The following is a 57,671-nucleotide window of genomic DNA, read 5'->3' on the forward strand; positions in this document are numbered from 1 at the left end:
GAGGCCAGTGGACTCTCGGCCAATAGTAGCTGTTCAATCCAAGATGCCGACAGGTCTCAGCGTAGTTGTCTTCGTTGACCCATAAATCACCGAGCGGCACGCGATTATGTTTAGAAACAAGAACAATCTTTCGCTGCCAAATCGCTGCCTCGCGTAAGATATCGTCGATGGTTTGGTTGTGAAGCAAGTCCCGGCGGGCGTCAAGGAGCGCTCGGTACTCCTGTTCTGCTGCAAGCAGCGCGGGAGCAAGATCTTCGCGTGAAACGGGTTGAGTGTTGTGGTCAAAAGGCGTTAAGCCATGGTCGAGAAGCAACGTCAAAGTATCGAACGGCGCGTCTGTCTCCAAGGTTATCTTCAACATGCAGAAAAACCAGATAAACTGAATCGAACGCAGTTGTTCACGTATCCGAGCCGTTTCGAGTGTTGTGGTCACGGCATCAGCCCTCGACAAAGATAGCCGCATTCATCTGTTCCACCACATCGCGAGATAGGATGCGGTGGAGTGGCGCAGATCAATCGGGGCGCCTTTCATGCAGGACAATCTGCTTGGCTTGCAGACCGACATCCTTCCAGGTCACCCCCATCCAGTCGCCTCAGCAATCAAGGCCGGGGTGCAATCTGCTAGGGCATGGCACCCAAGCTCAGCTTTCCACCAGGCAAGCTGCTGGCACTAGGAACCTTGCGTCTTGACCTTCTTGGTGGGCAGAACATCACGCATGTAGCGATCCACCAGATCAGCCAGGGTATGGCGTTTGGTCTTGGCGGCCTTGAAGTGGTGGCGACCGCGCTTAATATCGGTTTTGGTCTCTTTTGCCCACTGGCGAGCATCGGTCAGTCAAGCTTATTGTGGCTGAGTGCGCCACAGGCACAGAAAAGGGCTTAGCTTTGCGGCTAAGCCCTTGTTTTATTTGGTGCGCCCTGTGCGACTCGAACGCACGACCACCTGATTAAAAGTCAGATGCTCTACCAACTGAGCTAAGGGCGCATTGGATACTGAGCGGCTTAGTATAGCGGATTCAGAGATGGTGCGCAAAATCTGGTTTTGCACGGCTGATACGGCTGGCACAACTGATACGACGGTTCGAGGCGATGGCCGTCAGTTGTTGTGGCGCGGTGGCTTTTTTCTGCGGGAGGGACTTGATTGATGCGATTGTGAGTACAATCGCTGGAGTTTGGGAATCTTGTCTAATCCATGCGGGGTGAGAATATGATGAAGACCGCTGAAGTGCTGGAAGCTTTCGAGTTGCTGGAGAACTGGGAGGCGCGTTATGAGTTTATCGATGACTTGGGTCGGGGGGAGCTGCTACCGCTGGCTGAGCGTGAGCGGACTGAAGCGAATCTAGTGCAGGGTTGTAACACGCGCACTTGGCTGACCGGGAGCCTGGTCGGGGATGATCCGGCGGTGATTGAGTTCCGTGCTGAGGCTGAGACGCCCCTGGTGCGAGGTCTGGTGGCCTTACTGCTGGTGCCCTTTCAGCGCCAGCCGCCGCATGCGGTGTTGGCGACTGATCCCTCGGAATATATCAACGGACTCGGGCTCAAGGAGCATCTGAGCGGCAATCGTCAGGCGGGTATGGAGCATTTTATTGAGCGCGTGTATACGATTGCGCGCGGTCTAGGAGGTGCATGAGCGATGTCAATGCCAAGAGATGCTAGCCATGCGCATTGTTGAAGTCATTGCACCGGCACGCCATGCGAAAGAGCTGATGGCAATGGCGCGCTTTTATGGTGCGGAAGATTGCTGGTGGGGGGCACTCAGTCCTGATGACCGTCAGGCGTTGCGCATGCTGGTGCCAGATCGCGCCCGCCAGCAATTGCTCGATGGGCTGCAAAGCCTGCTTGACAAGGAAGAGGGCGGGCGCATTGTGATTCAAACCGTGAATGCGACCCTGCCACGTGCCGAGGCCGGAGATGAAGAGTCAGCCGAAAATAAGCGCAATTCAGTGGCCCAGACTCGCGAGGAATTGTATACGGAAATAGCCAAGGGCGCGCAACTTGATCGGAACTTTTTGCTGTTGGTCGTGCTCTCGACCGTGGTCGCGTCCATTGGTCTGGCGGAGGATAATGTCGCCGTGGTGGTGGGGGCCATGGTGATTGCGCCCTTGCTGGGGCCGAATATCGCGTTTGCCTTTGCCACCTCCCTGGGGGACCGGCGTCTGTCGGTGCAGGCGCTCGCCGCCGGTGGGGCCGGGCTGGGTCTGGCGTTGTTGCTGGCCTTACTGATTGGCCTGATCTGGCCCATTAACCTGGACAGTCATGAAATCATGACCCGCACTGAGGTCGGACTGGACAGTGTGGCCCTAGCGCTGGCCTCCGGGACTGCGGCCGTGCTGTCGCTGACCACCGGACTCTCCTCGGCCCTGGTGGGGGTGATGGTGGCGGTGGCCTTGCTGCCGCCGGTTGCGGTCATGGGCTTGCAGTTGGGCCACGGTCGTTGGGAGCTGGCGCTGGGGGCCGGGCTGCTGTTGGCAGTCAATATTGTATGCGTGCTGCTGTCCGCCAAGGTGGTGTTTCTGATCAAGGGCGTGCACCCGCGCGGCTGGATTGAAACACGCAAAGCCAAGTATTCGATGTCGTTTTATATTGCGCTCTGGGCGATTCTGTTGGCGATCCTGATTAGCGCCATGTTGCTGCGCAGCTCGCTGAGCACCTTGGTGGAGAATGCGGTCCTGTAACGCGGAACCTGTAAACAGAAAAATAGAATGAGTGTCTCGGGCACAAATCAGGCGCGCTCAATCGGGAAAGCGAGCACCTGATCAATACGCTCGGCACCGCAGGCCAGCATCAGCAGGCGGTCAAGGCCCAGCGCCACGCCAGCGCTCTCGGGCAGACCGGCCTCAAGTGCAGCGAGGAACTGCTCGTCCTGCGCCACCGGCGCAAGCCCTGAGGCGGCACGCACCGCTTGATCCTCGGCGAACCGCTGCCGCTGTTGCGCCGCATCGGTCAATTCCTGAAAACCATTGGCCAGCTCGATGCCTTGCCAATAGAGTTCAAAGCGCTGAGCATGGGGCGGATCATCCTCGCTCAGTCGCGCCAGGGCGGCTTGGCTGGGTGGATAGTCCTGCACAAAGCTCAGGCCGTGTTGGCCCAGCTGTGGTTCCAGGCAATGGGTCAGCAGGAAATCGAGCCAGGCATCGGTATCCAGCTTGAGTCCAGCGCCCAGGCCGCGCGCCTGCGCCACGGCCTGCAACTCGCGTGGCGAACAATGCCAGGGATCGATGTCCAGTCCGCATTGGAACAGCTCCCGATAGCGGATGAATTCCACTGGCAGTTCCAGCGGGGGCTTCGGCGGTAACTCCAGTCGATGCAGCAGATCGTGCACCAGATCGGCGACCTCCTGCATCAGCGCGCTCAGAGTCCAGCCCGGCCGGTACCATTCCAGCAGCGTAAACTCCGGATGATGCAGGCGCCCACGCTCGCCATCCCGAAACACCCGGCAGATTTGATAGATCGGCCCAAGACCAGACGCCAGCAGGCGTTTCATGGGCAGTTCCGGCGAGGTGTGCAGCCAGTAGCCCAGCCCCGCCACACGCATGGAGGCCAGCGCTGGGTCGGTGGTAGCTGCTTGTGACAGCATGGGGGTTTCCACCTCCAGCACCTCACGCGCGGCAAAGAAGGCGCGAATCCCGGCCAACATCTGCGCCCGCGCCCGCAACACTGGCTGCGCGGCGCTCGGACGCCAGGCATTCAGGTCCACCTGAGCCGGCTGGGGTACCCGCTTATTCGTCTCGGGCGCGGGACACATAGGCGCCGGTGCGGGTATCGACCTTAATCATCTCCCCTATTTGCACAAACAGCGGCACATTCACCACGGCGCCGGTTTCCAGCGTGGCCGGCTTGCCACCGCCACCCGAGGTATCCCCCTTCAGTCCCGGGTCGGTTTCGGTGATCTCCAGCACAACGAAGTTGGGTGGCTCGACGCTCAGGGGCACACCGTTCCAGAGCGTGACCGAGCACATATCCTGCTCCTTGATCCATTTCACCGCCTCGCCCACGGCAGCTTCATCGGCGGCGAGTTGCTCGAAGGTCTCCGGGTGCATGAAATGCCAGACTTCGCCATCATTGTAGAGATACTGCAACTCGGTATCATGCACGTCAGCCGCTTCGACGGAATCACCGGACTTGAAGGTCCGCTCCACGACGCGCCCGGTTTTGAGGTTTTTAATCTTTACCCGGTTGAAGGCCTGCCCCTTGCCGGGTTTGACGAATTCGTTCTCGACGATATTGTATGGATCGCCGTCGAGCATGATCTTCAACCCGCCTTTGAATTCATTGGTTTTGTAGCTTGCCATGGAAACTCCTAAGCACTGGCGCCGACTCCCGGCCCCGAGGACTTACTCCACCAGCGGCTGTTCGCTGCTGGTGGCCTCGGGAGGAATCTGGGCGCGTTTGATTCGCGATGTTTAAGGTCTGCGCCCAATGGTAGCGCGAAGCCGGCGCCAATGGCAGACGCAACCGCCATCAGGCACCTGGCAAACCGAGTTGCGTGCGAGCCACCGCGACCTGCCGAGCCTGTGCCAGGCACTTGATCTGGACCCGGCGCTGGCTGCACGCGGGCGCCAAGCGGCGGACGCTTATGCGCTGTGCGCACCGCACGCCTGGCTGGAGCTGATCGAGCCGGGCAACCCGGAAGATCCCCTGTTGCGTCAGATTCTGCCTACCGCTGAGGAAACCCGGACGCACCCTGATTTTGGCCTCGATCCAGTCGGGGATCAGAGCGCCCGGCAGAGCCCCAACCTGCTGTGCAAATATGCAGGACGCGCGCTCTTGCTGGTGACCAGCGCCTGTGCCATCCACTGCCGCTATTGCTTTCGGCGCCATTTTCCCTTTGCCGCCAGTCTGAACCACCGCGCCCTGGCCAAACGCGCCCTGGCCGCCATCGCCGCCCGCCCAGACATTCATGAAGTTATCCTGAGTGGCGGCGATCCTTTGCTGTTGAATGACCACAGCCTGCACGACCTGCTGCAGGGACTTGAGGCCATTGATCACGTCCAGCGCATCCGCCTGCACAGTCGCCTGCCGATTGCCCTACCCAGTCGCATTGATGAAAATCTGTGTCATCTGCTTGGGCACGGTCGGCGGTCCCGGGTACTACCCCTGGTGCTAGTGGTGCAATGCAATCATCCGCGTGAGCTGGGCGAGGCCACCAGCGCGGCCCTAACCCGCTTAGGTCGCGCTGGCGTTCGATTACTAAACCAAAGCGTGTTACTACGCGGTGTCAATGACAGTCCCGAGATTCTGCATGCCCTGAGCGAACAACTGTTTGCCCTCGGTGTGATGCCCTACTATTTGCACCAGCTGGATCGCGTCGCTGGCAGCGCGCACTTTGAAGTCCCGCTTGGCGACTGTGCTACCTTAAGTGAGCAGCTGCGCGCACAACTGCCGGGTTATCTGCTGCCACGGATGGTCAGTGAAACCATTGGTGCGAACAGCAAAACCCCTCTTGAGCACACGTTGATGACCGGCGCGAAAGACACTCGCGAAGAATGGGGTGCGGGTATAACATGACCGCTGACATTCAAACCCCTGCGGTGCCCGCGTCCGCTTTGCTGGTCGCGCCACACTCAGCGCCCTATTTACAGATGGCACAGGTTGGGAGATGGCCAGTCCGCCAAAACACCTTCAACTCCTGATTCTCGCGGCTGCCGCTGCGGAAGCCGAGGCCATGCTGGCGGTACTCAAGCGCGCCCAGCTGCCGGTGCGTGGCGCATTTTCCCACAACCCCAAGAGCCTGATTCGGGCCAACCAAAGTGATCTGATCCTCGCCTGCATGGGGCCGACAATCTCCGCAACAGAGGTTGTCGCCGCCTATGCGGAAATCGACCAGCGCATTCCGCTGATCGTCATTGCACCACCTGGCGAGCAAGACGCTGCCGCTCTGCAACTGCTGCACGCTGGCGCCCATGGCCTGCTCACCCCCGCCGATGAGGGGGGGCTGATCCGGGCCGTGAAGCGCGAATGGAAAATCTGGAACACCGCCTATCAGGCCAAGCTGCTTAAAGAGCGTCTGAGGCGCAGCGAACGGCATCTGCAAGCGCTGCTGAAAGCCGGGGCCGAGGCGCGGCCACCAGGCCAAGGGGGCGCAACTGAGCGTCAGGCCTTTGACCCGCAAGAAGCCTATCGTTCACTGCTCGGAGCGCCAGACAACACCGGTTCCTCCCACGGCGGCCTGATGGATTTGCTGCCTGCCGAGTATCGCGAGTCGCTCGAACCGCTGCTTGCAGGGCAGCCCAAGGATCAGCCCGATGCGCAATCAGGTACACAATCGGGTGCGCAATCAGATGCTCAAGAGGCTCAATCCGATGAACCATCTAACGATCGCAGCGATGCGCCGGTGGGCCAGGCGTCCAAGTCAGCTCCGCAATCTGACCTGCCTGCGGAACCCGACCTGCGGTTAAAACCCAGTGGCGCGACATCGCCCCCGATGCCGGCGGCTCCTCCACCAAGCGACGACCTGACGCACGAGCCCTTGGAGCTACAGCCGGCGTCGCAGCCAGCCGCGCCGCCCAGCCCGGATGGCGAACTCCCGCCGCTCACGCTCGCAACCAGCGAAGAGCCTTTGCCGGATCTGGACGAGCAACCCCAGGTATTGTCCGGACGCGAACTCAGCGACGACGAGCTGATCGCGCAGATCGAGCGCGCGCTCAAGACCGATGGCTTCAAGCTCGCTTATCAGCCATTGGTCAGTCTGCGTGGCGACAGCCAGGAACGCTACAGCGTGCTGCTGCGGCTGCTGGATGACAATCGCAGCTTTCGCGCAGCAGACGACCTGCTGGAACCCGCTGCACGCTCAGGCAAGCTGCCCGAGGTTGATCGCTGGGTGATTCAACAGGCGATGCGCGAGCTCAGCGAACGGCGCCGGCTCGGGCATCGCGCGCATTTTCTACTCAGCCTGTCTGCGGCGCTGTTGCAAGACCAGGAGCTGCTGATCTGGATCTGCGACCAGCTGCGCCAGCACAGCATCCGCGGCAACTGGCTCAGCTTTCAAATTCAGGAAAATGATGCCCGCAACCTGGGCGATACCGCCTTTCAGCTGGCCTCGGGACTGCGACAAGTCAAAAGCCAACTGGTCATCGGTAACTTCGGTTCCAACACCGACTCGGAGCTCATGCTCAACGACTTCCCGCTCGATTTTGTGCGCCTCGCGCCATCTCTGACCCAAAACCTTGACAGCGATGACCTTAAGCAGGGCCACCTCAAGCATCTCATTGATGTCGCACAACAGCACCACATTAAAACCCTGGTCGGCCATATTGAAGATGAACACACGCTTGCCAAGGTCTGGAGTGCTGGCGCGGATTATGTGCAGGGCAAGTTACTGGGCCGTCCCTCATCAATCTTTGAATTGAACGACTGAAAACACTGTCCTGCACTGCACTGTCTGGTCCGACCGGCCGGCTACGGCCAGTTCTCCGCAACTCCGCAAGCACAGAGGGCTGCGCAGCTAGGGCAAAAGGGTGTTGTTGGCCGCACCCAGCGGCACATGCCCGGTTGCCACCAGGGAGCTGGCATCCTGGCAGTGGACTTCCTGATCGTCGAAGAAAATATCCGCGTCGAAAGCCTTCAGGAAACGCCCTTTGCTCAGACCGCTGAGGAACAGGGCCTCATCGATGCGGATCTCCCAAGCCCGCAGCGTGCGAATCACCCGCTCATGCGAGGGGGCGCCGCGTGCGGTAATCAAGGCCGTGCGCAAGGGCGACTCCGCCGCCGGAAAAATGGTTTGAATGCGCTGCAACGCCAGTAAAAACCCCTTAAAGGGCCCATCGGATAAGGGCTCGCGTGCGGCCGCCACCTCATTGGCGTTGAAGGCATCAAGCCCATCGCGGCGAAAAATCCGCTCCGACTCGTCCGAGAAGAGCACGGCATCGCCATCGAACGCAATGCGCAACTGATCGTCGCTGCGGGCCGCCGCAAAGGGTGGATTGGCCCAGATGGTCGCTGCCGCGCAACCAGCCAGCAACGCCTGGCGCACATCGCTGGGGTCGGCTGACAAAAACAGATGGGCCCCAAAGGCCGCCACATAGCGATAAGGGCTGGCACCGCTGGTAAAGGCCGCGCGGGCAATCTCAAGCCCATAGTGGTGGATAGAGTTGAAGACCCGCAGCCCGGTGTCAGTGCTGTTGCGTGACAGCAGGATGACATCCACCTGGCCGCGCTCGCCAAGGCGATCATTCAGTGCCAGCAGTTTTTTTACCAGGGAAAAAGCCACGCCCGGTTCAAGCACATCGCTTTCGTGCGCGACCTGATACTCGCGATAGGCGGCGACTCCCTGGTCTTCAAACACCCGATGGGATTCAGCCAGATCAAAGAGCGCCCGCGACGAAATAGCAACGACCAGGCGTATCGGGCGTGGTGTCTCCGGCGCGCTGTCAGCCGAGTCGCCGGCCATGACTGCGGGACTGCCGCTCATGGAAGCGGCCGGTTACCAGGGCATCATGCCATTCATAAAGTTCATTGGCCGGCTGATGCTACGGTTCATCACCCCGAGGTCATCGCGCATGACGGCGGTAGTAAAGGTCATGGAGCGCACCGACGCTTGCATGCTGTCAAGATTCTTCAGCATGGGTTCGAGGGTTTGTGTGTGGCCTTCCATCAATTCCACTGAGTTGGCCATATTGCGCACGTTATTGCTAATTAGCACCATATTATCCGACACTGACTGCATATTGCTGGCCAGTACCGTCATGTTGGAATCAACGCTAATGGCAAGATAGTGCACGTCCTTGGCCAAACTAAACACCAGATAAAAGCCATAGGCCGCCAGAATAATAAAGGCAAACAGCGAGGGGTAAACAATCAGCTCCCAACGTCTTGCGCTGGTCTCAAAGGCCTGCGACAAGCGGTCAACTGCAAAGGCATTGTCACGAGCTGCCGAGGAACTGTCGTTGGTGGCAACGTCTTTGTCCTCTTGCGCCGATGAATCCTCAGCGGATGCCGGCGACTGCGATGCGTTCTGTTCGTGCGGATATGCCATGTTATTACTACCTTTCCTGTGTCACCGTTTGGCTGTGCATTCCGTCCGGTGCCCGACTCCTGACTGATCGGGTGGGACAACATTGAGCCTTAGCACCGCGTTAGCGAAGCAAATGAGGATAAAGCGTAGCCGCCAGGGCGTTAAATTCCTGCGCTGCCTTGCCCCGTGGTTCCAGCTCAAACACCGCCAGCCCCTCGCTGAAGGAGCGCCGAAACACCGTGCGCTGAGACAGGCGGCCGCGCATAAAAGTCAGCCCTTTCAAGGAGATCAGGGCCGCAGCGGCCTCGTCCGTCTCACGTACCCCATGATGAGTGTCGCCGCGATTGATGAAGCCGAGCACTTCCGGTCCCGGTCCCACACGTTCCACGGACTCCACCAGCTGCAAAAAGCGCTGCGTTGACCAAATATCCGCTTGTGAGGGCGGCACCGGCACCAACACCCGCTCGCATAATGACAGCGCCTGGCGCACGGCCGCCATGTCCGAAGTGCCGATGTCGATCAGGGTTTCCGCAGCCTCGTCCTCAGCCAGCGCCGCTTCATTGAGCCTGGCGCCATCCTGAATGCTCAGCGTGGGCTTGAAGCCTTCCTCAATGCGAACCTGGTTGACATCAGTCAGGGTGGCCTGGGGGTCGGCATCAATCAGCTGAACTTTAACCTTGGCCAAAGCGAGCCAGACGCCGAGGTTAAAGGTCAGGGTGCTTTTGCCCGATCCGCCTTTTAAGGACCCTACAACAGTGATCACGACATTCTCCTTGCAAACCTCCTAGGCCTAGGGATCGAGCGGACGAAAACGATACTGGGTACCGTCCGCCGTCCCGGGTTGCCGTGCCTTGAGTCGGTCATCCTCGCGAAACCGATAGTTGCCCAAGTCATCACCCTGTAGCTCCGGATCCGTCCAGGTGGGCGTCGGAGCGGCCCTGGCGTCCTGGCCCCGGAAGCGGTAAACCGCTGCCGGGTCGAGCGGATACCCGTCCGATCCCTGGTATTCATCCGGTCTCCAAGTATCGGGTATCCTACGCTGTTCGCTGGATGTCGGCCATGGGGCCTGGTAGTAGCGGTCAGCCTGAGCTGACTCAGAGGAGTACCAGTCAGTGGTGTCCTGGCGAGGATAGGCCGGTGCCTGGGCTTCATAAGGGGCGATCTCGCCGGCACGATAGGATCCCGGATCGACGTACTTCGGGTTGTTTGAATAGGGATCCCAGGCTTGGGCTATCGGCACGGCTGCTCCCAGGACGCCGGCACAGACCAACAGCCCCCGCAGCGTTGCTCCCCGCCAGCCCGGCGGATGACAATCGCGCGCCCTCATGAGTCGCTGCCACTTCCCTGGTCATCGTCCGTCTTCAGGCGAATGCCGCGCCGGGTGGTTTTTTTGCGCGTACTGCTGGCGGCTGACTTCTTGGCCGGAGCCTTGGTCGCATGCTCATCTGCAGTGGATGCAGACTCCCCGGCACTGGAGGCCGACGCCTTGGGCTTAGGCTTGGTTTTGCGTGTCGTGCTGCTAGCGCGGGTGGTTTTTTTGGTCGTCGCCTTGCCGGTGGCAGCGCGACTGCTTGAGCTTTTGCGCGCTGGCGCTGCTGCTTCTGAAGTGTCACTGGCAGCGGCGGTGGGCTCAATACCCTCATTGGGCTCAGCGGCATCAACATCGGCATCAGCGGTGGCACCGCTCGCCGCGCTTCGCGCCTCCGACTCCGCTTCCGCCCGAACTCTGAGGGCATTGCGACTAGGCTTGGTTTCTGCCGGTGGTGGTGTCGGTTTCTCAGGCGCAGCACTTGCACCAGGCTTGTTTTTCTGCACGGCGCTGTAGAGCAGCAGCGCCAACCCGCGCAAGGCATAGCCGATCATCAGCAGACCTTCACCGAGATACTTCAGGCGCGAGCGCTTCGCGGGCGCAGCGCCGGTGCCGGCAGTGACTTGTGAAGACGGTGCCGCATCCAGCATGTCCCGAGCACAGGGGATCTCAACTCCAGGCGGTGCGGAGGCCATTGCCACTTCGCAGATGTCCTTGCTCGCCGCCACGCAGCCCAGCGGAATCACAATCAGCGTCAGAATGGTCGAGACCAGCACGCCTGAGGCCAGGGAGATCGCCATCCCCTGAAAGATCGGGTCGGAGAAAATCACACTGGAGCCCGCCACCAGCGCCAGGGCAGTGATCACAATGGGTCGGGTTCGCGTGGTGCAGGCGCGCAACACCGCCTCAACCACAGGCACACCGTTTTGCACCTGACTGACGGAGAAGTCCACCAGCAGTATGGAGTTGCGCACAATGATGCCAGCCAGGGCAATCCAGCCGATCATGGACGTGGCGGTGAATTCGCCGCCAAAGCCGAGCTGAAAAGCGAGAAAATGCGCCGGAATAATGCCCAGCAGGGTGAGTGGAATCGGCGCCATGATGATCAGCGGAATGCGGAAGTTGCCAAACTCCCACACCACCAGAATGTAGATCAGCACCAGCGCGACCCCGAAGGCCGCCCCCATATCGCGGAAGGTCTCGTAGGTGACGGTCCATTCACCGGCCCATTCCCAATTCGATGTCTGATCGCTGGGCGGCGGCCCCAGCCAGTAGCCCTTGGGCTTCACACCGTCAGGGGCACGATAGTTTTTCGCCTCCAGTTCATCGCCGATTTGCAGCATGGCATAAACGGGTGCAGCCAGGGTGCCACCGACATCGGCGACCACATATTCCACCCCGCGCAAATCCTTGCGGTAGATGATGGCTTCTTCCGGCACCCGCTCAAACCGGCCCAGTTCGCGCAGCGGCACGGTGAAACCGGCATCGGACTGAATCGGCAGATCGCCCAGGGTCTCAATCTGGGACCGCTCGGCCAGCGGCACCTGGATGACAATGCGCACCGGCTCATGGCCGGAGATTTGTTTCACATCGCCGAGTTCAGCGCCACCCAGAGCCATTGACAGGTTCTGATTGATGCGATCAACCGAGATTCCACGGCGCACCGCTTTTTCGGTATCAACATGGAAGCGCCAGTAATCGAAGTGGTCGCGCATGTAGCTATCGACATCGCGGGTGCTTTCCGCCTGCTCGAACAGCTCCTCCATCTCGGCAGCGAATTGCCGCCGCACCTGATCCGAGGGGCCATGAATTTCGGCCACGACGGCCTGCAGTACCGGCGGACCGGGTGGCATCTCGACCACCGCAATACGTGCCCCACGCTGCTCAGCCAGGGGTTTGAGCATCTGGCGCGCCGCTACCGCCAATTCATGACTGGAACGGTCGCGCTCGTGCTTGTTGGTCAACTGCACTTGCAGCTCGCCCTGCCAAGGGTCAGAGCGCAAATAGTAGTGGCGCACCATGCCGTTGAAATCGAACGGCCGCGCCGTGCCGGCATAGAGCTGAATCGCCGTAACCTCCGGAAGCGTGCGCAGCCGGTCGGCCATCTGGTTGGCCAGATTGGCGGTCACCGGCAGGGCCGTGCCCTCGGGCATGTCGATTACCACCGAGAACTCCGGCTTATTGTCCAGCGGCAACATCTTCACCGGCACCCAGCTGAAGTAAAAGAAGCTACAGGTGAACAGGAAGGTGCCCCAGAGGGCCAGCTTGAAGGTGGCGCGCTTGCGCTTGTTCTCAATCAACGGGATGAGAATGCGCTGATAGAGCCCTTGCAGACGCTCAGCCTCGCGATGCTCGCGCTTCTCAGCCACCCGTAAATAGCGCATCGACGGACGCAGCCAGTTGGAAATGGCCAGATAGGGCGTGAAGACAAAGGCGGCGAACAGCGAGATCAGCATGGCCACCGAACCGAGCGCCGGAATCGGCTCCATATAGGGTCCCATCATGCCGCTGACAAAGCCCATCGGCAGCAGCGCAGCGATGACGGTAAAGGTGGCCAGAATGGTTGGATTGCCGACCTCGCGCACCGCATCAATGGCGGTGGCCTCGTCGGTCTGGCCCTCTTCGAGCCAGCGGCGGTAGATATTTTCCACCACCACGATGGCATCATCGACCAGAATGCCGATAGAAAAGATGAGCGCGAACAGACTCACCCGGTCGATGGTGTAGTCGGTGATCCAGGCGACGAAAATCGTCATCAGGAGCACCACCGGGATGACCAGCATCACCACAATGGCCGGCTTGAGTGCGCGGAACGCCAGCAACACCAGGACGAAGACAAAGAAGGTCGCCACGAACAGCTTGAAAATCAGCTCGGAGACTTTCTCATCCGCCGTCTCGCCATAGTTGCGGGTGACGCTGACCTCGACATTGTAGGGAATGCGGGTGCCGCGCAGCTCTTCAACCTTCTCAATGATGGCATCGGCCACGGTGACGCCATTGGTCAGCGGCTTCTTGGCGATGGCGATAGTCACCGCCGGCTCGCCGTTGGCGACCATTCCTCCGGGTGCCGCCGGACCGCTGTAGAAGGCCACCATCTGGTCGGCATCTTCCGGTCCCTGGCGCACCCGGCCGAGGTCATGCACATAGACCGGCACTTCGTTGAAGGTGCCGACCACCAGGCGATTGATGTCCTCGGCGCTTTTCAGGAAGGAGCCGGTGGTGACGGAAAAATGCGCCCCGCTGGCCTCCACGCCGCCGGCGGTGGTCTCGGCATTGGCGGTGGTGATGGTGTTGGCCACCTGGCCGAGGCTGATCTGATAGCTTGACAGGCGCTCGGGCCAGACATCCACGGTAATCTGTTCGCGCCGCCCCCCAACAATGAAGCTGTTGCCGGTGTTCTTGACTTCCTTGAGCACTTGCAGCACATCCTGCGCCAGCAGCCGCAACTGGCCGTCATCGACATCCGGGCGCCCGTCGTTGTCGATATCCTTGGACCAAAGCGTCAGGGTCACAATGGGCACGTCGTCGATGCTCTTGGTCTTGACCATGGGCGGCATGACCCCGGGCGGGATCTTGTCCATGTTGGAGGCGATCTTGTCGTTCACCTTGACCAGCGACGGCCCCATCTGTTCGCCGACCTGGAACTCCACGGTGACAATGCCTTGACCGCGCTGAGCGGCGGAGTAGACATGCTTGACGCCGGGGATCTCGCTCATGATGCGCTCCAGCGGCTGCATGGCGAGGTTCGACACCTGCCGCGCCGAGGCGCCGGGATACTGCACCATGATATCGATCATGGGCACCGAGATCTGCGGGTCTTCCTGGCGCGGCGTGGCGATCAGTCCCAGCAGGCCCATGGCCAGCATGGCGACATAGAGCAGCGGCGACAGGGGCGAATGAATAAAGGCCCGGGCGGTCTTGCCGGCCAGGCCAAGATTCTCTGCACTCTGGGAGCCAGCCTCCTCGGGTGCGGCCGTCTGCTTTGGATCTGCGGATCCATCCCCTTGCGGGTGCATCTCATCCTGGCTCATGGGCGTCATCAAACCCTCATTAGTCGTCCATCACGGGAATCAGTGTCCGGCATCCGAGGCTTTGGACCAGCCACTGGCCACACCGGGGTCGGGATTGGCCAGAATGCGCTCACCGGCGCGCAGGCCACTGAGGATGGTCACGCCACCCTCGCTGGAGGTATCGCCGACGCGCACCAGACGTAATTGCGGGCGGCCCTGCTCATTGAGCACATAGACGCCGGGCAGGCTGCCGTTGTAACGAATGGCGGTCGCCGGCACGATGGGATTGGCGCGAGCCGGTGCGTTGAAATCCGGCACCAGCACGGTGGCATACATTCCCGGCTCCGAGGTGCCCTGCGGCAGGTCGAATTTGACCTTGATGGTGTGGCGCTGTGGATCAGCCATCGGGAAAATCTGCGCAATGCGCACCGGCAGATTGCGCGAAACCATGGCGCGCTGCCCGGCCGGGCTGCTGTTGGCACGGGTATCGAGCTCCGCACGCAGCATCATGCCCTCGCGCAGACCCGAGCGCAGCCGCGCCGGCACATCGACTTCCACCTGCAAGTATTCCATGTCAGCAAACTTCACCAGCGGCTGTCCGGGCTGCACCGTGTCGCCCACCTCAACCAGCTTGCTGACAATCACACCGTCGAAGGGCGCGACGGAACGCGCGTCACGCAATTTGGAATCGAGTGCCCGCAGCTCGGCCTGCAAGCGCATCATCTGGTGGTGGGCCTCGCGTACCTGAGTGCGGGAGGCAAACAAATCGGCCGACTGTTCGGTGTCTTTGTCACGCTCGCCCATGAAGTCTTCCATCGGGCGGGTGAACATTTGATCGAACAGGTTCGGCATGCCCATGCCGCCGGGTGAGGCGTTCGAGCGCGGCGAATACAGCTCGCGGTTGTACTGCACACCGGCATTGCGGATCTGGGCATCGGCCGAGGCCATTTGCGCAAACAAGGCCTGACGCTTGGCCTCAAGTTCGCTGGTATCGATCGAGACCAGGGTTGTGTCTTTGTCGAAGGCATCGCCTTCGATACCGGCGATGAACTTGACGCGCCCCGGCATTTGCGCGGCAAAGGTCACCTCCTTGTAGGGCACCACGGTTCCACCAACCGAGACGGTCGGAAAGCCCTCGGCCTGACGTACAATGACAGACTCGTTGGAAGCAGTGGCTTGCTGCACCAACCCTGGCAGCACTAGGGCGGCCATCACACAGAAGTGAGTGACTGCTGATCGCACAGGTTTCGCTTTGAATCCCATCCGTTTGGCACCTGAAGATTAAGCTTGAAGAATGAAACAGAACGCCGGCCAAACCGCCATGCGGCACGGCAGTATCCTGAAAACTCCTTGAGAATTCAAGCCGAGTCAACAATTTGACGATGAAAATGAAAACATCCGGCCCCCGTCGCCGCAGGTGTCGCCAGACTACCTTCACTGCGGTAAAGCGTATAGTATCGGCATTCAAGCAACCAGGCTCGCAACCCATCGTTTAACGGAACCGAAGGAGAAGCCCCCATGCCTCTGGCGGTCGGATCAGAAAGCGTACAACAGCGCATCAGCGATCTCGAAGCTCACTTGGAGCAGGAAAATCCCATTCTGCTCAACGCGGTACAAGGCTTTCGGCGGCTCGACAGCGTCGCCTACGAGATGAACCTGCTGGAGACCAACAAGTCCTTCGCCAGTCAAATTCCCTGGTGGCCGCTGATTTCGATTCTCGGCACTTTTTCGGCGGGCAAGTCCACCTTCATCAACAACTATCTGGGTCAGGATATTCAGCGCACCGGCAACCAAGCGGTTGATGATCGCTTTACCGTGATGGTCTACAGCCCAGAAGAACAAAGCCATGCACTGCCGGGCGTCTCGCTCGACTCCGACCCACGTTTCCCCTTCTACCAGATGTCGCGCGAGATTGAGCGCGTCGCCGGTGGCGAGGGCAAGCGCATTGACGCCTATCTGCAACTGAAAACCTGCCGCAGCGAACGTCTGCGCGGCAAGATTCTGATTGACTCTCCCGGCTTTGATGCCGATGCCCAGCGCACCGCCATTCTCAGCCTCACCAACCACATGATGGATTTGTCCGATCTGGTGCTGGTGTTTTTTGATGCCCGTCATCCCGAGCCGGGCGCCATGCGCGATACCCTCAAGCATCTGGTGGCCAACACCATGGCGCGCACCGATTCGAGCAAGTTTCTCTACATCCTCAACCAAATGGACAGCGCCGCGCGCGAAGACAACCCCGAGGATGTGGTGGCCGCCTGGCTGCGCGCCCTGGGCGAAGTCGGCCTGACCACCGGGCGTTTCTATACCATCTACAGCCGCGAGGCGAGTTCGCCCATTACGGATCCGGTGCGACGCAAGCGCTTTGAGGAGAAACGCGACCGCGATCTCGATGACATCTACACGCGTATGGATCAGGTCGAAATCGAACGTGCCTATCGCATCGTCTCCACCCTGCGCAAAACCGCTACAGCCTTGAATGATGAAACCATTCCGCTGCTGAGTCAGGCCGTGGCCCGTTGGCGCACCCGCACCCTGCTGGCTGATGGCCTGATTGTGGTTGGCCTGGCGTTTGTTTTTCTGTTCTGGAGCATCGGCGCCGGTCACTGGCACGGGCTGCACTACCAGCCGGGCTGGCTCAAGTTGCTGGAAGATGTCGGCATCAGCTGGGGGCTTGAAGGACTCGAAATCGGCATGATTATCCTCCTGATCCTGGCCCATTTCGGCGTGCGCAAGCTGACGGTGTTAACCCTGCTGCCCGGCATCAAGAAAAAAGCCCTTGCCGCGCGCATGCCCGGTGATCCAGTCGGCGCCTTTCTGCGCAACACCCGCGACTGGCGCCCACTGATCACCGGCAAGCCGGTGGGCTGGAACAACTGGAGTGAGGGCCGCATCGCCAAGGTGCTGCACGACTGCGAGGCCTATGTGCAAAGTCTCAACGAACGCTTTACCAATCCCAAGGGCATCAAGGACCCTGCGACAGTCCTCAAGCCGCCGGTGGATGAGTAAGGAGCCGGCGATGAGCGATGGGCGATGACGCGGAGCAAAGCAAGATGACAGATTCCCGCATGGCGGCAAGCAGCCCCCCCGCACCTCAACAGGGGCCGGTGCGGGTGCCAGAACACCCGACATGGCCGACGTTGACGCCGCCGGAGAAGTCGGAGTTGATCGCGCACATTCGCGCGCAGCTGGCGCGGCACAAGGCCGTGCTGGTTGCCCATTACTACACCGATGGCGATCTTCAGGCGTTGGCTGAGGACACGGGCGGCCTGGTGGCCGATTCGCTTGAAATGGCGCGTTTTGGCACCACAACCGAGGCGGAAACCCTGATCGTCTGCGGCGTGCGCTTCATGGGCGAGACGGCCAAGATCCTGAATCCGGAAAAGCGCGTGCTGATGCCGGATCTGGCCGCCACCTGCTCACTCGACGAGGGCTGCCCAGCGCAGGACTTCAGCGCTTTCTGTGATGCTCATCCAGAGCGTCAGGTGGTGGTTTATGCCAATACCAGCGCAGCCGTCAAGGCGCGTGCTGATTGGGTGGTGACCTCCAGCATTGCCCTGCCGGTGGTCGAGCACCTGCATGCGCAAGGCGAGAAGATCCTCTGGGCACCCGATCGGCATCTTGGGCGCTATGTGCAGCGTGTCACTGGCGCTGATGTGCTGTTGTGGGATGGCGCCTGCGTGGTGCATGAGGAGTTTAAGGGCTTTGCGCTGGAGCGCGTGCGGCGTTTGCACCCGCAGGCGGCAGTGCTAGTTCATCCGGAATCCCCGGATGAAGTGGTTGAGCAGGCCGATGTGGTCGGTTCCACCACCCAGCTCATCCGTGCCGTTGTGGACAGGCCGCAGCAGGAGTTCATTGTTGCCACCGATGCCGGCATTTTCTGGAAAATGCAGCAACTGGCACCAAACAAAAAGCTGATTCCGGCCCCAACGGCTGGCGAGGGCGCCACCTGTGAGAGCTGCGCGCATTGCCCCTGGATGGCAATGAATGCCTTGCACAATCTTGCACAGGTGTTCGAGTCGCCGGAGCGGGAAATTCATATTCCCGAGGATATCCGCGTGCGCGCGGTTATCCCCATTCAGCGCATGCTGGATTTTGCCCGCGCGCGGGGCATTGGTGGGGCAGCGCCAGCAGCAGCCACGTCGGCTTGAAATCCGCTTGAGAGCGGCCCAAAACGCAAAAAACCGGGGATTGCTCCCCGGTTTGTTATGCGGTCAGTGAGCCGCTTTAGGCCGCTTTGGCGTGCTCGGCCTCAATGAAGCCACGCGGAGCCTCTGACTCGCCCTGATCGCGACGGATCGCGATCTTGCGCGGTTTCATGGCCTCGGGCACCTCGCGTTCGAGGTCGATATGCAGCAGGCCATTTTCCAAGCGGGCATCAACCACCTTCACATAATCGGCCAGCTGGAACTTGCGCTCGAAGCTGCGATTGGCAATGCCGCGATACAGGAATTGCCGATCCTTGGTTTCCTCGCGGCGCTGGCCGGTGACGCTCAGCACATTTTCCTTGACCTCAAGGCCCAGCTCGTCCTCGCTGAAGCCGGCAACGGCTAGGCTGATGCGGTAGTTGTTCTCACTTTCCAGCTCCACATTGTAGGGCGGATAACCACCCGGCTCGCTGCGATACGCGTTTTCGAGCGACGAGGCCAGACGGTCGAAGCCAATCATGGAACGGAACAGTGGTGAGAAGTCGAGTGTGGTCATGACATATCCTCCAAATGAGCAATACGTAACAGTTGTTGCCGCAGCCCCTGTATGGCGACTGCATGTTGTAAGTTAGTCGCGTGTTGGCACTCTGTCAAGGGGAGTGCTAAAAAATTTTTTGCCGGCCCGCAGGCCCGCGACAGAACAGCCCCGCTTCTGGTACTTTTTTCAGGCTTACCCCGGGGCGTCGGGGGAGCTTTGAGCCTTGGCGCTCAAGCGGTGCAATTCAATCCTGGGGATCGATATGGCGGAAACCATCGCCTGGCTGGCAAGTGCTTTTGTTTGTGGCCTGATTGCACGGCAACTGGGTTTGCCGCCCCTAGTCGGCTATCTGGTGGCCGGTTTTGGGCTGCAAGCCACCGGAGCCGAGGCAACCGAGCTGATTGATGTCTTGTCCGCGCTGGGGGTCACCCTGTTGCTGTTCAGCATCGGACTGAAACTGCGCCTGAGCAGCTTGGTGGCTCCTCATGTGTGGGGAGTGGCAAGCGCGCACATGCTGGTGTTTATTGCCGTGACCCTGCCCATTCTGCTGGGACTGGGTGCGCTGGGACTGCCCTATGTGAGCGAGATCACCCCCGCTGGCGCCCTGCTGGTCGCCTTTGCGCTGAGCTTTTCCAGCACGGTTTTCGCAGTCAAGGTGCTGGAGGACAAGGGTGAGATGGGGGCGCTCTATGGCACCATCGCCATTGGTATTCTGGTGATTCAGGATCTGGCCGCCGTGCTCTTTTTGGCCGCATCACTGGGCAAGACGCCCTCGCTGTGGGCGCTGGCACTGCTGGCGCTGTTGCCGTTGCGGCGCGTCATGCTGTGGTTGCTGGAAGGTGCTGGACACGGGGAGTTATTGCTGTTGTTTGGTGTCACTGTGGCGCTGGGCGGTGCCCAGGTGTTTGAGCTGGTGCACGTCAAGGGCGATCTCGGCGCCCTGCTGCTCGGTGTGTTGATTGCCTCGCACCCGAAAGCCGCTGAACTGTCCAAGACGCTGCTGGGACTCAAGGATCTGTTTTTGGTGGGCTTCTTTTTAAGTATCGGGCTGAGCGCGACACCCAGCGCCGATATGCTGCCGCTGGTGCTGGTGCTGATCGCACTGCTGCTAGCCAAGGGTTTTTTATTCGAGCAATGGCTGCTGGCCTTTCGGTTGCGCGCCCGCACGGCCCTGCTCTGCGGGCTGTCACTGGCCAGCTATAGCGAGTTCGGGCTGATCGTTGCCGCCGTGGCGGCCAAATCCGGCTGGCTGTCGGCCGACTGGCTGGCCATCATCGCCATTACACTGAGCCTGTCATTGATTCTAGCCTCGACGCTGAATGCCCGTTCGCACGATCTCTATGAACTGTTCAGCGCGCGCTTGCGCCGCCAGGAGCGCCAGCAGCGCATTCCGGTCGAACGCGAGATTGATCCAGGGCGCGCCAATGCCATGATCATCGGTATGGGCCAGGTGGGCGCGGGCGCCTATGATCGCCTGGTGCAGACGGCTGATATGCGCCCGGTGGGCATTGATGCCGATCCGGATACCGTTGCCCGTCACGCCGCCGGTGGGCGCCATGTGGTGCAGGGCAGTGCGACTGATGCGGATTTCTGGCAGCGCCTGCATCTGGACGATGGCCATGTCAAGCTGGTGCTGCTAGCCATGCCGCGCGTGTCTGAGAACCAGTTTGCGGCCGAGCACCTGCGCCAGGTCGGCTATACCGGCGTCATCGGGGCCATCGCCAAGTTTCGCGATGATGAACCCGCGCTGCGCGCCGCCGGCGTTGAGCAGGTGTTTAATCTGTATGCCGAGGCCGGTGCCGGACTTGCGCAGCATGTGTGCGCCACGCGAACAGCAGTCCGCCCGGCTTCGGGAGCGACCTGAGGCAACTGATGCCGGTGGGCAGGACGGCCGGGGCAGCAGCGGGGCGCGTCAGCTGCGACGCATTTGTTCGCGCAGCAGTTCGCCGAAAGTGCCAAGGCCGCTGTCCTTGCCGGTGGCGGCGCTCGGCTCCTTGCGGGGCTGCTGAGCCGAGACTTCGCTCGCAGTCAGTGCTTCGCCCTCGTTCACCAGCGCCAGGGCGATGCGGCGCCGCTCCGGATCAACCGACAGGATGCGCACCTCCACGGCCTGGCCGTTCTCCACCACTTCCTGCGGATGCGCAATGCGGCGGCCGGCACCCAGTTCGCTGATGTGAATCAGGCCATCAAGGCCGGCGCTCAGCTCAACAAAGGCACCGAAGGATTGCAGCCGGGAGATGGTGCCCGTGATGCGGGTGCCCACCGGGAACCGGCTGACCGCATCAGCCCAGGGATCCTTGGCCAGCGCGCGAATCGACAATGCGATCTTCTCCGGGCGCTTGGGGTTGTTGGTTTGTTCAATGCGCAGCACTTGGACTTCGACTTCCTGGCCCTGGGTGAGGATCTCCTCAGGATGCTTCACATGGCCAAAGGCCAATTCGCTGATATGCACCATGCCTTCGACGCCGCCGAGATCGACAAAGGCGCCGAACTCCTTGAGCTGGGTGACGGTGCCGGTCAGCACCGCGCCCACCTCCAGCCGGGCGCGGGTTTCCTCAGCCGCTGCGGCCTGAGCTTCTTCGAGCAGGGCGCGCCGTGAGACGACCAAGTCGAGCCGCCGGCCGCCGGAGTATTTGGTGATACGAAATTCATGGCGCTGACCGACCAGGGTTGAGAGGTCGTCGATAAAGCGCAGATCAATTTGCGAAGCCGGGCAGAAGGCGCGATGGCCAGCGATCTGCACTTCCACGCCGCCCTTAATCACGCCGGTAATCTGGCCTTCAATCGGCTGGCCACTGTTGTAGGCAGCTTCGAGTTCCTCGGCCCCATGCAGGGCACGGCCATGCCGCTGGCCAAGCAGCAGAGCACCGGTGTCAGGGTCAATACTGGTCACACGCGCCTGATAGGTGTCGCCAAGCTGCACGCTGAGACTGCCGTCCCCGGCGGTGACATTGGCGATGTCCATCAGGGCTTCCATCTTGCCACCGATGGAAATAAAGACCTGATCGGCATTGATGGCGACGATCTCGCCTTGCACCTGATCGCCCACCTTGGGTTGGGAGGGGGCACGCTGGCCTGCGGGTTCGCTCTCTTCAAGCAGAGCGGCAAAACTGGTCTCTTCGGTCATGTCCGGGTTGCCTGTCGCTGGGTGGCTGTGACCGAAAACGACCGTCACAGCCGGGGAAAGGGCGAATTGTACCGGGCTGACACCAGGCTTTCCTGTCTTTCTTGTCAGCGCAGGGCTTAGCCCAGTGCCGCAGCTGGGTTGAATTCGCGTTTCCTGCTACCAATTCCGTGGCACAACCCTATTAAATGATTTGCCAGTTTATCTGTGTGACAACGGAGTGAACCCATGTCCGACCTGACCAAAGAAGCCATCGAAGCCGCCATCAAGGCCTATACCGACCCCCATTTGGAGCGGGATCTTGTCTCGACCAAATTGGTCAAGGCCATTGAAATCGAAGGGGATCAGGTGAAGGTGCGGGTAACACTCGGTTTTCCGGCTCAGGGCGCCAAGGAGGCCATGGCTGCCGAGCTGCGCGAGCGCATTGAGGCCGTTGCCGGCGTCAGCGCCGCCCAAGTGGACATCGACTGGGAGATCAAGGCCCATTCGGTGCAAAAGTCGCTCAAGCCGATTGGCACAGTGAAAAATATCATCGCAGTTGCTTCCGGCAAGGGCGGTGTCGGCAAATCAACCACGGCGGTGAACCTGGCACTGGCGCTGGCGGCCGAAGGCGCCAAGGTTGGTATCCTGGATGCGGACATCTATGGTCCCTCGCAGCCGCGCATGCTCGGTATCACTGGCAAACCGGAGTCGCAGGACGGCAACAGCCTGGAGCCCATGACCAGCCACGGCCTGCAAGCGATGTCGATTGGTTTCCTGATTGATGAGGAAACACCGATGATTTGGCGCGGTCCCATGGTGACCCAGGCACTGGAGCAACTGTTAAACGATACCAACTGGGGCGATCTGGATTATCTGGTAATTGACCTGCCGCCCGGCACTGGCGATACCCAGCTGACCCTGGCGCAGAAGGTGCCAGTCTCCGGTGCCATCATTGTCACCACGCCGCAGGACATCGCCCTGCTGGATGCACGCAAAGGACTGAAAATGTTCCAGAAAGTTGAGGTGCCGGTTCTGGGTGTGGTGGAGAATATGAGCATCCACATTTGCAGCCAGTGCGGCCATGAAGAGCATATTTTTGGCGAAGGTGGCGGCGCTTCCATGTCCGAGCAGTATGGCGTGCGCTTGCTCGGCTCCCTGCCATTGGATATTCACATTCGCGAGGAGGCTGACAGCGGCAAACCGACGGTGGTCGCGCAACCTGAGTCGCGTATCGCGGAGATCTACCGCGAGATTGCGCGCAAAACCGCTGCCAAGTTGTCCTTGCAGGCGAAGGACTACGGCGCAAAGTTCCCGCGCATTGTGATTGAAAACAACTGATCTGGAGATCTAACGAATCTAACGAATCTGGCGGGGCTGATTGAATGGCGCCATGCATTCAATATTCAATCAGCCCCAACCCTGTGGATAGCCGACACATTCAGCACCAACCCCTGTGCCAGTCCTGGCGCTGGATCACCAGCCGATCTCGCGGTGGCGGCCATCGCAAAACGGCTTATTTTCGGAAGCTCCGCAGCGACACAAGGCGACTTTTTCTCCGGACCAAGCAACACGCCCACTGCCGGCAAGAATGTCGAAGTTGCCTTTCACCAGCAGCGGCCCGTGCTCAACCGGCTTGATCTCCAGCGGTCCGCCCCGATTTTTCAGGCCCGGTCCCCGGTCACCCACCGCGCCATAGTCACGAAAGCCAGCCTCGCGATGTGAATTGTCGCAATAGGGCTTGTTTTGCGACTGACCACAGCGACATAGAGCCGCGCGATACTTCAGCCCCGACTTATCCTCCGGCGCGCCCTCAATGTGCAAGTCACCAATGGCATAGAGAGGACCGTCCGCAACGACACCGATTTGATTCACGTCCGAGGCCTGTTCCGGCGTGCCCTGCTTGTCGGTATAACTGAGCGCACCGCTGGGACAGCGTTCCACAATGTCACGCACCTCATCTACAGTGCATTCATCCGGCACACACCAGGGCGAACGCCCTTTCTTAAACAAATCGCCGCTGGCGCGGCCGCATTCGGCGACACCAATGCAGAGGCTTTTATCAAAGCGTACATCGATCTTCTCACCAGGGAAATCGACAATGGATTCATCGGTCATGAGTTGCATCTCCAACGGAAGAACGCCTGATATTCAATCAGGAATAAAGCGCCCCAGCTCAGGCACCGCCAGGGCGGCGAACCCGCGCAGTCGCCGGTCACCATCGGACCAATCCTCCCAAGGCTGAATCGCCGTGGTCAGGCGCACCAGCGCCCCATCGGTGCGATTGCGGATCAGGGCATCCCAGAACAGGAACCACTTGACCGCATATTCATTGGTCAGCACCCGGCCGCGTTGCTGGAACCAATAATAAACCAGTTGCTTATCATCGCCGCGCTGAATCTTCAGCCGATTCACCCGTAACGGCTGCCCTGCCACAAAAAGCCCATCCAGAGTAATGCGCTGCAGATCCTCGATTTTCCAGCCGCCACCGGGAATGCAGGAGCGCGGCGAATGGGCCGATTCCCCCGCGCCCTGGGAATCGTAAAAGGCCGCGTAAAAATTCACCCGCCGATCCCCGCCGCCGATGAAATCGCCGATGAAATAATCGGTCAGATCCAGGCTCTTGAGAATATTGTCCTGCAAAATCTCCGGAGTGCCTTCCCACGGGCCGACTTCTTCAGGAAACACCGTCAGCGACTCACGCTCCAGCGGTTCCACTGGACGTGCTTGCAAAAAAGGCATGGTTATTGCTGTCAGCGCCAGCAGCGCCACAGCGGCCCAGAAAGGCTTGGGCACCGAACGCTCAGGCCGCACGAAATCCGCCGGCAAGGGGTCTGGCCAATCCAACGCCAAAGCGGCGCTAAAGGATCGATCCCCTTGAAAAAGACGGCTAAAGCGCACAAACAGCCAGACTTCCGCTAACAACAGCGCCGTACAGGCCATGAAAATGATCCAGCCCTCGAAATCGTGCAAAAAGCCCTCGGCGGCACCGATACCAAAATACTCCACCAGCAGTCCGGTCACCCCGATACGGAAGCTGTTCATCGCCACCGTGATGGGCACCGTGGAGACAAAGACGATGAGGCGCTGCCACCAGGGCGCCTTGAAGAAATAGGCGATCAGAAACCCGAAACTCATCAGCGGAAACAAATAGCGCAAGCCACTGCAAGCATCCACCACCTGCAACTGATAGCTACCCAGATCGATGACATTGCCTTCGAGAAACACCGAGATCCCGAACAAGCGGATGAACCAGACGCCGATTTCCGAGGACAGGAGTTGCAGACTTAGCGAAAGCTGGTTATGCAGGAACGGTGGGAAGGGGATCATGAACACCAGGTAGATCAACGGCACCCAGATGATCCGCATCGCCCCGAATCCGGCAAAGGCCCAGACCAGCCCCGTGAGCAAAAGAATCAGCGAGACATGCACCACCAGAAAAATGGTGCTGAGCTGGCCGATCAAGAGCAGCAAAAGTGCGGCGATAACGAGCCCGAGGCCAAACCAGGCGCCAGAAAAGCGCATCTGAGCCAGCGTCGGCCATTTTTGCCAGACCAGTAGCAAGCCGACTAAAGGGATAAAGTAGCCGTGGCTGTATTCTTCGCGGGAGTTCCAGTCTCTAAGCAGATCGGCGATGCCTGGCCAGTAAAGAATTCCGATGAGTAGAAATGGAATGCCGAGCGCGACTGCCAGAGTGACGAAAAAACGCTTTTCGTTCATTCCATTAGGGAAATGCGGCATAGCAAGCGCACCTTGGTTAATTGTATCGCTCAAACAATGCATCATAGGCCGCAAGCAGCTTCGGGGCCTCAAACTCCCAAGAGAGCTTTGTCTCCACCCTCCGACGTCCGAAATCCCCCATGCGCCGCCTCAGAGACGCATCCGCCAAGAGGTCGAGAATCTTGTCACCCAGATCGCGAATATCGTTCTTTCTCGCATATAGCGAGGCATCCTGCGCGGAGCAGCGTCCTTCCGTTAGATCGTATTGAACGATTGGCTTCGCGAGCGCCATGTATTCCATGATTTTATTCATGGTTGACTTGTCGTTCATCTCGTTCGCCACATCGGGGTTGACGCAGACATCCGCCGTGTTCAGCATTTCTAGCATGCCCTGATCGGGGACGCGACCGGTGAAGGTTACATAGTCTCCAAGAGCCAGTTGTTCTGCGAGAGCCTGCATCTCGTCTAGCTCTGTGCCGCCACCGACGAGTCCGAACTGAATATCTTCACGCCCCTTTTCGTGCACGATATAATGAACGGCCTTCAGGAGATGGTCAATGCCCTCCTGCTTCCCCATCACCCCGACATAGCCAACCAAATAAGTGCGGCCCCTCTTTAGCGCTGGCACCGGAGGGAGTACCCGCATGCGATCAAGCTTCGGACCGCTGCGCACGACAAACACCTTGTTCGGGTCCATCCGACCGCGCTCAATGGCAATGCGACGGTAGGACTCGTTCGTCGCAATCGACACATCTGCCGTTCTAAAGGTCCAGCGCTCCCAGGCCAGCATCACGCGGTACAGAAAATCTCTACGGCCAAACTTCGCTAGGTACAGCTCCGGATTGATGTCGTGATGGTCGAACAAAAATCCTTTGCCGAACAGCTTGAAGAATCCACCAATAAGGAAGATATTATCCGGCGGATTACAGGCGTGAATGACATCGAAGTTTCGCGTCAGAAGAACCCGGCAGGCAAGTACGAATTCCCAGAACAAGGCAACAGCATACTCGAAGGCATAACCCACCGGTCCCGCCGCCTCCAGCGGTAAATTATGGCGGTAGATGTGAATGCCTTCGATCACTTCGTATTTTGTTTCATAGCCCTTGCCGGTCGGGCAGATGATCGAAACACTGTAGCCCGCTTGATGCAATGTGGTGGCCTCCTGCCAGACGCGGCGATCGAAAGGTGAAGGCAGGTTCTCGACGATGACCAATACACGTCGCTGGCGGGGGCTCGATCCCTTGCGCATACCCAGCCTCTGGAGCATGGCTGTCACCAGCAGATGCCGTCATAGGTGGTCGCATCGCTGCGGGCGTCGCTGCTGACCCGCACCAGATCGACGACCACCTGACCGGGCTTGAGTTGATCAAGCACGCCTTTGAACTCATCCGAGCCATTGCCAATAATCAAGACCTCACCGTGATCGACAATGTCCGAGAGTTCCCGGACCATCAGCCTCGCGATATGGGGAATCCGGTTCAAAATATAGTCGCGATTCGCGCCGACCAGACGAGCAAGATTGACATTCTTGTCGTAGACCCTGATGTCGTACCCTTTTCCTAATAAGCGCTCGATCAATTCAACGACCGGGCTCTCGCGCAAGTCGTCGGTTCCCGCCTTAAACGAAAACCCCATGATGCCAATCTTCTTCTTGCCCTTGGCGACGACCATATCGATGGCCTTTTTGATCTGGAGCTCATTGCTCGGCATGATCGCATCCAGGATTGGAACCTGGATATCCATGGCTTTCGCTTTGTAAGTCAATGCGCGCACATCTTTCGGTAGGCAGGATCCCCCGAAGGCAAACCCAGGCTTCATGTAATAGGCTGACAGATTGAGCTTGGTATCTTGACAGAAGATGTCCATGAGCTGGTGGCCATCGATTTCTAGTGCTTTACAGATGTTCCCGATCTCGTTTGCGAAACCAACCTTGAGCGCGTGCCAGACATTGTCGGTATATTTCACCATCTCTGCCGTTTCAATATCCGTCCGAATTAGCGGCGCAGGCAGACCCGCATAGAGTTTGGCCAAGATATCCCCGCTTTGGGCATCCAATTCACCGATCACCGTCTTCGGCGGATGTTGGAAATCCCACACAGCGGAGCCTTCGCGCAGAAATTCAGGATTGTGGCAGACCCCAAAGCTTTCACCAGCGCGCTTGCCGGAATATTCCTCGAGGGTTGGGATGACGATCCGCCGCATGGTACCCGGCAGAATGGTGCTGCGAATGACCACCACATGAAAGCCACCCTTCTTGCCCAGTGACTCGCCAATTTGCTCGCAGACCGTCCGGACATGCGAGAGATCCAGACTACCGTTCAGTTGGCTCGGCGTCCCGACACAGATGATCGAGAGGTCGGTCTGTTCGACGGCTGCGGCGAAATCTGTCGTCGCGCTGAGCATACCCTTGTCGACCGAGTCGCTGATCAATGTCCCGATTTCCGCCTCGATCACTGGCGTCTGACCCGCATTGATCAACTTAACTTTGGTCACCGATGGATCGACCCCGATCACACGATGCCCATCGTAGGCCAGACAGCCGGCCGAAACGGCACCAACATAACCGAGTCCAAAGATGCCGATATGCATGCATTGCTCCCTATGAGCGATTTCAGAAAGACAACCCGATTTTACGCGGGGTCCGGGATCAAAACTCCCACCTAAGACAGGTCACCAAACGACGCTCACCCTGAATCTGCGTCCGCCACACCACGCTCATGGTCGGAACCTTCACATCGAAGCGTCTGGAGATCCAGCCAAGCGGCTTGGATTCGTCACCCCGATAGAGACAGAGCGAACCATCCGAGACACTGATCGTCAGCGCATGCCCATCCATCTGCGCAATCACTCCGCCATCGCATTCCTCGACGACACAATCCTCCGCGAAATGGAAAAAGCGCTCGATCTCATGCGCGCCCCGGCACTCCAGCCGATCCGTCACGATCAACTGATCGGTCACCTTATCAAACTGGAATTCCCGAGAATGGGTTACCGGGTCCTTCAGCCGCCGATAGCCGTCATGCATCCCAACGAAACGGTCCAGCGTCTCGCCGGGAACCCACTCCACACGGGAGGCCTTGGCCTTGCGCAGCCACATGAAATTCCCGCCGATCACCGACTGATCCAGGCCATCCACCCGGACCGTGTTATGCGCTGCAGTGGACCGGAAGTAATTCCGCCAGACCGGCTTCGTATGATAGGCATAGGTCCCCGGATCGACCAGGAACTCCCGTCCGCCCAATGAGAAAGTAAAGGCCAAGGCATCCGCATGACCATGCGCCGCAATGGAGAGATAGCCCAGAGGGCCGCAGTCGATGACGCTGCGAACCTCCCGATCAGTCTCGAAATCCTTCCCCAACACCAGGTAGCCGCCCTCTGGAAAGTCGCACCGTGAAGGCGGGGCAGGTTCGATCATCGGCACTGAATCGAAAGCGCTCTGCGCATCCTCGCCCAAGAGCCAACGCGTCTTGTCATCCAAGCGTCTCGCCTTGCGCTTGAAATCCGCTCGCTTGAAGAGAATGGCGCCCGTGGCCAGCAAGGAGCGATACGGGCAAAACTCCGGTGAGGGATCGAGGGTGACGACATAGCCATCGTCCGCATCCCCGATCATCGGCACATGGCCACCGGCATCCATGATTGCCGCAAGAAAATCGAGCATGGATTCCAGTCGCGTCCAGAAGGCTGCATCAAAGGGCTTCCCCGCAGCCTCCGACGCTCTCGCTGCAATGAAGAGAAAATCCCAGACAAACTGGAGGTAGCTAATCGCCTGCTCGCGATTCACGCCGTCGGGTGCGTTCTGACGCAAGGCTTCCTCCCGCAGGACCGACCGGGCGCGCTTACCCCAGGCCCCCATCTCGTCCCAGACGGGCCAGGTCGAAGCCGCGACAGCCACGCCCGCAGCCTCCCCGATGAGATGATTGTTTGCCGAGGAATACCGCGAGTAATGTCCCTGAATGAAGTGCGCGTGCTGATAAATTGACGTCAACCAGCGGTCACGGAGTGCCCGCCCCGCCGGTCCAGCCAACAGTGGCCCGTCCGCCCCCCCTGTCAACTGCCAGACAAACGACCAGTTGATCAGCCGAATCGCCAACTCAAGCGAGCTGGTCCAGTTTGGGCCTTTAGGGTAGGGGCATTGATCGAGCCACGAGGACAGTTGCTCGCGCAACCCGTCGAGATAACGCTGATCCCGGGTCAAACTCCATGCCTGCGCCAGATGAGTCAACTGTAGGTGACGATTAGGCTCCCAAAGATACTTGATGTCACCGACCAGCGACGGATCACGATAATTCAGAGTCTTGCCGAAAACCAGCGGTGCCAGAGTGCCCGTTTTTGGATCACGGTTCCAATTCGGGGGAAAGCCCAGTGCGACGCCCCGAAGCCCAAAAACATTGCAACGTCCAGCCAACACTCTTTCCGCTGCGGTGTGGTACCCGTCAACTTTAAAAACGCACGACAATTCCGTCAGCCAAGACCGACCAAACTGCCCGTTTGACTCTCCCGGCCGCACAACTCCAACGCCGTATCGCTCCCACTGGGCCATGGCGGAGCGGAAAAAACGATAGACAATCTCCAGGGCGCTCATGGCACGCAGGCGGTTCAGTCTCCACAGCAGTCCCTTCACCGACTCCACCCAACAACAGATATTAAAATTTTTGCTCGTCTATTCACGTTTATTTCCTGCCCATGAAATAGACGCTTGGGAACAGAAAGCGTCCCAGACCGCTGCTGATCAAGACTGAAACGACCGCCTTACGCCTCTGGTAGAGCCGGATGTAATAGTCTGACGTCACTTCATCGACTCTAGAAAAATGCCGCAGCAAGATTTCGTTCAGCTCCTTGGATGTGTAACCTGCATGCGCCCCCTGCTCGTTGCGGAACCGCCCAGTCAGGCGCATGCGCCAGTCGGCCCAGTTCCAAACAAACTTTTCACGCCAGGTCGAATTCCCGCCAACATAACCCACCAGACGTGCCCTGTTGGGCGTACCGATGCACCATACTCCCCCCTTCAATAAAACCCGGTGCATTTCCTCAAGGGCCTTATGATAGTCTGGGATATGCTCAAGCGCGTGATAGGAATAGACGATGTTGAAAACCCCATCGTCGAATTCCAGCGCCGTCGCATCGCCTGTCACCAGTCGTGCATATCGCACGGCCTCGGGGTCAAAGCACGGGTCGAGATCGAGACCGATCACGTCGGCGCCAAGGTCCTGGGCCAGCACGGCGGCTTCTATACCCCGACCGCAGCCCACAACCAGAATACGTGGGTGCTGAACGGTATTTTGAGCCGCGATCAGACCCGTTAACACAGATGCTCGCTGATTGGAAATGCTCATCGTTCCCACCTCGAATGCTGCCTCAAAAGAATCACCGGGAGGCAGTTAGTCTTAGAAGCTGTCTGAAAACCCAATTCCCCTTTCGATAAAGGGTCAAAGTCGCTGGAACACCGACCGATGCGTTACCAGTTCATGCGAATGACTCATGAATGTTCTGGCGCCGTGCGCCAAAGGGGAGTGACGATGAATCGACAAGGCTATCCTTCTGATGTCACCGATGCCCAGTGGGCGATCATTGCGCCCTTGCTGCCCAACCCCAACAAAGTTCCTGGCGGCCCCGGGCGTCCACCGGCGGACTTGCGCCTCATCGTCAATGGCATCTTCTACCAAGCCAAGGCGGGCTGTCAGTGGCGGCTGTTGCCGCACGAGTTTGGCCCGTGGCAAACGGTCTATGATTATTTCAATCGCTGGAGCCGCGACGGGGTGTGGGCTGAGGTCATGGAGGCGCTGCACCGCTTGGAGCGGGAACGTCAAGGGCGCGCACCCGAACCGATGACGGGGAGCATTGACAGCCAAAGCGTCAAATCGGCTACCCAAGGCAACGCAGTCGGTTTCGACGGTGGCAAGCAAACCAAGGGACGCAAGCGCCACCTCTTGGTCGACACCCTGGGCCTGATGCTCACGGTGGTGGTGATGGCGGCCAATGTCGGTGATCGGGCCGGCTTGAAACAACTGCTGCGTGGCTATTTTGACGGGGCCACGCGTTGGCTGCGCAAGATTTGGGTCGATGGGGGATACGATGGAGTGCCCCTCAAAGCCTGGCTGGCACGCGTGATCTCGCCGTCCATCGATCTGGATGTGGTTCAACGCCCGTCCTCTGGCTTCCATCTGGTCAAACGCCGCTGGGTCGTTGAACGCACGTTCTCCTGGTTGTTCAACGATCGGCGACATTCCAAGGACTATGAAGTGCTGACACGAAACAGCGAAGCCATGATTCAGGCCGCGATGATTCATCTGCTTGCTCGGCGCTTGGCGTAGGTCGTAAACGGGTTTTTAGACAGCTTCTTAGCTCACTCTGTCGTCCCCTGCTTTCCTGTCCTTTATTTCGAAGCGAGCAAGTCCGAATAGAGTCTCTCAAATTGCGGCACCACCACCTCAGTGGAAAATAAGCGCTCCGCTTTCAGTCTAGCCGCCTCCCCCATACGCCGTCTCAAATCCACGTCACCAAGCAGCATGCTGAGTCGTTCTACTAACATGTCGATGTCTCCCGGCTCAACCAGGTAGCCCTCAGTACCGTCGGATATCGCTTCCGGAATGCCACCTACCGACGTAGAAATAACAGGTAAGCCGTAGGCTATAGCTTCCAACACACTCATTGGAAGACCCTCGTGATACGAAGGCAGCACATAGACCGTTGCCTTCTCCATGAGTGCGCGCTTTTCCTTACCACTCACCCAGCCAGGCAAAACGAGTTGCACGTTAAGCCCCCGGTCTATAGCGCAACGGCGAGCACCATCGGAATCACCGTCGCCTGCCATCAGCAGTCGAATAGCGGGAAAGAGCCCTTGAAGACGAGCTACCGCTTCGATGAGATCGAACGCACCTTTATTTGCGCCTATCCTGCCTAAGAACAGCAGGGTTGCGCATTCATGCATCTCGAACGAGATGTGCCTTGGCAAAACCACCGGGTTATAAAAACTGACCACCTGTGCATCTGGAAAGACAGACAAAGCCCATTGCTTCCAAGCTTCGGCTAGCACAATAACCCGGGCGGACCTTTCAAACACAAATCGAATCAACCGGCGGACCGGCGTGGAGCTTTCCTTGGAATAAAAATCCCTAAACCCACCGCCATGCAAGTGCAGGATAACCGGAATGCGCAGCACAAAAGCTGGCAGTATAAATGTCAATTTACGCCAGAAGCTTGCGCGTGAAGCCATGTGGACATGCAACGCATCCGGCCGACTGACAAGAAATCGGCCAATGCAACGCAACCAGCCGCTGATAGCAGCGGTGAGTTTTGCGATCAGTTCACCATCACGGTGGGTAGCGATATATTCGATGCTTATGTGTTTGAATAGCCCACCTTCTCTCAGTACATTGACGACAGATGATACGCCTCCCTGGGTATTGAGGGTCGTTCCGATCATGATAATACGGGGGGTTATCATTGAGCCCTTTAGACTTCCTGCGAAATCCACTTATATTTGCCACTCGGCAAATTTTCGATTGATGGCACCAGCTTCAAGGAAATATTCAAGCGCGATGAAACCAAGCGCTTCATGTTCTGAACTAGCATATCACCGTCTTGATCAGAATAAGACGCAGTTGGCACGACCCGAATTTCCCAATGATCTCGTTCAGTTTGAGCAACCTGGGATCGTGCCAAATTGCTCACGCCCTTAAATGCAAAGGTAATAATAGTCGGACTTACTGGCCTACCATCTAGATCCAAAAGGGTGTCTCCAATTCTCCCAAGGATTCGCTCGACAGTAGGATAGGATCGACCGCAAGGGCAAGCGGTACGACTCCATTTTGCCGAATCGTCTAGACGATACCGGATGAGAGGCATAGCCAGATTATGGAAGGAAGTCCCAACGATAAACCCCTCCTCCTCCGTTGGTTTACCATGGGAATCGACAATCTCCACGAACGAGTATTCGGGGTGAATGTGCATTCTCCCAAACTCACATTCACCGCCAAATGCGACTCTTTCTGCCATACCATAAAAGTCAAAAACAGGGCCACCAAGAACACGCGTTATCTCATCGCGATGTGCAGGAAATAGCGTTTCCGATCCAGTAATAATGGATTTAAACCGCAAGCTGAGGTCATGGCTTTCAGCAAGGCGAGATAACTCGTAAGCTGCTGATGGATAGGCGCGCAGTTGCGTTGCGCCATAAGCATTAATTGCAGCTGCAAAGTACCCAATACTGGCGTTATTGATGTGCCGAGTCGACAAGATCAACTGACGCCCAAATGGGTCTAGGTACCAATACGGGGGACGGTCTTGCTCAGGTGGGACAACGAGGTCACCACGAAGTACGATTTGCCTTGCGTTCTTTTCGAAACCAGCCCAACTCCAGTGCTGCAAGTGGAATGCATGTTCCCATATCGCCGAATTATAGTCACGAAAAATATCGACCGGCGTGCCACTCGTGCCACTGGTCCTTCCTACACTCCACCACGGTCTTGCAATACCATCGTGCGGAAAAAAGGACGCACGATCAGAAAGTAGTCTCGTTTTGTCTATAATTGGAAAATTATCAATCACAAATTGCTTCACCGATTTACTCGGTATCTTGCCTATCAAAGACGAATAAGCCGGTATGACATGTACCGCCCGGGACAGCGAACGGTGCAGGTACACTTCCTGTAGGCGCTCAGACTCGCGGCGATTGCTCTTTTCTCGCTTGATCAACGAGCGAGCGCGAGACTCGGCAAGGCAATTCTCTCTCAATACTCGACGTAGGAGATACCGCATGTGCTTCTTCATGGTGGTTTCAATCGATACCCTACCAACTGGCTTCTATCCATCCGTAGATGTTAAAAAGATGCTCTTAACTAAATGAATAACCAAACACCTCAATATCTTCTCTATAAATATTCCAGATAATGTCGTTCGACTCACTGTCAAAATATTTTCTATAATCGTCTTTTGGTGATTTTATTTTGTGGGGAAGCGCAATGTTATTTAGCTTTAAAATACTAAATACTTCATTCATATCGCCCGATAAATTCTCAAATCGACCTATATAATCCAACGGGATAGAACCATCATAGTTTTTTAGCCAATACAGTTGGGTTCTAAGCGCTCCTTTCCCTGCAAACTTTTTCAAAAAATCCTTGAATGTCATATTATTTGTTATCTTATGTACCTTAAGATGAACATCATCGCGCATAACATTTCTATACCAGGAAACAGCACGCGCCCATGGGTTTCGAACAATAGTAAATTTAAAATATGATCTATATTGTTTTTCTGTAACAGAAAATTTGTTTCTGTGATTATATACTTTAGAAAAATAATAATGTCTTTCCCTGCGAAGAACTTCAATTAGATTGTCTCGCGACTGAAAGATTTTTTGTGTAAGATAAGGCTGTTCGATCATTCTTATCGTTCTGTGATCTTGCTCGCCACGTCCAGTATGACCATCAAGGTGACCTAGCGCTGACTCAATACTTGTACCGGCACATTTTGGGATATGTATAAAAATGCATTGGTATTTATGAGAAATCACAACCTTGTCCAAGCATGCAGTATTTTTTAGCGCCTTACATCGCCAACCAATTGCGGGCTGATATTTCCTATTGCCTCATTTGAGACAAAGCCAGATCGATCTTGTGCACTGTCTTTTCCGTTGACCAATCAGTTTTCTTTGCAGCTATCACCCTGCTTCTAAGGCAAGTATGTAAGGACTCCTCGCTATCTCGCTTTAAAAAGCGGAAGCGGGATTGGGGTCATTTGGCGAAATTTGTAAGTAGCAACTTAGATCAGCCAGGTTTCTGTCCTTAGTATTAAAACGGTGAAACCCGTATATTGAGATGTTTGTGTACATAAAACAGTAACCAGAGGTTGGAGATTGCAATTGCTGTAGTCGTTGCAGTTGCTGCGCCGACCATTCCAAAGCGCGGTATCAGACATAAATTCAGAAAGATATTTATTGTTGCAGTGATTCCTTGAACCTTTGCAAGATGCATTTGATGACCGGTCATGCTGACAACAGAATTGAGTGGCCCGGTCGCTGCATTGACTGCCTGACCAATAAGGAGAATGTAAAGAGCGCTCAGTCCCGCCGCAAAACCCGGTCCGTAAAGAGTCGTTATGGCTTCGCCAAAACAAATAAGGAAAGCGCTAGCGCCGAGCATGAAAAAGAGGGAGCCTCGTATCGTCAAAGTGATGACACGTCGCAGGGCTGTCATTTTTCCCGAGTCATGTAATTCTGCAATCATTGGGGCAGCCATAGCTGTCGCAGCCCCTAGCCCAAACATCGCAAGGTTGGATAAGCGGCTCATCACGCTATAAACGCCAGATTCCGTAGTGCCGGTAATCATACCAAGCATGATAACATCGGTCTGCTTGAGCAGAATATGAATGCCCGCAATGAACATCATCGGCAGAGCCATAAGTCGCCAGACTTTGACATCATAGCTAGGGGTCACAACGTTTATTTTATTCGGTAATGCCTGCTTCAACCAACGAGCGCCGATCAGGAAGGCAACAATGGTTGCGGCAAGCTGCATTAGCATGGCTTGATGTGCAACCACAGGAGCATCCAAAACCCAATGCCAAGAGACTGCAAGAATAATGAGAAGCAATGGTCTTATAAAAGTATCAGCAAACTCCGCTCGAAAAACCTGCTTCATCGCTATTAGCCCTGCTTGTCGCAACTGCGACAACCCCAGGATGGGCAGCAAAAGGGACGCTAGCGCCATGGTTCTGACTAACTCCCGATTTTGGACGGCATCAGACAGGAACAGGAAGGCCCATAACGCAAGACACAATGCTAACCCTGCTGACAACACGACCGAAGATGCCCAACGAAGCAAGCCTGCCATCAAAGCAGTGCTTTCGGACAATCGGTAAGGGGGAAGAAACCGGATAATTGCTTTGTTCGCACCAAATAAGGTAAAAACCAGCAGGATATTAACCCAACTAAGCGCAAAGGCATAAACACCAAATTGCTCAATACCCAGTACCCTGGCAATCACAATTTGAAGTAGAAACCCGATGCCAAGTCCGAGCGCCTTGGCAATAAGCGAACGTAGTGCACCACGAGCAAAAATGGCGCCTACGCCATTTCCATTTTTCAACCGTTCAAACAGTTTCACGACAGGTTCGGGAATGCAGACCGCGTTTTTACCCAGCATGCATTTCATTGCCGTATTCACGCCACCCCGTCGGTCCCCAAGTTATGACCAAACAATGCCGCATATTTATTAATCATTTTATGGAGGGCGTATTCTTGCTCGGTAATGCGACGTGCCGCTCTACCCAGTTTTTCACAGTTTTTATGATTCGTGAGTCTGCGTAGCGCCGCGACCAGCGCTTCCACATCACCCGCCGGAAAGAGATAGCCATTGTCTCCGTTCCGGACTTGCTCCGTTGCGCCACCTACAGCACTCATCACCACCGGCTTGCTCATAGCCATGGCTTCCAGCGCTGCAAGAGAAAATGTCTCAACCTGAGTTGATACGATGGTCATACAGTCACAGGCCGCGAGAAACGGCCTGACATCCGTCTGAAAGCCAGTAATCACAACCTCGTTTTCTAGCCCAAAGCGAAAGATTGTGCTTTCAATGGCAGCGCGACAGGGACCGTCACCGATCACCAGGCAGTGGGCGGGCACACCTTCACTTTTTAAACGTGCGACTGCTTCAATGAGATCCTCATGTTTCTTCTCTGGCCTCAAGGCCGCGCAAATTCCGATAACAAAGTCATCACGTTTAAAGCCAAACCGTTCGCGTACCCCCCGTTTTTCATCCCAGGTAAAGCTATCGTCAAAATATTCAGTGTCGACTCCATTGTGAATGACCACACCAAGTTCCTTTCGCAGCCCGCGACCTTCCCAGTAGGCGCGCTGTACCGCGCTGACGTATACGATGCAATCACAGCGATTAAAGAAAGGAGCATACACTAAACTCATTTTAATTTGCTCCAGCAAAGCCGGCTTGGTGGTGTGAAATATCTCAATGATGCGGCAACGATGTCCTGTAAGCCAACGCGCGACTTGACTATAGAATAGGGGGTAAGTGTTAACGCACACGATAACACCTGGGTTTATCGCCCTTACCCAATCCGCAAGTCGTGTTAAACCAGTGAAATCCCACCCCATTCTGAATTCGGCGCACCAAACAGTCCCTGATGCTCGGTCTACCTCATGCAGCAGATGTTCCTCCCGCTTAAGATAGGCTAAGGCGGTTGGAAATCCAAACCTAGCGAGACCGTTGAACAACTGAAGGGTGTGTTTCTCTGCACCGCCAAAGCCCAACGAACTAACGATAAAAGCGACGGTCACCGACTTTCTCTACTCTTGCATCTAACCATATGCGCTTTTTCGATAGCCAAAATGTAAGGTTTGAGCACTATGTCATCACCATGGTGGCGATCCATGTAAACGCGGCAGCGATCTGACGCTCGTTGCCATTCGCTATCATCTGAAAGCAGTCTTTCCGAGGCCTGCCGCATTTCATCCATGCCGCTGACGGCGTATCCCAGCCCTTCCCGCTGGATCAGGCCATCCGGGTCCAGAAAAGCGATAACAGGAACGCCACGCTGCCAGGACTGTAAATAGGAATTGGGGAAACCCTCGCTACTAGATGTGTTAATAAACACCCTAGCCCTGTCGTATAACTCGGAAACTTCATGGTATGGCACAGCCCCGTGGAAGGTCAGATTTGTTAGGGTTGCGGCTTCCCTCTGAATGTTATCGTATAATTTTGCCGCACCAGTGAGTGGTCCGCCAACCATGTGAAGGTGGCGATGTGGCAAGCTCCGTGCGAGGTCAACAGCCAAGCCGGGACGTTTTATATCCCGCAAATTGCTGACCCAAAGCAACTCGATACGTCTTTCCTGCAACGGACGAACTAAGACCGATGCTTCGACGAAGGACCTAATTATAGCGGCACTCAGTGAGTAATTATCCTTAAGCCGTTTCCGCTGCAGGTTATTCTGGCAAAGGAGGCGATCAGCTCGTCTCAGACCAAATTCGTAAAGCTTCTTGTCGCGCCAGGTTTGGATCAAAACATGGCGCGGATCGGCGTCGCCGTCATTCGCCAAACGAAATACGAAGCCTTTGCCCATCCTATTGCAATACAGAGCCAGCAATCCCACGTGCATACCTGCGCAACTAGTGACATAGACATCCGCATCCGATCTCCCTAGTGCTGCCCAGGTTTTTGTCCAGCGGGGGTGAATGAAACGAATGATTGGCAGCCCCTCGTTGTGCTTAAACGCTTTGTAGGTCGTTACGCCTTCCCATGCCCTGCCATCTTCCTGCCCATAGTCTCCGACCACCATACTGACCTCATAGCCACGCTTCACTAGAGCTTTAGCTAAAAGCGTCATTTGGACTTGCGCTCCCCCAGTCCCATGATGATTATATTCGCGCGCCAAGACTGGAAGATTGCCCAACCCAAGAAAACAAATTCTCATTTCCAAAACCCGGTATATGTCAATAATTTTGAGACACCTGTGACAAGGAAATTAGTGTTGATTGATCGTGTCGATCTGCGGGGCGTGAGCGCCCTCCTTTGTTGTAGATGCTGGGGGATTAATCCAAGCGGCTGTTGGTAAGGCCGGAGCACTTGGAGTTCGATGCTTAAAGCGCTCGGAATTCTGCTCGAAGGCGCGGCTTGCAGCATCTGGTTGCGCTGGATCACGATGGTGGCAGCCTCGCCATGATGAACACTCGCTGGGGTAAGCAAAGCGATACCGGAATGGCCGTGTTCGTTGTTGTACCAAGAGAAGAACTCGCTACAGAACGCCCTTGCCTCTTGGAGGGACGAAAACGACGCAGGAAAATCCGGGCAATACTTCAGGGTTTTGAATTGGGCTTCTGAATACGGATTGTCGTTGGAGACATAGGGACGCGAATGGGTTTTGGTCACACCCAGGTCGGCTAACAGCTGTTCGACGCCCTTGGATGTCATGCTACTTCCACGGTCGGCATGCAGAGTTAATTGTTCTTGTTCAATGGCTTGGCGTGAGCATGTCTCGGCGATGAGGCGTTTTGCCAATGCCGTGGACTCGCGATGAGCAACCATCTAACCGACGACGTAACGGCTAAAGACATCAATGATGACGTACAGGGGAAAATACGTCCATTTGGCCGGGCCTTTGAGTTTCGTAATATCCCAAGACCATACCTGGTTTGGTGCATGAGCGAGCAATTCAGGCTTGCAATCGCGAGGATGTTGGCGTTGATCACGGCGTTCGCGCACGGCATTATCGCGTGTGAGCAAGCGATAGAACGTGCGGATGGAGCACAGATAGACGCCTTGATCAAGGAGCGTGGCGAACACCTGATACGGTGAGCAATCCATGAAGCGCTCGCTTTGGAGATAGGTCAAAGCACGCTGTTGTTCCTCAATGCTTAGCGCCAAGGGGGGTCGCGGACATTCGCCCGCCGCTGGAGATGGAGGCTGTTGCGCACGGTAGAAGGAAGCACGATTCAGGTTTAACGCCTGACAGGCGACTTTGATGCCCACGGACTGACTCAATTCGCGGACGCTGTTCATGACGGTCTCCCGGCTTCGCTCAGAGGCTCGCTCAAGCCCAAGAGTTGCGAGAGTTTTTTTGGACATTGATGATGGTTTCCGCCTGTGCCAGACGCGCTTGGAGCTGTTGCACCTCGCGTTGCAGACGAGCATTTTCATCGGCCAAGGGATTCTTGGGCTGGGGCTGTCGGCCCCGAGGCTTCGACAACCCGGCCCGAATCGCCTGCTCACGTTTGGCCCGCCACTTGCTCAAATGCGAGGAATACAAGCCCTCGCGGCGCAACAATTGGCCGATACAGCCGGACTCGCAATAGGCATCCGCTTCGTTGAGGATGCGCTGCTTGTACTCGGCGGAAAACGTCCGGCGTTCGGGGTTTTCCAGCACTTCGGCGCTCGCCTGTAGGCGTTGTGCCGGCGTGGCTTGATCGGGCTTTTCGCGATGAATCGAAGAATCCTGCGCGTGCGTATCGGCCTGGGAAATCGGTTGTTTGGTGATATCAGCCATGAGAGAGCCTCTAAGAATGCTCCTTAATTTGAGCATGGTATCGGTGTCTCAAGCATATTGGCACAGAGGGACCCGTTCAGTGTGATTAAAGGGCTGACAGTATCTACTGAGTGACCTGCGGTACTGCGAGTTGAGAGCGTTCTTCCCTGACTGGTTAATTCTTCTGAAAGACTGCTCGCATGGACACGCAGTGTTATGCCCAAATCTCGAATTTAGAGCTCTAACGGGCTGTCCTTGCGCCGTAACTCTATTGGCCTTACAGCGGTTGCAGGAGTGCGCCGTGAAAGTGTGCCAAATCGTGACAATTTATCAAGTCGCAACTTTGTATTCATTCCTAACGCGATGCCAAAAGCAATCCACAAAAAGGCATGCGGGAACCAGGGTACGAACTTCTGGCCTGTTAGTCCCTGGACGAGCGCAACGAAAATCCCTAGTTTGGCGCCCTCGTAAAATGAACGCCAAAATGGATCTTCATGGTAGCGATACAACACTCTGAATAAACCCCACATTCTGAACCAGAACGCAGCAACAATAATCCCTCCAAGAACACCAAAGTCCAGTAATACTCCTAGATATGCGTTATGAGGGTGCCCTACAATAAACACCGGTCTGTTGAATCCTGACCAAAGCATCGAGGACAAACCATGCCCCCAGATCGGGCTAGCCAAAAATTCTGGAAGCAATGGGAGCCAGATACCATGCAATCTCCCGGCGGTAATCGCAGTAGTGTCTTCCTCACCGATCCCCGTTAAGGCCCGTTCAATAAAGGCATCGGGCAAGAGTATTGCCACGATCACCATAGCCATAGCCGCGAAGAAAAGATCCCAAAACCGGCGCCTGGAGATAAGAAAATATGCCCCGATTGTAAGTAACCCGAGAAAGGCGCTCCTTGAGAAAGTCAATGCTGCGGCAGCTGCCCCCAAAACAGCTGCCGCCGCATAGAACCAACGGGATGCCGCGTTCCGCGTCCCCAGAAAGGCAAATAGAGTCAAAGCGACACCCAAATTGCAAAGATGACCAATATCATTCGCATGTATACCCATCCAGGACAACATGCGGCGGGATTTCGAGCTCGCCATCTCGCTCAGACTTAACCCAGAAGTAAATTGGTTCAAAAGGACGACCATACTAAACAATAGAAGTGCGACGGATATCGCCGTTACCAACCTGCGCGCGAATTTTTCATTCGTTACCGTGACAGCAGCTAGCAGCGCCACCACGACGATGATCAGTGGTTTAAATAAATTCTCCAAGAGGTATCCCAGAGGAGACAGCCCATTCTCAATGCCATCGCCAACAGCTCGCGGGGGAACCAGGTCAATATAGAATAATCCCGCAGCGGCTCCGGCAACAATTAACCCAATGTATGCCATGAATGTCACCGGCAAACGGGGCAAGCGAACGGAGCCTGGCCGTTTCGCCATCGAAAAAAATGCAGATACAATTGTCGCAACAAGGATGATATTAAGTGTATTCAACCCTGTGATCCCGAGTAACTGTCTTGGCATGAGCTGAGTTGCCGAAAAAGGCAGCAATACGATCGACAGCCAGACGCCGACTCGGTAATTCAACAACGCTATGGTGCTTCCAATGAGTGCAAGTATAATATGGAACCATATAAAGATCATTCTTTAGCCAATACTCGGTACTGCCGACATGGTAGTTCCATTTATGCCTGGAAGTAAATTTTGCGGCTCGCAGTTGGGATATTGACGGCCTTCTGCAACAGGCCTAAGCGAAGATTCGGGCAATGTCGGCGGATTGCTGGTGAGAGTGGGATGTGGCATGAGCGCGAGCGTTTTGCAAAGGCCGAATCTCAGAGAGAAGGATCCGCAGTCGCTGGGCGTCGCAAGCTAAAGTGACCCACCGTTGGGGATAACCGGCGTCCAGCGCAGGAGTCGTCCGTCATCATCCACTGACCACAAATCCTCTGGATTTGCTTCTGGATTTGCTGCCGTGAGTGCAAGCGCAACTGGGAAGTTAGAGCATGGACGGCACACGCCCCCACGGCAAACTCGGGGGGCAGAATTGATGGATTAGTTTATGGTTAGCCCTTTTGGTGCAGAAAGCGCCTGCATTTCTTCAACGCCCCACAGAAAAATATTGTCGAAGATCTTGTCCTCTCCACTCTCCCCTTTTTCGGCGTTAAATTCTGTTACCGTAAGCTGTCGCCCGCGGAAATAAATCAACGCCGGCTCCTCAGAGTTATCGCCAGTTCGAAGCATCATATTATCGCTAGTTCGAAGCATCATATTATCGCTAGTTCGACGAATTACATTATCCGAAATAATATTATTAACAACGTTTTCAGAGTCTCCTACGTAAATCGCTGTCCCGGGAGGACTTTGCTCGGAATCTCCAAAACCGCCTGCCAACCCAGAGTCAATAATAGTATTCCCCCGAATTATGTTATTCTTTTTTACCCCATCCCCTGGATAAAGATAGATCGCCGCATCATCTGTGGCTTTTATAGTATTATTCTCAATGATATTGTCATGGCATACCTGATTGTCATACGCCTGCAAGTGAATCCCTTGACCGATCGCACGAGACTTGAAAGGATTGTTTGTCACAGTGTCAATTGTATTGCGCCGGACAATATTATTGTTGCCGTTGATTTGGTTACGCGCGCTTGTATGTTTGACGATATTATCCTCAAACGTATTGAACTGAACTTTACCTTCTGGCCCGCCCGTCGAAAACCCCCGACAATATGGGGAATTCTGTGCGGAAATTTTATTCCCATTAATTATGTTATTTTGAGCCGGGGGCTCATTATCTGCATCACAGTGTACATTTACCCCATCGTGCCCCCAATCCATTATCTCATTATTAGTCAACCAAACAGCTTCAACTCCACATTTAAAAGTGACTCCATCTGCCAAAAGATCTGGCTGGTATTGATCAATTGGGTGATAATCTGCGTACATGGAATTGATTTCATTTCCTGATATCTCTCCGTCTTCAGTTAATCTATAATTATCTCCAATCAACGCACCCATGATAGAAATACCCACTTTGCTGCCGGCTCCTATTCTGGATTTCCGGACAATAAACTGTGATGCTGCTTGAATTGATAACGCTGTCCTAGCCTCTCCGATATCAATATACTCTAGGACAACATCTGTTACCTCGCGTATCCTCATTGCGATACTGAGAGAATGACCTGGGCCTCTCACTTTTGGCAGATCGGTACAGCCATTTATTACTACATCGCCATCATTCAGGTCGTAGGCACCAAGAGTAACATTGCTTCCTCGTATATCGATCATTTCGGTGATATTTGCAGTCGTTCCACATCTTTGAAAGTATCGGCTATTATCTTGGAATCTCATGCCTGACCAAGAATTGCATGCCCCTGGACCGCCATCTGCAGATGCAGGTTGTGCTGAAGTTCCGTCGCCGTTGATTGGAGCACTCGGATCGACAAAAAAATCCGAACTCAATGCCAGCACCGGCAAAGATATGAGGTACATTCCAGATAAGATTCGCATCAGCATTTTCATACAAAGCCTCTCAATTTCACGAAATTTTACAGGACTACCCGTTTCTGAAGTTTTTCTTCAGGAAAACCGGTAAAAGCAATTCATTGAGCCGGGAACCGAACAGATATGTACACATTGGGTAATTCGCGTGCTAGGATACGGCATGCAGAACGCTTGATACTCGTTTCGATGCCTCACATGATCATTGGACAAGTGCCGGGTTAGTGCGTTCAGCCTTGCGTCGGCGGTTGACGAGCATCCTTAAAGTCCATGTCTGTCATGTAAGAAAATCTACCAACGAACCTGGGTTGTCAAGCAAATCATACCTACAACTGTTCAACCTCCAGCGAATCACCAAAACAGTCAATGCCCAAACGCTCGGCGACGGGCAACGCCTTAGGCTCAATCATAGGCGAGATGACGATCAGGCGGCTGGCCTTGCGATAGTGCTCGCATTCGTAGAAACGCGCCTTGCGCTCGAACAGGTACATGCCGCCCTTGTCGATGGACGATTTAAGCTCGCACAGAATAAGCAGGCCATTTTTGATGATCACGTCCAGCTCGATCTCGATCTGCTCAGGGCGTCCGAATACCTCACCTTGGTCGTCATAGCCGTTGTAGTTGATGACCTGAACTGCAAAATTTTCTTCGAGAATGGAGGCCAGTGCATCGCGAAAGGTCTTTTCTAATTGCAAACCCCAGCGCGCGCCCAAGGCGCCGATACTGCGATCATGCTTTTTCGCCATAGCAATGAGCGCATCATTCATCCGGCGGATTTCGGCCTGGTTATTGTCCCACTTGCGGTTTTGTTCTTCCCATTTGCGCTCTTGCTGATCCCACTTGCGATTTTGCGCTTCGCGGTCGCGCAGGTATTCCTCCCAGCGGACATCCGAGCGGGCGCGCGATTCACGCAGCTCAGCAATGGCCTGCTGAACCAGTCGGTGGTTTGGGCGCGATCAGCATAGGCCTCACGCGTCAGGTCAAGCACAAAGGCGCGAAAAGCTGGGTCTTCGCGCAGATAGGCGGGCAATTCGCGCTTGATGATTTCTTTAAGTTCCGTGTCCATTGCAGGTTGGATATGTTATTAGATGTTGCGACCCAAGTGGCTGAACAATATTTTCACCATCAGTAGGCCTTGGTGTCGGATATTACCCGAATGGTCGTTAGGAAAATAATTTTAAGGTCAAGCCACAGTGACCAGTGGCGTATGTAATGCATGTCATGCTCGACGCGCTGGCGCATTTTTTCGGTGGTATCGGTTTCGCCACGCAGGCCATTGATTTGAGCCCAGCCGGTAATTCCAGGCTTGACTTTGTGTCTCAGCATGTACCCAGGTATGAGTTTTCGGTATTCTTCGTTGTGAGCGACAGCGTGAGGCCGTGGACCGACGATGGACATTTCTCCTCGCAGTACATTCAGGAACTGGGGGAGTTCGTCAAGCGAATAGCGACGAAGGAATCGACCCAGGCGAGTGATGCGCGGGTCGCCCTTGGTTGCCTGGGTGATTTTTTTACCGTCTTCACAGACTCGCATGGTGCGGAATTTCAAAACTGAAATGACGTGACCATCGCGCCCGTAGCGATGCTGCCGAAAGACGATCGGACCAGGCGAATCCAGTTTCACCGCAATCGCGATAATGGCCATCGGCAGAGCGCTTAGCAGGAGTGCAACGACAGCCAACACCAGATCCTCAACGGCTTTCAGCCAGCCATCAGCGCCATAAAAAGGACTCTCGCGGATGCTGAGCGTCGGGATCGGGCCGAGGTAAATCCAACGCGCATGCAGCAAGTCGAAGGTAAGAAAATTGGGAACATAATGTATCGAGGCCGTGGTGTCCGCCAAGTAACGGATGAGTTCGGATATTCTGTTCTCTGCCTTGAGTGGCAGGGTAATGTACACTAAATCAACACCCCCCGTGCGCGCCGCAGTAACTAGGGCATCGAAATCACCCCGGCGATATGCATCATACGTTGTTGCGTCTCTATCTCTGTCGAGCTTGCGATCATCATAGAAACCGACTAAGCGCAGACCGAGACTTGGGTTGCTTTGAATCACTCTGATGAGCTCCGCAGAATCGCCGACAGAGCCAGCAATTGCTACGTGCTTCATATTCCGCCCTGCACTATACACCCTTCGGGCGACCAATATGCCCAAGTATCGCCACGCCAAAATGATCGCGGGCATTGACGAGAACCAGCTCAACATGACTGCACGTGAAAATTCGTACGATGTTCTGGTCACGAAGGCGATCGCGATGAGTGTCGCCACTGTGGCGCCCCAGGCGTTGATCACCGGCCAGACGAACCGACTTGCGGGTTGTCCGCGCCAACTGCGATGGGCCCCGGCGGGCCGGGCATAAATGACGAAAATCAAGGCCCCAAGCAGGGCTGCCATCCAGTAATGGATGCCCCATGTCACATCAAATAAATACGCTAGTCCGCTCAGTGCGACCATGATCAGGGTCGCGTCGGAGATCCAGAAAAACAACGAAATGGCTGGAAATTCAGCCCGAATGGGTCTGCTATGAAGCGAGGGTTGTTCTGCCATAACAGAAGATCAGCTCTGCTTTATTCGGTCGGCGCCACGGAAAGGATTGAGAGCCGACCTTATCATGGAAAAGGAGCTTTGTTCACCCGAGGCTTGACATCACGACCCGCGACGTTGCTTCAGCGCTCAGGAGTCGACAATAAACTATTGATATTATAGAACAAAATTGTTTGCCGGCCAGATAAAAATCAATAAGTTATAGTTGAATGGCAGGTTTTATGCTGTACTGAGCGGTTGATGTCCGTAGTATGGATTCAGATTCAGATTCAGATTCAGATGAAGGGTAGATCAAAATGAAAACAAGTCCATCGACTCCATACCCCACGCTGACCACCTCCTTGATGGCAGCGTTGTCCGTGCTCTTGATTACGGCCCTACTCTCAGGATGCAGTGCCGAGGATACCAGTGCCCGCTATTTCCAGCGGGGCATGACGCTCTTTGAGGAGGGTGGTTTCGAGAAGGCGCAGCTCGAATTCAAGAACGCCTTGCAGGCGGAGGGACGCAATGCGCGGTCCTGGTACATGCTTGGCCGTACCCAGGAACAGCTCGGGGACTGGCGTAAGGCCTTCGGTAGCTATTCGCGTGCCGTTGAAATCGATCCCAAGCTGACCGAGGCGCGAGTGCGCAAGGGGCTGCTGTTGCTGGCCGGCAATCGGCCCGAGGATGCCTTGGTCGAGGCTGAGGCGGTGCTAGCGCTCGATGCTGAGAATGCCGAGGGGCTGATGCTGCGCGGCGCCGTGGCGCGCCGCCAGGGCGATCTCGGTGCTGCGGTGCAGGATGTGGAGGCCGCGCTGGCAATCAACCCTGAGCAACGCGAGGCCCTGGCCTTGATGGCGCAACTTCGCTTGGCACAGGATGATCCCGTCGCCGCGACTGCGCTGCTTGAGCGAGCTCTCGTCGCCTACCCTGATGACCTGGAACTCCAGCTCATGCTGGGCGGCGTCTATGAAAAGCAGGGCGAGGTTGAGAAGGCAACCGCAGTCCTGGAGCAAATTGTCGCAAGCGCGCCCGAGGAGCTGTCCCATCGGTTGCGTCTGGCAGGTTACCTGGCGCAACACGGGCAAATCGACAAGGGCGAGGCGGTGCTGCGTGAGGCCATTGAGCTGATGCCGGGGGACAGCGTGCCCAAAATCGCCGTGGTGCGCTATCTGGCTGAAGTCCGCTCAGCGGCGGCTGCGAGCGCGGCGCTGAGCAAGATGATTGCTCAGCATCCGGAGGAATACGACCTTGGCCTCGCGCTGGCCGAACTGCGCGCGCAGCAGGATGACATTCAGGGCGCGCGCGATGCCTATGAGGATGTCGCTGAACGCGCCGAGCTGAGCGCCGCAGGGCTCACGGCGCGCGCGCGCCTGGCAACTCTGGCGGTGGCTGAGGGGCGTATCAATGACGCCCTGGCGTTGGCCGAGGAGGTGCTGGCCGAGGAGAGCGAGAACGAGCAAGCCTTGTTGGTGCGCGGCGCCATCGCGCTGGATCGTAACAATACCACCCAGGCCCTGGCCGATGCCCGCACCATTTTGCGCAACCGCCCGGAGTCCCTGCCCGCCATGCGCTTGTTGGCGCAGGTGCATGTGGCCAAGGACGAGCTGGCCCTGGCCCAAGAGACGCTGCGCAATCTGATGGCCGCCGCGCCCGATGATCCGCGCGCCTACTTGCAGCTGGCTGAGGTACAGGCCAACAGTGGCAATCTCGAAGGCGCGAAAATGACCCTCGACGAACTGCTCACGACGGTGCCAAACAATGTCGAGGCGCAGAGCGCGCTGGCCCGCATTCAGCTCAGCAACCGGGATTGGACGGCGCTCGCCAAGACCGCAGCACTGCTGCTTAAACAGCGCCCGGACCATCCACTCGGGCACTATCTGCAAGCACTACGCTTGCAGCAGCAGGAGGATCTTGAAGGCGCCAAAGCCGAGCTAGAACAGGCCTTGGCCATCGCACCGAATGCGCCTGAACCGCGTCTGGCGCTGGCGCGCGTGCAAATGGCGCTTGAGCAACCGGAGGCCGCTGAGGCGACAGCTAAGGCCCTAGCCGATGATCTGCCGACCAACATTGCCGCAGCCGAGCTGTTGGGGCAAATCCAAACCGCACGTGGACAGGACGGGGCAGCGGCGGAGACCTACCGTGACATCATCCAGTGGCATCCGCAGTCGCCCACGGGGTACCTGGGGCTTGCCCATGTGCAAGCGCGCGGTGGTGATCTTGATGCCGCGATCACCACGCTCCAGCAGGGCGCGGATGCCACCGAGCGCAATGCCTTCCTGCTCTACAATCTTGGCAACCTGATCCAGCAATCCGGCGGTGATGCCATCGCAGTGTATCAGGAGGTGCTCGACAAGGCGCCGAATGCCGATGTGGTGGCCAACAATCTTGCCATGCTGCTGCTGATGCAGCCCGATCTTGACGAGACTGGAGCCGCGCGCGCCCTGGAACTGGCCAAGCGCTTCGCAGACTCCGAACAGCCTGTTTTGCTCGACACCCTCGGCTGGACCTACTACAAAAACGGCGACTATCAAAGCGCGCTCACAACCCTCAAGCGCGCGGCAGAACTTGATGATCCCTTCGCGGAGCTGGAATACCACCTTGGCATGACCTATCAGGCGCTGGGTCGCACCAACGAGGCGCGCGCCGCACTCGAGCGCGCGCTCGCCGATGGCAGCCGTTTTCCAGGGAGCGAGGAAGCGCGGGCGACCCTGGAGCAGCTCTAGTCGGGCAGAATGCGGTAGAAGAACACGCCGGCAGCCGGCAGCTCTAGCACCACGGGCGCGGCGCCTTTTTTCACGAAGGTGGCGCGCTCCTGGTAAGGCCCGAGCGGCTGGGGCGCGCGCTCAAGCCGATAACGGCCCGGTAAAAGGGCATGGATCGTCACTTGCCAGTGATCGGTCTGCGCCTCGGTCTCGGCGGCCTGGTAGTCGAGCGCATAACCCCCGTAAGGGCGCGCAAGCGGCTCGCCGATGAAAATGCCCTGTCCGGGCATGGCCACGCTTTTCCAGTACGCCTCAATGGCAGTCGCGCCATTGAGATAATTGGCGATCAGTAACCCCGGGCTTGGAAATTTCGCCGGAAAATTACACGGTTCCGCTACGGCGCCATAACTAGCTGTCGCACCGGCCTCCAGCCAGCGCAGCGCGCTCATCTGCCGGCTGCCGGTCAGCACCCCGCCGCTTGAGGTCAGGTGATCGGCAATGGCCCCTGGCCGATAGGTATTGGTATCGATATCCGGCACCTCGGTGAGGCCGGTAAAGTAAAACAGCACATCGGGTCGATAACGGATGGCGTTGGTTTCGAGGTGTTCCAGTTGCACGATGGACCCAAAACTGTCGATAACACGCTGATATTGTCGTGCCCGCACATTGCGGGCTGTATCATCGGTGCTGACCAAATAACCTGTCCCCGCTGGTCGGGTCTCATCCGCCGCAATGCCGCGATCAATCAGCGCCTTGACTTCATCGAACGTTTGCCCCACCAAGGCCATGGTCGGTCGCCAATTGTAGTCATCGTAGGGCGCCTGACTGTTGGTGGCGAAATAGGGATTTGGCCGGGTGAGCTTGCAGCCCTCGGCGCAGAACGCTGGGTCGTAGCCCGCCGCGAAGGCGGTGGTGATTGACATGCAATCGACGCGGTAGGGCTCAGTCCAGGTCAGGACATAGGCCTGAACCTGTTCGGGGGTCTGCTGTTGGACTTGGCGGTAGACCTCGGCGAAGGTCGCGGCTTTAATCACCGGCTCAGGTGGGAGACGGACGTGGATCTGGTTGGCTGCGGGAATTTGGCGTCGCTCGGCGTAGTAGGCGCCGATGTGGCGGCTGAGTGGGTCAATATCGTTGATGATCAGTCCAAATTCAGCCGGACTGAGGTGTTGGCGCGGAAGAGTGATTTGAGGCGGTCGATGGTCATCTGCCGCCAACTGGAGGGTGCGAATGAGCAGCAGGCAAGAGAAGATGGTAAATGCAAGACGCATCGGACAGAGGGCAACGAAAAACGGCCCCAGAGTTTGGGGCCGTTCGTTCTGCGCTGTTTGCGGGGAAAGCTGATTAGGCGTTGCGGCGGCGGAAACCGACAAAGCCAAGGCTTGCTAAGGCTGACATGAACAGCGGCAAGGCAGCCGGCACCGGCACATTTGAAACGGTGGATGCGGCATCAAGCGTGAAAGAATCGTTTGCTCGGCCATTATTCGACAATGTCACGGTTGCATCCGAAACCAGGCCGCCGAAATCAATTGCAACCAATTGCATATTGCCGTTCTGCTGTCCACTCAATTCAAAAGTGTCAGTCATTAATGAGCCGTTCAAAGTCCACTCGGCCGTGATGCCGAGTGTTGCACCTTGATCAGCTGCGTCGCGGATTCCAAACACGACTTGATTGAAAGACGAGCCGTTAGAAACGTTCCAAATCATTCCGTAGGTGTCGTTTGCCTGAAGCGCTTTGGTACCACCCGTTGGGAGGATGTTGCCTTGGCCGTTGATCGACGTATCGCTTAGATAAAGCCCTGCGCATGTGCCAAAGGTGGTACATGTGCTTCCGGAGCCGGTACCTCCCAGTCCAGAAAATTTGCCAACATTTGTGGTGGTGGTGCTGTTCCAAGACCCGGCAGCATAGCCTTCAAAATCCTCTACAGTACCATTGGTCGTTAAGATGTTGAAGTTACCAATGTCAAAATCAGACACTGAAATGGCCGCCGCATACGCATTGGAGCCAGTTAAAGTTACGAGCGCGATACCCACAGCAAAGATAGAATTTTTCATCGTTTTAGACCCCTTGTTGTATATCATTGATTATTGCCTGAAGAACCGTGAACTCCAGTTGCGCTGTCAAGAACATGGCCATTAAGAACATGCCTCTTGCTCTGGCACCGCCGCCCAAGCCCTACCAAAAGCACCAATGCACCGCCGAAAAGGCCGAAAGCAGCTGGAATGGGGACTGGCGACGTCCTTGGGTTCTGGGTGTCGGTTGTTGTGCCAGCCCCTGAGACGTCGGAGTTGGTTGCTTGATCTCTTTCGCTTGCATAGACGAACGATGATTGCGCGCCTTGGCCAGTAGCGCCGACACTACTACTATTGCCATGCTCAAAAAAGCTGGCCCGTAGCAGGGGACCACCATCAAGGAAGCCCTGCTGCCGGCCATTGCCAGCCATCCCGAGGCTGCCATTACGACTAATGAACTCAGCTGCGCGCTTTGGATCTCCTCCGGATTCGGCCGCGAACCGGAAGATGGACTGCTGTTGACCGCGATTGTTACCCAGCATATCCAGCATATCGAAGCGAGGGGTCAACCACGGCAGGCTACCCAAGGTTGCGAAGTGGATTTGCGACACACACTCTGCCTGGCCAAATGATCGCGAGGCCAACCCCGGGGAACTCCCTCCCCAAGCGGTGTAGCTGCCAGTCCAAGGAGCAGAATAATCATCACCCGCCTCGTCAGTTCCGAAGATCACATCCAGCCTTGGCGCAAGGGCGACGATCCCAGCCGCGAGCACGGCAGGTGCCATAATCGCCAGGAGCATGATTTTGGCCTTGTTCATCGCCCTGTAATGATCTCCAAATATATCGGCCATCGAATGCCAAACATCAAAAAATAGCTGCAATTACTGTTGGCGCCAAAACCTCCCATCACTTAAGATTGAGAGATTTTCAATTTGAGCATAGCAACAATGCTTATGCAATTCAAGACCGCTGGTCGGATGACAGTAACTTCTCAATAACTCACGGCGCGCCATAATTAGCCACGTCTCGCTCACGCACGATTTCCAGCAAAGGGGGGATATCTCCGGCTCTTTTACGTTTGGTGTGGGTAGATCATGCCCTGCACAATCTGTTAAGCCGTTGACGAGTGACACGCTGACCTATGGATAGGTAAACGCGTCCTGCGGACCGGTCCGAGCCCAAAGGGCCGTGTGGACAATCCGGTATTCCGCCGTTCAAGCACATTGGAGAACCGCGAAGCCAGGGGGCGGCGCAATAATACCGGGTTGCCCACACTCTCGGGCCTCGCGCCTACATACCCACAGGCCCTATAACTAGTTGATCATAAATATTCGCGGAACGTCACCGACTGGGTTGGGCGATTGCCTGCGCCACGGAGGAGAGCTGGGAGTATGCGCTGCCCGAGTTCGATGCGACGGTGGCCATTAGTGTGGATGGGGCACGCCTGGCGATGAAGAAGGATGGCTGACGTGAAGTCATGGTCGGCAGTCTCTCCCTCTACGTCGCCGCCGCGCCCGAATACGGCAAGGAGACCTTCCATGAGCGCATGACGCGCGAGATCGCGCAGCTCAAGCGGCGCTATCCCGAGGCGCTCTATCTGGGCATCGCTGATGGGGCCTCGACCCACTGGACGTTCCTCAAGCAGCACACCGAGCGCCAACTCTTCGACGACTATCATACCGCGCGGTGCGCAGCAGTCCGGCGGCACTGAGCGATTGACGACCAAAAGGCGCACTCATTAGTTCCTACCTCGCAACCTAAGATATACAAGATAATACGCTGATTCGGAGAAAAGTTTACGAAAAGCTTTTTTCTACGCTTAAACCATCCATTGTTTTTAAAGCAAATAATCTTTCAACGGGAATTGCTGGTCGGATGACGGGCTTGAGGTGCATTCAACCTGCGTCATGCTTGGCTGGGAGCCGGGAGGCGCTCCCCCTTGCGATCATGAATGACAGCCTGGACAAGGGACGCTTCAATGGTTGTGGCCCGCTCACTGTAGCCGTAGACCAAGGCCATGTCGCAGAGCACGTTGATCAAACGAGGGATGCCGCCTGAGTGCTCGTGAATCAGCGTGAGAGCTGCGTTGGTGAACAACGCCGGATTGCCACCCGCATGCCTGAGACGATACTGGACATAGATCGGTGTTTCGCGCGCATTCAGCGGCTTGAGGTGATAGCTCACCACTACCCGCTGTGCCAGCTGCTGTAACTCTGGCTGATCCAACTTGTCCTTAAGTTGCGGCTGCCCGACCAGCAGGAGTTGCAGAATCTGGTCTTTATCGGCATTGATATTGGAAAAAAGACGCAATTCTTCAAGCGTCTCGATGGAAAGATTTTGGGCTTCGTCTACAATAAGTATTGTATGTTGGCCACGAGCATACTCGGCGATCAGGAAGTGTTCCAAAGCCTCATAAAGTTCAATCAGTTCTTTGCCTCTGTAGTCTTGGCCAAAGGCGAGCATCACCCGCTTGAGCAGGTTTTCCTGCATGTTGGCGGTATTGGTAATCAGGCCAACAGTGACGCGTTGAGTCAGTTGATTGAGTAGTTGTCGAATGAGCGTTGTTTTGCCACAGCCGACCTCACCGGTGAAAACGGCGAGTCCCGCCTTGCTCACCACGGCGTAACTCAGCAGCGAATAGGCCATGCGAAACTGACGACCGGGGAAACGAAAGCTCGGATCCGGCAGCAGGGAAAACGGTCTTTCCCGGAATCCGTAAAAGGTGTCATACATGCGGGGTGGCCTAAGACAAATGAGCCATTCCTGACATCCTGGCTAATAATAGCCGTCACCGGAGGCGCTGCTGTCGGACTTGTTTAACACCACACCCAAAATGCATTTGCCATCAAGCAAATTCCAGGCTCGCGAGAGGTCATCGCGGGTTGTTCCCCCAGCCTCGACCACGAGCATAATGGCATCAATATAGGGAGAGAAGGCCAGGACATCATCTCCGGTCAGCAGGGGAGGCATATCAAGCAATAGGATGCGATCAGGATAGCGCGTCTTCAGTTCCGTGACCAAGTGAACCATGCGCGGTGTGGAAAGCATTTCCGAGGAATTGGTAAAAGAGCTGTGTCCTGGCAGAATCACAAGCCGCTCAATACTTGGGTTCACGAGAATCTCCGCCAGCTTACGCTGTTCAAGCAGATAGTCACTGACACCAGGCAGATCCTCGTCTGTGAAGTAGCGGATTACGGATGGACGCCGCAAGTCGAGATCAACCAAGAGCACGGTTTGATTGACTTCCCGAGCCAGGCTAATGGCCAAGTTAATGGACGTGAGCGTCTTGCCACACCCGGGGCGCGGGCTGGTGACTGCGACGGCATTCCACCCATTGGAGCGCAATCGCTGCAAAATGCGTGTGCGCAGAATATTGTATGAATCGACAATGGGATTGCGCGCCTCATTGAGCAGCACGCGCTTGGCGCGAAGCCGCTCGGGGTCGAGTTTCAGGCTGCGCGTTTTTGTATAAGAAACCTGAACCCCCTGATTGGTCTCATCAAAGTCCTGATCTTGCGCTTCGAGCGGCTGCGTTGAAAGTACGGGACTGTTAGCCAACAGCGCGGTGGCGCGTTCAGCCCGAGCACGTTCCAATGCTTCCTTGATGCGCTCCATGATTGATCTCAGCTCGCGTTAGGCGTTTCAGTATGCAGTAAACCGGCTCGATCGAGTACTTTGATCCAGAGGATGTCAAGGGGTTTGACGAAGTAATGGACAGCCGCTGTGGCCAATGTCAACCCAAGAATACTGCCAAGGACAGCAATCAGCCTGTATCTGGTGCGTCGACGGACATCGGCTTCTGTTTCGATGAAGGGGATCACAGCCAGAGGCGGCCCCATAATAATGGCCTCTAAATCGCGGGTATTGTGCACACTTCTGTCCAATACTTCCTGCAGGGCGAGATTCCCCACACCACCGCCAAAGGCCAACACAAATCCCAGGAAGGCGATCGCGAGCCGATTCGGCTTGGCCGGCTGTTCAGGTAAGCGTGGCGGCTCAATCAGGGAGAAGCGCTCTCCTTTACGTTCGGTTTCCAGCGCCTCGCCAAGTTCTGCGGCCATCAGGCGTTGTTTAACCTCGCGATAGGTTGCAATGGTGTTTTCATGGTCGCGTGTCAGGGCTTGGTACTCAAGCTCGATGCTTGGCCCCTTGGCAATGCGCTCCTCCAAAGTGGTGAGCTTCGCCTGGGTCTGTTCGCGAGTGTTCTGAAGGGATTGCAATTCTGCCTCGGCGGCTTGCAACTGGGCTTGGAGTTGAATATAAGCGGGGTTGTCAGCATCGATAACCTCCGACGACGCGTGAGCTGCCCCCCCACGTCTTGCCTTGGCGAGCTGACGTTGGGTTATCGTAATGGCGCTGGTCAATGCCTTGACATCAGGATGCTCATTTGAGTAACGCTCGCGTAAATCAGCCAATTCCTCCTGCTGCGCTCTCAAGGCCCGCTCCAACTCCGCTGTGACATTTTCCGATTGCCCCACTTGCTGGCGCAGGGTGGCGATCTCGCGTTCAATGCGCATGCGATCAGGGTGTTGGCTCGAATAACGTGCGGCCACGGTGGCATATTCGGCTTCGAGTGCCTTAAGCCGATCCGCCGGCCCGAGTACGCGCCTGCCATCAACAGAAAATAGTTCGCTAAAGGGATCGATCTGCGCGAGCTGTCCTTCGAGATAAATTTTTCGTTCTTTTAGTGTGCGAATAGCTTGATCGGTATCGCGCAGGCGTTCTTCTGTACGCTGGATGAGTTGCAGGTTGAGTGATTTGAGTTCAGGAAGACTATCACCATGTTCCTGTTTAAACTGCGCCAATTGAGCCTCAACCCTGCCGAGTTTGTCGGCAAGCTTATTGGCTTCTTTTTGCAAAAAACTTGCGGTATCTTTAGCGGATTGCTGACGGTCTTTCAGATTCTCACTCAGAAACAGCGAGGTAATATCGTTGGCGACACGCTGTGCCACGTTAGGAGACTCGTTCTCGTAAGACAGGGAGAAGGCGATGGTTGCCTCACTCGGGCGACCACTGCGTGGGTCGATCACATCGGCACTAATCATGTCAAGTTTAATATCTTCGCGCATCTGATCAACAGCGGATACCAAACCGTAGCGCTGCATCAAATCCGGATACAAATGATAGCTTTCGATGATTTTTCCGAGATTTTCGGTCGTCATAACCCGTTGACTGATCGTCTGCACCCGTTGGGCTGCATAGCTGGTGACAGTCGAGCGCACCAGTTCATCCGGAATTTCCTGCTGCTCAATCAGAATGGTGGCAGTGGAACGATACGTCGGCGGAAGTATAACCGCAGTGATCAGGCCGATAATGGACAACAGCACAGCAGGGATGATGAGCTGCCACTTGCGGCGTTTGAGGATCGCGAGATAATCGTCGAGGGTGAGAACATGCTCTTCCATTCAATGCGCTGCCGGCGTGTAGTCCAGGTTCAGGAAGACGGCATTGGATAGGGCACTTTCCTGTTGCTCCGTGTATTTTTGGTAACGGGCGCGGTAGCCAAGATCAAGTGCCCACCAGTCCCCCAGCTTATGACGCAAGCGCGGTTCGACTGCGACATAGTCGCGGTCATTGATGTCTTCCTCGCCCCCCGGATTGCGATTGCGATAGGCATTGGCATTCAGTAACAGTGACCAACGCGAATCAAATGGGTAATCCAGAGCCAAACCGGCGGATGTTGTACTTACCAAATCACCACTGCTGCTCGGCAGTAACGCCTGGGAGCCTGAAAGTCCCAGCTTACCGACGTTAAACCGCTGTTCGATTGAGATGTCAACCAGCATTCCGGTGCTGTCCTGATTCTCGCTACTACCGAACGGCGTTGGCGTTTCAACTGTAGCAAAGCGCGGACCCAGCATCGCCGTCAGCGACAAACGCTCGGAAATCGCATAGGCACCACCAGCCAATAACCCAATGGTATCGGAACTTGTACCAACCTCGTCGGCCTCATAGTGGTCGAACGTCAGGCGGGAGAACAGCTGCATACGCTCGCTCCAGAGATAGGTGCCATTGAGATTACTGCTAGTCATTTGATAGTTATACAAGGGAATCAGTCCAACATCCTCGTAGGAAACGTCAGTATAGCGGGTGCCGAATGCAAGACTAGCGCGATTACTAAGCGAGTAAGTCCAAGACGGGGCAGCAGAAATGCGTGTGCGGCGCTT

Annotated in this window: 47 protein-coding genes, 1 tRNA gene and 1 pseudogene (2 of these 49 running past the window's edge); 12 read left to right on the forward strand and 37 right to left on the reverse strand. The window is 56.5% G+C overall.

All coding sequences use genetic code 11. The features are described from left to right. On the reverse strand, window positions 1-433 hold the 5' portion of the coding sequence (locus CKO36_RS00275) for a hypothetical protein (protein ID WP_200278983.1). Its footprint begins 308 nt before the window's first position; only the first 433 of its 741 coding nucleotides appear in the window; its start codon is at window positions 431-433; its stop codon lies beyond the left edge, outside the window. A 195-nt stretch (window positions 434-628) separates the two neighbouring features. Here CKO36_RS00275 and CKO36_RS00280 point away from each other — a divergent pair, with 195 nt between their 5' ends. Beyond that, window positions 629-883, forward strand: coding sequence for a hypothetical protein (locus tag CKO36_RS00280; RefSeq protein ID WP_200278985.1), 255 nt, complete (start codon window positions 629-631; stop codon window positions 881-883). Window positions 884-909: 26 nt separating this feature from the next. On the opposite strand, the gene CKO36_RS00285 is transcribed toward CKO36_RS00280, so the two are convergent. Further along, window positions 910-985: transfer RNA gene (locus CKO36_RS00285), tRNA-Lys, on the reverse strand. A 222-nt stretch (window positions 986-1,207) separates the two neighbouring features. Between CKO36_RS00285 and CKO36_RS00290 the strand changes: the two genes are divergently transcribed. Both CKO36_RS00290 and CKO36_RS00295 read left to right on the forward strand, forming a co-directional pair. Further along, window positions 1,208-1,630 (forward strand): SufE family protein, encoded by a 423-nt coding sequence (locus tag CKO36_RS00290; protein WP_200278987.1) that lies wholly within the window; start codon window positions 1,208-1,210, stop codon window positions 1,628-1,630. Window positions 1,631-1,658: 28 nt separating this feature from the next. Beyond that, window positions 1,659-2,675 (forward strand): TIGR00341 family protein, encoded by a 1,017-nt coding sequence (locus CKO36_RS00295; protein ID WP_200278989.1) that lies wholly within the window; start codon window positions 1,659-1,661, stop codon window positions 2,673-2,675. Between the two features lie 47 nt (window positions 2,676-2,722). On the opposite strand, the gene epmA is transcribed toward CKO36_RS00295, so the two are convergent. Then, window positions 2,723-3,745: an EF-P lysine aminoacylase EpmA gene (gene epmA / locus CKO36_RS00300; RefSeq protein ID WP_200278991.1), complete on the reverse strand. Its 1,023-nt coding sequence runs from the start codon at window positions 3,743-3,745 to the stop codon at window positions 2,723-2,725. After that, window positions 3,720-4,292: an elongation factor P gene (efp, locus tag CKO36_RS00305; RefSeq protein ID WP_200278992.1), complete on the reverse strand. Its 573-nt coding sequence runs from the start codon at window positions 4,290-4,292 to the stop codon at window positions 3,720-3,722. The genes epmA and efp overlap by 26 nt, the downstream gene beginning before the upstream one ends. Window positions 4,293-4,419: 127 nt before the next feature. Between efp and epmB the strand changes: the two genes are divergently transcribed. Both epmB and CKO36_RS00315 read left to right on the forward strand, forming a co-directional pair. After that, on the forward strand, window positions 4,420-5,508 hold the full coding sequence (epmB, locus tag CKO36_RS00310; protein ID WP_200278995.1) for an EF-P beta-lysylation protein EpmB: 1,089 nt from the start codon (window positions 4,420-4,422) through the stop codon (window positions 5,506-5,508). Window positions 5,509-5,599: 91 nt separating this feature from the next. Continuing rightward, a complete protein-coding gene (locus CKO36_RS00315) occupies window positions 5,600-7,357 on the forward strand; it encodes an EAL domain-containing protein (protein ID WP_200278997.1) in 1,758 nt (585 codons plus the stop codon). Window positions 7,358-7,444: 87 nt separating this feature from the next. Here CKO36_RS00315 and CKO36_RS00320 read toward each other — a convergent pair whose 3' ends face one another. From CKO36_RS00320 to CKO36_RS00345, 6 genes are all read right to left on the reverse strand, one after another. Continuing rightward, window positions 7,445-8,389, reverse strand: a complete 945-nt coding sequence (locus CKO36_RS00320; protein WP_200279185.1) for a 5'-nucleotidase — start codon at window positions 8,387-8,389, stop codon at window positions 7,445-7,447. 33 nt (window positions 8,390-8,422) lie between these two features. After that, a complete protein-coding gene (locus CKO36_RS00325; RefSeq protein WP_242469283.1) occupies window positions 8,423-8,974 on the reverse strand; it encodes a hypothetical protein in 552 nt (183 codons plus the stop codon). 100 nt (window positions 8,975-9,074) lie between these two features. After that, complete coding sequence (locus CKO36_RS00330; protein ID WP_200278999.1) at window positions 9,075-9,716, reverse strand: nucleotide-binding protein; 642 nt, start codon at window positions 9,714-9,716, stop codon at window positions 9,075-9,077. A gap of 27 nt (window positions 9,717-9,743) precedes the next feature. After that, window positions 9,744-10,280, reverse strand: a complete 537-nt coding sequence (locus CKO36_RS00335) for a hypothetical protein (protein WP_200279001.1) — start codon at window positions 10,278-10,280, stop codon at window positions 9,744-9,746. Continuing rightward, window positions 10,277-14,293 carry an efflux RND transporter permease subunit gene (locus tag CKO36_RS00340; RefSeq protein WP_420826299.1) on the reverse strand — a complete coding sequence of 1,339 codons (4,017 nt, stop codon included), beginning with the start codon at window positions 14,291-14,293 and terminating at the stop codon, window positions 10,277-10,279. Before CKO36_RS00340 ends, CKO36_RS00335 begins: the two co-directional genes overlap by 4 nt. A gap of 39 nt (window positions 14,294-14,332) precedes the next feature. Further along, complete coding sequence (locus CKO36_RS00345; RefSeq protein WP_200279004.1) at window positions 14,333-15,535, reverse strand: efflux RND transporter periplasmic adaptor subunit; 1,203 nt, start codon at window positions 15,533-15,535, stop codon at window positions 14,333-14,335. Between the two features lie 255 nt (window positions 15,536-15,790). Between CKO36_RS00345 and CKO36_RS00350 the strand changes: the two genes are divergently transcribed. Both CKO36_RS00350 and nadA read left to right on the forward strand, forming a co-directional pair. After that, window positions 15,791-17,281 carry a dynamin family protein gene (locus CKO36_RS00350; protein WP_200279006.1) on the forward strand — a complete coding sequence of 497 codons (1,491 nt, stop codon included), beginning with the start codon at window positions 15,791-15,793 and terminating at the stop codon, window positions 17,279-17,281. A gap of 44 nt (window positions 17,282-17,325) precedes the next feature. Continuing rightward, a complete protein-coding gene (gene nadA / locus CKO36_RS00355) occupies window positions 17,326-18,423 on the forward strand; it encodes a quinolinate synthase NadA (protein ID WP_242469285.1) in 1,098 nt (365 codons plus the stop codon). 76 nt (window positions 18,424-18,499) lie between these two features. Here the strand turns inward: nadA and CKO36_RS00360 are convergent, their stop codons facing one another. After that, window positions 18,500-18,976, reverse strand: coding sequence for an Hsp20 family protein (locus CKO36_RS00360; RefSeq protein WP_200279008.1), 477 nt, complete (start codon window positions 18,974-18,976; stop codon window positions 18,500-18,502). A 244-nt stretch (window positions 18,977-19,220) separates the two neighbouring features. Here CKO36_RS00360 and CKO36_RS00365 point away from each other — a divergent pair, with 244 nt between their 5' ends. Then, complete coding sequence (locus CKO36_RS00365) at window positions 19,221-20,822, forward strand: cation:proton antiporter family protein (protein ID WP_200279010.1); 1,602 nt, start codon at window positions 19,221-19,223, stop codon at window positions 20,820-20,822. A 48-nt stretch (window positions 20,823-20,870) separates the two neighbouring features. Here CKO36_RS00365 and rpsA read toward each other — a convergent pair whose 3' ends face one another. Next, the gene (rpsA, locus tag CKO36_RS00370; protein ID WP_200279012.1) at window positions 20,871-22,085 is read right to left on the reverse strand and encodes a 30S ribosomal protein S1; all 1,215 of its coding nucleotides are present in this window, start codon (window positions 22,083-22,085) and stop codon (window positions 20,871-20,873) included. Between the two features lie 225 nt (window positions 22,086-22,310). Here rpsA and apbC point away from each other — a divergent pair, with 225 nt between their 5' ends. Beyond that, window positions 22,311-23,402: an iron-sulfur cluster carrier protein ApbC gene (gene apbC / locus CKO36_RS00375; protein WP_200279014.1), complete on the forward strand. Its 1,092-nt coding sequence runs from the start codon at window positions 22,311-22,313 to the stop codon at window positions 23,400-23,402. 135 nt (window positions 23,403-23,537) lie between these two features. Here the strand turns inward: apbC and CKO36_RS00380 are convergent, their stop codons facing one another. Genes CKO36_RS00380 through CKO36_RS00405 form a run of 6 tightly spaced genes read right to left on the reverse strand, consistent with a single transcriptional unit; the run spans window position 23,538 to window position 31,114 of the window. Then, window positions 23,538-24,179, reverse strand: coding sequence for a CDGSH iron-sulfur domain-containing protein (locus CKO36_RS00380; protein ID WP_200279016.1), 642 nt, complete (start codon window positions 24,177-24,179; stop codon window positions 23,538-23,540). 33 nt (window positions 24,180-24,212) lie between these two features. Then, window positions 24,213-25,781: a VPLPA-CTERM-specific exosortase XrtD gene (gene xrtD / locus CKO36_RS00385; RefSeq protein ID WP_200279018.1), complete on the reverse strand. Its 1,569-nt coding sequence runs from the start codon at window positions 25,779-25,781 to the stop codon at window positions 24,213-24,215. Between the two features lie 37 nt (window positions 25,782-25,818). Continuing rightward, window positions 25,819-27,030: a glycosyltransferase family 4 protein gene (locus CKO36_RS00390; protein WP_200279020.1), complete on the reverse strand. Its 1,212-nt coding sequence runs from the start codon at window positions 27,028-27,030 to the stop codon at window positions 25,819-25,821. 23 nt (window positions 27,031-27,053) lie between these two features. Then, window positions 27,054-28,370, reverse strand: a complete 1,317-nt coding sequence (locus CKO36_RS00395; protein ID WP_200279022.1) for a nucleotide sugar dehydrogenase — start codon at window positions 28,368-28,370, stop codon at window positions 27,054-27,056. Between the two features lie 58 nt (window positions 28,371-28,428). Further along, window positions 28,429-30,402, reverse strand: a complete 1,974-nt coding sequence (locus CKO36_RS00400; protein WP_200279024.1) for a heparinase II/III domain-containing protein — start codon at window positions 30,400-30,402, stop codon at window positions 28,429-28,431. A 49-nt stretch (window positions 30,403-30,451) separates the two neighbouring features. Further along, complete coding sequence (locus tag CKO36_RS00405; protein ID WP_200279032.1) at window positions 30,452-31,114, reverse strand: class I SAM-dependent methyltransferase; 663 nt, start codon at window positions 31,112-31,114, stop codon at window positions 30,452-30,454. 138 nt (window positions 31,115-31,252) lie between these two features. On the opposite strand from CKO36_RS00405, the gene CKO36_RS00410 reads away from it, so the two are divergent. Then, window positions 31,253-32,092: an IS5 family transposase gene (locus CKO36_RS00410; protein WP_420826298.1), complete on the forward strand. Its 840-nt coding sequence runs from the start codon at window positions 31,253-31,255 to the stop codon at window positions 32,090-32,092. Between the two features lie 62 nt (window positions 32,093-32,154). On the opposite strand, the gene CKO36_RS00415 is transcribed toward CKO36_RS00410, so the two are convergent. The 12 genes and pseudogenes from CKO36_RS00415 to CKO36_RS00470 all read right to left on the reverse strand — a co-directional run bounded on the left by CKO36_RS00415 (window position 32,155) and on the right by CKO36_RS00470 (window position 46,810). Beyond that, entirely contained in the window at window positions 32,155-33,225 is a 1,071-nt protein-coding gene (locus CKO36_RS00415) for a glycosyltransferase family 4 protein (protein ID WP_200279036.1), read from the reverse strand. A gap of 8 nt (window positions 33,226-33,233) precedes the next feature. Continuing rightward, the gene (locus CKO36_RS00420; RefSeq protein ID WP_200279038.1) at window positions 33,234-34,550 is read right to left on the reverse strand and encodes a phenylacetate--CoA ligase family protein; all 1,317 of its coding nucleotides are present in this window, start codon (window positions 34,548-34,550) and stop codon (window positions 33,234-33,236) included. Between the two features lie 64 nt (window positions 34,551-34,614). Then, window positions 34,615-35,295: a sulfotransferase family 2 domain-containing protein gene (locus CKO36_RS00425; protein ID WP_200279040.1), complete on the reverse strand. Its 681-nt coding sequence runs from the start codon at window positions 35,293-35,295 to the stop codon at window positions 34,615-34,617. Window positions 35,296-35,572: 277 nt separating this feature from the next. Further along, window positions 35,573-36,934, reverse strand: coding sequence for a flippase (locus tag CKO36_RS00430; protein ID WP_200279042.1), 1,362 nt, complete (start codon window positions 36,932-36,934; stop codon window positions 35,573-35,575). Between the two features lie 8 nt (window positions 36,935-36,942). Further along, entirely contained in the window at window positions 36,943-38,073 is a 1,131-nt protein-coding gene (locus CKO36_RS00435) for a glycosyltransferase (protein WP_200279044.1), read from the reverse strand. Further along, window positions 38,070-39,209, reverse strand: coding sequence for a glycosyltransferase family 4 protein (locus tag CKO36_RS00440; protein ID WP_275957797.1), 1,140 nt, complete (start codon window positions 39,207-39,209; stop codon window positions 38,070-38,072). Before CKO36_RS00440 ends, CKO36_RS00435 begins: the two co-directional genes overlap by 4 nt. A gap of 51 nt (window positions 39,210-39,260) precedes the next feature. Further along, window positions 39,261-40,718 (reverse strand): annotated as a pseudogene (locus tag CKO36_RS00445) (IS3 family transposase). A 272-nt stretch (window positions 40,719-40,990) separates the two neighbouring features. Continuing rightward, on the reverse strand, window positions 40,991-42,352 hold the full coding sequence (locus CKO36_RS00455; RefSeq protein ID WP_200279049.1) for an O-antigen ligase family protein: 1,362 nt from the start codon (window positions 42,350-42,352) through the stop codon (window positions 40,991-40,993). Between the two features lie 462 nt (window positions 42,353-42,814). After that, on the reverse strand, window positions 42,815-44,284 hold the full coding sequence (locus CKO36_RS00460; RefSeq protein ID WP_200279051.1) for a right-handed parallel beta-helix repeat-containing protein: 1,470 nt from the start codon (window positions 44,282-44,284) through the stop codon (window positions 42,815-42,817). Between the two features lie 305 nt (window positions 44,285-44,589). Further along, window positions 44,590-45,030, reverse strand: a complete 441-nt coding sequence (locus tag CKO36_RS20215; RefSeq protein ID WP_338053388.1) for a PD-(D/E)XK nuclease family protein — start codon at window positions 45,028-45,030, stop codon at window positions 44,590-44,592. After that, a complete protein-coding gene (locus tag CKO36_RS20220) occupies window positions 45,027-45,329 on the reverse strand; it encodes a hypothetical protein (protein ID WP_338053389.1) in 303 nt (100 codons plus the stop codon). Before CKO36_RS20220 ends, CKO36_RS20215 begins: the two co-directional genes overlap by 4 nt. 59 nt (window positions 45,330-45,388) lie before the next feature. Next, complete coding sequence (locus CKO36_RS00470; protein WP_242469287.1) at window positions 45,389-46,810, reverse strand: undecaprenyl-phosphate glucose phosphotransferase; 1,422 nt, start codon at window positions 46,808-46,810, stop codon at window positions 45,389-45,391. 293 nt (window positions 46,811-47,103) lie between these two features. On the opposite strand from CKO36_RS00470, the gene CKO36_RS00475 reads away from it, so the two are divergent. Beyond that, window positions 47,104-49,512 carry a tetratricopeptide repeat protein gene (locus tag CKO36_RS00475; RefSeq protein WP_200279053.1) on the forward strand — a complete coding sequence of 803 codons (2,409 nt, stop codon included), beginning with the start codon at window positions 47,104-47,106 and terminating at the stop codon, window positions 49,510-49,512. Here CKO36_RS00475 and CKO36_RS00480 read toward each other — a convergent pair. From CKO36_RS00480 to CKO36_RS00490, 3 genes are all read right to left on the reverse strand, one after another. Then, complete coding sequence (locus CKO36_RS00480; RefSeq protein ID WP_200279055.1) at window positions 49,509-50,762, reverse strand: TIGR03790 family protein; 1,254 nt, start codon at window positions 50,760-50,762, stop codon at window positions 49,509-49,511. The genes CKO36_RS00475 and CKO36_RS00480 overlap by 4 nt on opposite strands. A 73-nt stretch (window positions 50,763-50,835) precedes the next feature. Continuing rightward, window positions 50,836-51,546, reverse strand: a complete 711-nt coding sequence (locus CKO36_RS00485; protein WP_200279057.1) for a VPLPA-CTERM sorting domain-containing protein — start codon at window positions 51,544-51,546, stop codon at window positions 50,836-50,838. Window positions 51,547-51,569: 23 nt separating this feature from the next. Continuing rightward, entirely contained in the window at window positions 51,570-52,322 is a 753-nt protein-coding gene (locus tag CKO36_RS00490) for a hypothetical protein (RefSeq protein ID WP_200279059.1), read from the reverse strand. Window positions 52,323-52,981: 659 nt separating this feature from the next. Here CKO36_RS00490 and CKO36_RS00495 point away from each other — a divergent pair. After that, complete coding sequence (locus CKO36_RS00495) at window positions 52,982-53,215, forward strand: hypothetical protein (protein WP_200279061.1); 234 nt, start codon at window positions 52,982-52,984, stop codon at window positions 53,213-53,215. 194 nt (window positions 53,216-53,409) lie between these two features. Here CKO36_RS00495 and CKO36_RS00500 read toward each other — a convergent pair whose 3' ends face one another. The 4 genes in view from CKO36_RS00500 to CKO36_RS00515 are tightly spaced (at most 42 nt apart) and all read right to left on the reverse strand, a layout consistent with a single transcriptional unit that may run on beyond the window. Continuing rightward, entirely contained in the window at window positions 53,410-54,237 is an 828-nt protein-coding gene (locus CKO36_RS00500) for an ExeA family protein (protein WP_200279063.1), read from the reverse strand. A 42-nt stretch (window positions 54,238-54,279) separates the two neighbouring features. Next, a complete protein-coding gene (locus tag CKO36_RS00505) occupies window positions 54,280-55,119 on the reverse strand; it encodes a CpsD/CapB family tyrosine-protein kinase (RefSeq protein WP_200279066.1) in 840 nt (279 codons plus the stop codon). Between the two features lie 8 nt (window positions 55,120-55,127). Then, window positions 55,128-56,909 (reverse strand): Wzz/FepE/Etk N-terminal domain-containing protein, encoded by a 1,782-nt coding sequence (locus tag CKO36_RS00510; RefSeq protein ID WP_200279068.1) that lies wholly within the window; start codon window positions 56,907-56,909, stop codon window positions 55,128-55,130. After that, window positions 56,910-57,671 carry the 3' portion of a porin family protein gene (locus tag CKO36_RS00515; RefSeq protein WP_200279070.1) on the reverse strand. The gene runs 465 nt beyond the window's last position, so the window shows 762 of its 1,227 coding nt (coding positions 466-1,227); its start codon lies beyond the right edge, outside the window — the gene reads right to left on this strand; its stop codon occupies window positions 56,910-56,912.

Origin of the sequence: Rhabdochromatium marinum (assembly GCF_016583795.1) — a bacterium.
GTDB classification, from domain to species: Bacteria; Pseudomonadota; Gammaproteobacteria; order Chromatiales; family Chromatiaceae; genus Rhabdochromatium; species Rhabdochromatium marinum.

Bases quoted from the DNA above. Each gene is read 5' to 3' on its own strand.
- CKO36_RS00480 (WP_200279055.1), bottom strand. From the start codon at position 50,762: ATGCGTCTTGCATTTACCATCTTCTCTTGCCTGCTGCTCATTCGCACC.
- xrtD (WP_200279018.1), bottom strand. From the start codon at position 25,781: ATGAACGAAAAGCGTTTTTTCGTCACTCTGGCAGTCGCGCTCGGCATT.
- CKO36_RS00315 (WP_200278997.1), top strand. From the start codon at position 5,600: ATGGCCAGTCCGCCAAAACACCTTCAACTCCTGATTCTCGCGGCTGCC.
- efp (WP_200278992.1), bottom strand. From the start codon at position 4,292: ATGGCAAGCTACAAAACCAATGAATTCAAAGGCGGGTTGAAGATCATG.
- CKO36_RS00280 (WP_200278985.1), top strand. From the start codon at position 629: ATGGCACCCAAGCTCAGCTTTCCACCAGGCAAGCTGCTGGCACTAGGA.
- CKO36_RS00505 (WP_200279066.1), bottom strand. From the start codon at position 55,119: ATGGAGCGCATCAAGGAAGCATTGGAACGTGCTCGGGCTGAACGCGCC.
- CKO36_RS00495 (WP_200279061.1), top strand. From the start codon at position 52,982: ATGGTCGGCAGTCTCTCCCTCTACGTCGCCGCCGCGCCCGAATACGGC.
- CKO36_RS00420 (WP_200279038.1), bottom strand. From the start codon at position 34,550: ATGAAGAAGCACATGCGGTATCTCCTACGTCGAGTATTGAGAGAGAAT.
- CKO36_RS00475 (WP_200279053.1), top strand. From the start codon at position 47,104: ATGAAAACAAGTCCATCGACTCCATACCCCACGCTGACCACCTCCTTG.
- CKO36_RS00510 (WP_200279068.1), bottom strand. From the start codon at position 56,909: ATGGAAGAGCATGTTCTCACCCTCGACGATTATCTCGCGATCCTCAAA.
- epmB (WP_200278995.1), top strand. From the start codon at position 4,420: ATGGTAGCGCGAAGCCGGCGCCAATGGCAGACGCAACCGCCATCAGGC.
- nadA (WP_242469285.1), top strand. From the start codon at position 17,326: ATGACAGATTCCCGCATGGCGGCAAGCAGCCCCCCCGCACCTCAACAG.
- CKO36_RS00295 (WP_200278989.1), top strand. From the start codon at position 1,659: ATGCGCATTGTTGAAGTCATTGCACCGGCACGCCATGCGAAAGAGCTG.
- CKO36_RS00405 (WP_200279032.1), bottom strand. From the start codon at position 31,114: ATGAGCATTTCCAATCAGCGAGCATCTGTGTTAACGGGTCTGATCGCG.
- CKO36_RS00410 (WP_420826298.1), top strand. From the start codon at position 31,253: ATGACTCATGAATGTTCTGGCGCCGTGCGCCAAAGGGGAGTGACGATG.
- CKO36_RS00360 (WP_200279008.1), bottom strand. From the start codon at position 18,976: ATGACCACACTCGACTTCTCACCACTGTTCCGTTCCATGATTGGCTTC.
- CKO36_RS00470 (WP_242469287.1), bottom strand. From the start codon at position 46,810: ATGGCAGAACAACCCTCGCTTCATAGCAGACCCATTCGGGCTGAATTT.
- CKO36_RS00390 (WP_200279020.1), bottom strand. From the start codon at position 27,030: ATGCGCAAGGGATCGAGCCCCCGCCAGCGACGTGTATTGGTCATCGTC.
- CKO36_RS00460 (WP_200279051.1), bottom strand. From the start codon at position 44,284: ATGAAAATGCTGATGCGAATCTTATCTGGAATGTACCTCATATCTTTG.
- epmA (WP_200278991.1), bottom strand. From the start codon at position 3,745: ATGTGTCCCGCGCCCGAGACGAATAAGCGGGTACCCCAGCCGGCTCAG.
- CKO36_RS20220 (WP_338053389.1), bottom strand. From the start codon at position 45,329: ATGGACACGGAACTTAAAGAAATCATCAAGCGCGAATTGCCCGCCTAT.
- CKO36_RS00325 (WP_242469283.1), bottom strand. From the start codon at position 8,974: ATGGCATATCCGCACGAACAGAACGCATCGCAGTCGCCGGCATCCGCT.
- CKO36_RS20215 (WP_338053388.1), bottom strand. From the start codon at position 45,030: ATGAATGATGCGCTCATTGCTATGGCGAAAAAGCATGATCGCAGTATC.
- CKO36_RS00500 (WP_200279063.1), bottom strand. From the start codon at position 54,237: ATGTATGACACCTTTTACGGATTCCGGGAAAGACCGTTTTCCCTGCTG.
- CKO36_RS00345 (WP_200279004.1), bottom strand. From the start codon at position 15,535: ATGGGATTCAAAGCGAAACCTGTGCGATCAGCAGTCACTCACTTCTGT.
- CKO36_RS00335 (WP_200279001.1), bottom strand. From the start codon at position 10,280: ATGAGGGCGCGCGATTGTCATCCGCCGGGCTGGCGGGGAGCAACGCTG.
- CKO36_RS00415 (WP_200279036.1), bottom strand. From the start codon at position 33,225: ATGATAACCCCCCGTATTATCATGATCGGAACGACCCTCAATACCCAG.
- CKO36_RS00365 (WP_200279010.1), top strand. From the start codon at position 19,221: ATGGCGGAAACCATCGCCTGGCTGGCAAGTGCTTTTGTTTGTGGCCTG.
- CKO36_RS00440 (WP_275957797.1), bottom strand. From the start codon at position 39,209: ATGAGAATTTGTTTTCTTGGGTTGGGCAATCTTCCAGTCTTGGCGCGC.
- CKO36_RS00395 (WP_200279022.1), bottom strand. From the start codon at position 28,370: ATGCATATCGGCATCTTTGGACTCGGTTATGTTGGTGCCGTTTCGGCC.
- CKO36_RS00320 (WP_200279185.1), bottom strand. From the start codon at position 8,389: ATGGCCGGCGACTCGGCTGACAGCGCGCCGGAGACACCACGCCCGATA.
- apbC (WP_200279014.1), top strand. From the start codon at position 22,311: ATGTCCGACCTGACCAAAGAAGCCATCGAAGCCGCCATCAAGGCCTAT.
- rpsA (WP_200279012.1), bottom strand. From the start codon at position 22,085: ATGACCGAAGAGACCAGTTTTGCCGCTCTGCTTGAAGAGAGCGAACCC.
- CKO36_RS00350 (WP_200279006.1), top strand. From the start codon at position 15,791: ATGCCTCTGGCGGTCGGATCAGAAAGCGTACAACAGCGCATCAGCGAT.
- CKO36_RS00490 (WP_200279059.1), bottom strand. From the start codon at position 52,322: ATGAACAAGGCCAAAATCATGCTCCTGGCGATTATGGCACCTGCCGTG.
- CKO36_RS00485 (WP_200279057.1), bottom strand. From the start codon at position 51,546: ATGAAAAATTCTATCTTTGCTGTGGGTATCGCGCTCGTAACTTTAACT.
- CKO36_RS00290 (WP_200278987.1), top strand. From the start codon at position 1,208: ATGATGAAGACCGCTGAAGTGCTGGAAGCTTTCGAGTTGCTGGAGAAC.
- CKO36_RS00380 (WP_200279016.1), bottom strand. From the start codon at position 24,179: ATGACCGATGAATCCATTGTCGATTTCCCTGGTGAGAAGATCGATGTA.
- CKO36_RS00430 (WP_200279042.1), bottom strand. From the start codon at position 36,934: ATGAAATGCATGCTGGGTAAAAACGCGGTCTGCATTCCCGAACCTGTC.
- CKO36_RS00340 (WP_420826299.1), bottom strand. From the start codon at position 14,293: ATGAGCCAGGATGAGATGCACCCGCAAGGGGATGGATCCGCAGATCCA.